This is a genomic window from Thermophilibacter provencensis, from assembly GCF_030372065.1.
Lineage (GTDB): Bacteria > Actinomycetota > Coriobacteriia > Coriobacteriales > Atopobiaceae > Thermophilibacter > Thermophilibacter provencensis_A.
Genome location: NZ_JAUDEA010000007.1, coordinates 57,672 through 115,218 on the forward strand (window position 1 = coordinate 57,672; position 57,547 = coordinate 115,218).

Sequence of the window (57,547 nt, forward strand, 5' to 3'; positions counted from 1 at the left end):
CCGCGCTCGCCGCGCCGAGCTCGCGCGCCTCTCCTACGACGAGCTCACCGACGCGCTGCGCCGTCAGATGATAGGGGAGAGCGCCCTTCTCCCCGCGCAGGCGGCGGCGCTCGAGCGCCTTGCCGCCGGGAGGTCCTGCCTTGCCGTCATGGCCACGGGTCGCGGCAAGTCCCTCGTCTTCCACCTGCACGCCGCCCGCGAGGCCATAGCGCACGGGCGCGCGAGCGTCTTTGTCTACCCGCTGCGCGCGCTTGTTGCCGACCAGGCCTTCCACCTGCGCGAGGCGCTTGCCGAAGTGGGCGTCTGCGTTGAGGTCCTCACCGGTGAGACCACCTCCCCGGAGCGCGAGAGGATCTTCTCGGCGCTTTGCGCGGGGGAGGCGGACGTGATCCTCACCACGCCCGAGTTTCTCGCCATCCACCGCGCGCTCTTTGCGCAGTCCGGGCGCGTGGAGTTTGTGGTGGTGGACGAGGCGCATCACGCGGGCTCGGCGGGACCGCACGCCCGCGCCGCCTACCTCGAGCTCCCCGCCGTCCTGGCTGACCTGGGCAACCCCGTGGCGCTCGCCGTCACGGCAACGGCCGCCCCGGATGTGGCGGACGGCATCTGCCGGCTGCTCTCCATCGACCACGCCGACGTGGTGGTGGACGACGCCTGCCGCGAGAACCTCCTGCTCGACGACGAGCGCGACCTGCGCGACCGCGAGGCCGCCCTCGTCTCGATAGTCGCGCGCGGCGAGAAGAGCGTGGTGTACGTGAGCTCGCGCGACCAGGCCGTCTCGCTCGTGCGGACGCTGCGCCATCGCGTGCCCGAGCTCGCAGCGCGCATCGCCTTCTACCACGCAGGTCTCTCGCGCGCGACGCGCGGCAGGGTCGAGCGCTCCTTCCGCGGGGGCGAGCTCTGCTGCATCGTCTCCACGAGCGCCTTTGGCGAGGGCGTGAACCTCCCCGGCATCCGCCACGTGGTCCTCTACGGCCTGCCCCTCGGGCAGGTTGAGTTCAACCAGATGAGCGGGCGCGCCGGCCGCGATGGCATGCCCGCGACGGTGCACCTGCTCTTTGGTGCGCGCGACGTCCGCGCGGGGGAGCGCATCCTCGCCTCCGCCGCCCCCGAGCGCGACCACCTCGTCACGCTCTACCGCACGCTGAGCTCGCTCGCCCGCACGGGCGGGCTCGTCTCGCTGGATGACGACGCGCTCGTGGAGGCGTCGCGCGCGGTTGACCCGCGCGGGAGGCTCGACTCCCGTGAGGTCTCCGCGGGCCTCTCGGTCTTCTCAGAGCTCGGCTTTTGCTCGGTGACGGGCTTTGGGGACGGCCGGCGCATCGAGATGGCCCCCTCCCCGGCACGCATGGAGCTCACGAGCTCTGCCTGCTACCTCGAGGGGCTTCACCTCCAGGAGGCGTTTGCCGAGTTCTGCCGCTGGGCGCTCAGCATGAGCGCCGAGGACCTTCTCGCCCGGCTCAACCGCCCCATAACGCCGAACTTCGGTATCATCGTGCGAGAGGGGAAGGAGCAGCAATGAGCGAACCCGAGAAGAGCGCCACGAGCGAGGCACTGCCGCAGGCCGCGCAGCCGGCTGCCAAGCCCAAGAAGCAGGTGCCCGGTGCCGCCAACTACCGGCTGCTCCAGTCCGCCTGCGAGGCGTATCTCGACGAGGAGGGCCGCGAGAAGGTCGACCGTGCGTATCGCTTTGCCGCGGACTACCATCGCGACCAGCGCCGCCGCTCCGGCGAGCCCTATGTCAACCATCCCGTTGAGGTTGCCCTCATCCTCGCGCACGACCTGCGCATGGATGAGGACACCATCTGCGCGGCGCTCCTGCACGACACGGTGGAGGACACCCCCGCGACCAAGGACGAGCTGGCGCAGCTCTTTGGCCCCACGGTGGCCGACCTCGTGGACGGCGTGACCAAGCTCACCTCCATCCAGGTGAGCTCGATGGACGCCAAGCAGGCCTGGAACCTCCGCAAGATGTTTCTCGCCATGAGCCGTGACATCCGCGTGGTCATCATTAAGCTCGCCGACCGCCTGCACAACATGCGCACCCTCGCGGCGCTGCCGCCTGACCGCCGCGTCTTCAAGGCGCGCGAGACCATGGACGTCTACGCGCCGCTGGCCGATCGCCTAGGCATCTCGTCAATCAAGTGGGAGCTCGAGGACCTGGCCTTCTTCTGGCTTGAGCCCGAGGAGTACCAGCGCGTGGCGCGCATGGTGCAGGACTCCCGCGCGCAGCGCGAGGACGACACGGACGCCGCCATCAAGACGCTCGACGACGAGCTCAAGGCCGCCGGCCTCAAGGACTACCAGATCACGGGCCGTCCCAAGCACCTCTGGAGCATCTACCAGAAGATGACGCGCAAGGGGCGCGAGTTCTCTGACATCTACGACCTCATCGCTCTGCGCGTGATCACGCAGACGGTGGGGGACTGCTATTCCGCGCTCGGCGCCGTCCACTCCCTGTGGAACCCGCTGCCCGGCCGCTTCAAGGACTACATCGCCACGCCCAAGGCAAACCTCTACCAGAGCCTTCACACCACGGTGGTGGGGCCCGACGGCAAGCCCATAGAGATCCAGATTCGCACGGTCGAGATGCACGAGGCCTCCGAGTACGGCATCGCCGCGCACTGGCTCTACAAGAAGGAGGGCAACTCTCGCGGCCGCATGAGCGCCGAGGACCGCGCCATCGACTCCACGATCAACTGGATCCGCAAGACCCTCGACTGGGCCACCGAGGACGACATCGACGACCCGCACGAGTTTCTCGACAACCTGCGCGTGGATCTCTTCGAGCACGAGATCTTTGTCTTCACGCCCAAGGGCGAGGTCATGAGCCTGCGTCGCGACGCAACCCCGCTCGACTTTGCCTATGCCGTCCACACCGAGGTGGGCAACCACTGCGTGGGCGCCAAGGTCAACGGCTCGGTGGTGCCGCTGTCCTACAAGCTCAACATGGGCGACCGCGTGGAGATTCTCACCAACAAGAACGCCAAGCCGAGCCGCGACTGGATGAGCCTCGTTGCCATGCCCTCCACGCGCGCCAAGATCCGCAAGTTCTTCTCCACGCAGAACAGAAACGACGACGCCGAGGCCGGGCGTACCGAGCTTGCCCACGAGCTGCGCAAGCGCGGCTATGGCATATCGACGCGCCGCACCGTGAAGGCCATCGAGCGCGTGTGCGAGAGCTTTGAGCTGCGCGGGCCGGACGACCTCTTTGCGAGCATCCATACGGGCAAGGTCTCTGTGAAGCAGGCGGCCAACCGCATCGGCGAGATTCTCGAGGAGGGCTCGCCCGAGCAGCTGGCCGCCGCAGCGGCCGAGGCCGAGAGGCGCGCCGAGCACGAGCGTGCCATGGCGAGCGGCAGCACGCCCGTCATGAAGTCCTATGCGCTCACGCAGGCCGCGCGCGGCAAGCGCAAGCGCTCTAACTGCGGCGTGGTGGTGAAGGGAGACCCGGACCTTCTCGTGCACCTGGCGCACTGCTGCAACCCGGTTGCGGGAGACGAGATCGTGGGCTTCATCACGCGTGGGCGCGGCGTCTCCGTGCACCGCGCCAACTGCCCCAACGTTGCCGACCTCCAGCGCAACCCCGGCCGCATGATCGAGGTGGCGTGGGACACCTCGGGCGCTACGGAGTTTCGGGTGGAGATTGTGGTGGAGGCCACGGACCGCATGGGCCTGCTCAAGGACATCACCGTGGCCATCGGGGACGCCGGTGCCAACATCCTCTCTGCGGCCACGCAGACGAGCTCCTCGGGCGTGGCGCGCCTGCGCTTCCTCGTGGCAATCTCGGACGCGAGCCTGCTCGACGCCCTTCTCGCCACCGTGAGCCGGGTGCCGTCCGTCTACGACGCGCGCCGCATTATGCCCGGCGAGGGCGCCAACCAGATGAAGCGCCGCGTGAAGTGACTCTAGGGGGACAGACGCCCCTTGATTCACCTTGGAGGAGAGACGATGGACGAGAAGAGAGACGAGCTGCGGCGCTACGTGGTGACGCCGCTCGCAACCAACTGCTATGCCTATGTGAGCGCGGGGGAGTGCCTGGTCATTGACCCCGGCGGCTCCGGGGAGCAGGTGGCGGGGCACCTGGGCGACGTGTGCGTCGTCTGCGTCGCTGCCACGCACGGCCATGGCGACCACGTGGGCGGCGTGGCCGCGCTCGTGAGCGCCACCGGCGCCCCCTTCGCCATCCACGCCGCGGACGCCGCGCTCGCCGCGCGGGCGGGCCAGATGAGCGAGGTCGGCCGCTCCTATGACGACGACGCCCCGGCCCCGGACCGCACGCTCTCCGAGGGAGACGTCATCGCCGTGGGCACCGCCACGTTCACCGTCATGGAGACGCCGGGGCACACCCCGGGCGGCATCGTGCTCGTGGGCGGCGGCAGCGCCGAGGGCGTCGCCTTCGTGGGCGACACGCTCTTCCCGGGAAGCCACGGCCGCACGGACCTTTCCGGCGGCGACGAGCCCACGATCATGGCCTCGCTCGCGCGCATGGCGGACGAGATTGCGCCCGAGACCGCGCTGCTCTGCGGGCACGGCCCTGCCACGACGATGGCGCGGGAGCTCACGCAGAACCCCTTCCTGCGGTAGTGACCGCTTCCCGCGCCGCCGTACCTTTGCGCGATACATGCTTTACAGGGCGCATCGCACGCGATACGCTATCAGCGACGAAAGGGGACCACGATGGCAGCTACCATGACGGTGCAGGTCAACGCCCGCATAGACGCCGAGCTCAAGCGCGAGGGCGACGCCGCGCTCGCTGCCGCCGGCCTCACGCCCACCCAGGCGGTTCGTGCGCTCTGGGAGCTGGCGACGCACCTTAAAGAGTCTCCGGGCCAGCTCCGCGCGGCGCTCCTCCCCGACGAGCGGCAGCGAGAGCAGGCCGCGCGCGACAAGGAGATCCAGCGCAAGCTCAAGTTGGTCAAGGAGGGTGCCAGCCTGATGGAGCGCTCCTACTGCTCAAACGGGCTTCCGTGGCCTCCGCCTACCTCCGAGTTGAGCTATGACGAGCTCAAGGAGCTTGCCTACAGGGAGCGCTCTGGCGAGGAGATGGGGTGGACCGAGTGAGCGCGCGGAAGATTCTTCTCGACACGAACGCCTGGGTTGACTACTTCGATGGCGGTCGCCCCAGTCACGAGAAGATGCTCGCGCTGGTTAATCGGGCGCTAGGACTCGGAGCCAGCCTGCTCTACTCCGTACCCTCCGCAAAGGACATCTTCTACCTCATGAGCAGCGTCTATAAGAGCGATTATCGTAGGGAACATGCCGGCGTGCTCTCCCATGCTGCCGCTGCGGCGGCGGCCGAGATGGCCTGGGGGTGCGTAGACAACATGTGCGAGATCGCGACCGCGGTGGGATGCGACCAGGCGGATGTGTGGCTCGCCCGCAAGCGCAAGCGCCTCCATCGAGACTTTGAGGACAACCTCGTCCTCTCGGCGGCGGACCGCGCGAAGGCGGACCTTCTCGTCACCAACGACGACCAGCTGCGCCGTCACGCGCCCGTCGCGGCGATGAGCGTGGCTGACGCCCTTTCCTATTTGGAGAGCTTGGACTAGCCGCGTCGTCCTTCTCGCCCGCGCTCTGGTATAGTCGTTCTGCCGGCGAGAGCCGCCCAGGCCCGAGTGGCGGAATGGCAGACGCGGCGGTCTCAAAAACCGCTGAGGAAACTCGTGTGGGTTCGAGTCCCACCTCGGGCACCAGATTTTCCTGCTGGCGAGAAGCGCGTTCTTCTCGCCGCCGCGCCCCACGCGCTACTCGGGATTCGTAGCGGGCCCGTGCACGCCGGCTGCGCCCCGCTCCGTTTGGGTATAGTGTCAGCGTACGCAGACACCCAAGGAAAGGAAGCAATATGGCACTTACGAGCGAGGTCACATCCGTCCTCAACGAGCAGATCAACAAGGAGATGTACTCCGCCTATCTCTACCTCACCTTTGCCGACTACTACGAGGACCGCGGCCTGAAGGGCTTTGCCAACTGGTACGAGATTCAGGCCAAGGAGGAGATGGACCACGCGCTGGCCATCCGCCGCTACCTCCTCGACAACGACTTCAAGCCCACGATGGAGGCCATCGCCAAGCCCGACAAGACCTTCGAGAACGACCTCGCGCCGCTCGAGGCGGGCCTCGAGCACGAGGAGTACGTCACGAGTCTCATCCACCACTGCTACGAGGTGGCCCACGAGGCGCACGACGTCCGCACGATGAAGTTCCTGGACTGGTTTGTCTCCGAGCAGGGCGAGGAGGAGACCAACGCGCGCGACATGATTACCAACATGAAGCTCTTTGGCTGCGACCCCAAGGGCCTCTACGACCTTGACCGCGAGTATCAGGCTCGCACCTACGTCCAGTCCGCCTCCCTCAACCTCTAATGATGACAAAGGTGACAGGGTAGACTGTCATCATGACAAACTACCCTGTCACCTTTGTCAGCCTTTGTCATCAATGCCGTGTGAAGAAAATCTGGCGAGAAAAACCTGTTGCCCGTACAGCACGGCCGTGCTATTCTGCTCCAGTGTGCTTTTTGCGAAGTGGGATCGAACTTGGGTCCCCACCTGAACGGCGCCCCCCGAGGCAGCTGTCTGGTTGGACAACGTAGCTCTTCTCGCCACGCGCGAGCGATGTCTCCCGGATGCTGACTCATGGTGCCGGGAGCTTTTTCTATGCGGCAACAGCCGCGACGAGAGGAAGGTGTAGAAGATAGCCAGGAAAGACGGTCCTCGCATCAACGAGGAGATCACTTCACGCACGTGTCGCCTGATTGGCGCTGACGGCTCCCAGATGGGCCTCTTCGGCGTGCGCGATGCCCTCCGCATCGCCAACGACCAGGGTCTCGACCTCGTGGAGATTGCGCCCAACGCGGAGCCTCCCGTCTGCAAGATGCTCGACTACAAGAAGTTCAAGTACGAGCAGGACCGCAAGGCCAAGGCCGCTCGCAAGAACCAGGCCAAGGTCGAGATCAAGGAGATGAAGTTCCGTCCCAAGATTGACGTGGGTGACTACGAGACCAAGAAGGGTCACGTCGTCCGCTTCCTCAAGAAGGGCGCCCGCGTCAAGATCACGATCATGTTCCGCGGCCGCGAGATGGCCCACCCGGAGCAGGGGCGCATGGTGCTTGATCGCCTGGCTGAGGACCTCAAGGACGTCGCGACGGTCGAGCAGAAGCCGCTCATGGAAGGCCGCAACATGCACATGACCATCGTCCCGATCAAGGGCGCCTTTGACAAGAAGGCTGATGGGGACGGGGATGTCACCACGGAGAAGGAGAACTAGCATGCCCAAGATGAAGACGCACAAGGGTACGGCCAAGCGTTTCCGCCGCACCGGTTCCGGCAAGATCATGCGCGCCAAGGCGTTCAAGAGCCACATCCTGACCAAGAAGTCCCCCAAGCGCATCCGCGGCTTCCGTCAGGAGACCGTGATCTCCGACGCGGACGTCAAGACCGTGTCCCAGCGCATGGGTTCCAAGTAGGCGCACGAGCGTCCCTCGATTGAAGTTTTCACCAAGGAGTTGATCAGATATGGCACGAGTCAAGCGCGCCGTTGCCGGCCGTAAGAAGCGTCAGACGCTCGTCGAGCGCACCAAGGGTTACTACGGAGTCCGCTCTCGCACCTTCCGTGGCATGAAGGAGCAGGCCCAGCACTCCGGCCAGTACGCCTACCGCGATCGTCGCAACAAGAAGCGCGAGTTTCGCGCCCTGTGGATTCAGCGCATCAACGCCGCCGCCCGCGTGAACGGCCTCTCCTACAGCCGCCTCATGCACGGCCTCAAGCTCGCCGGCGTCGAGCTCGACCGCAAGGTCCTTGCTGAGATCGCCTACAGCGACGAGGCCACCTTCGCCGAGATCGCCGAGGTCGCCAAGAAGGCCCTCGCCGACGCGGAGTAGATGTAACAAAGGGACAGTCCCTTCGTAACATTTTCGCCCCGGGTTCTCGCCCGGGGCGCTTTTTTCTCGAGAAACGTCGTGTCATGGGCGCTTGCATAGCGTCCACGACATGACGTTTCTGGCGTCTTTGCCTACGATGGGCGCATCGGATGGAGGAGAGGAGACGCAATGCAGGCGAGAAGATCGGTCCGGATGGTTCTTTGGGTGCTCTGGGGCGCGGTCCTTGTTGCCGCCCCGGCGGGGACGTACTATCTCAAGTTCTGCTCCCGTCTGAGCGCAATGGGGGTGTCCGGTGGCATGAGTCCGCTCGACTTTGCGTGGTCGTCCTCCCTGCCGCTCTCTGTGCTCGCGGCTGCGCTGGCCTATGTTGTCGTTGACCGCCTGAGGCGTCATGCGCGCCCCATTGTCCTGATCGCGACTGTCTGCAGCGTGGCATACGTTGCCTCGCTGTGCATTGAGCTCTCTTTAGTGTATGGCGATGGTGCCCTGGACTCCGTGCCCTATGGCTTTTATCGGGCTCTCGTGGGCGCCCAATCGGTGCTGCGCTATGCCTCCATGCTCGCCTGGGCGGTGACGGGCGTCTTGTGGGCAACAGGCTCCTCTGCGAAGGCCGAGAAATACGCTGCGAGCACGCCCTTTGACGAGCTTGCGGCAGCAACGGGCCTCACGGACCGTGAGCGCGACGTTGCCCAGGGGCTCCTTGCCGGCCACACTCAGGCGCAGATTGCCCAGGCCCTCTCAATCAGCGCCTCCTCCGTGGCCACCTATCGCTCGCGCGCCTGCGAGAAGCTCGGCATTGCATCGTTGGACGAGTTGGATCCCGTGGTTCCTGCCGATAAGGACGACGTTATCGACGTTGGGTCCCCGCTCGTGCCCGGCCTGTTCGTCGTGGGGTTTTGCGGTGCCAAGCTGATCGGTCTGCTCGTCACGTCCTTCTCGGCTGCCAATGCGCTCTTTGCCCTGGCGATTCTCGTTCTGCCGCCTGCGATAGTCCTGGCTGTCGCACGTGCGCGGAGGCTGCACCCGTGGGCGCGACCGTCCATGACGCCACGGTGCGCGTTTCTCTGCGCTGCGGTGGCGCTTCAGGGGCTTCTTCTGGGTGGTCTGCCCGGCACAAACTCTCCCGTCATCAGCATCTTTGGCATTGTGAGCATTGACATCAACTGGCTGAACGCCGCTGCGATGGTGGGATACCCGCTCGGGGTGCTCTGGCTTGCGTCCGCCGCGCTTCTGCCGAGGGACGCGATTTCCGAGGGCCTTCTCGCCGACGAGGACCGTTGCGTTCTCTATCTGCGCGGTCGCGGTCTGGGAGAGCTTGAGGCGCATGTGGTGACGTTGATCGCGAGTGGGGCGGGGACGCAGCTGATCTGCGACCAGCTGCATGTTGCCCCGGGAACGGTGAACGCGTATCGGGCCCGCGCCTACACGCGCCTGGGCGTGCACTCGAGTCGGGAGCTCGCCGAGCTTCTCGCCCGCGACGTAGGCGTTGTGCCGTCTGCCGGTAAAAACGCACCGTCCGCGGAGAGCTCGGAAACGGGTGCGTAAAGTCGGTACAAGCGGGAACAAGAGGAGTAAGCAAGGGCAGCGTCGCTACCAACCAAGCGACCGTCAGAAGGAGGCGAGTCCAGTGAACAGTGAAAATCACGCGCAGTTTGGGCCCGCCGACCGTGCGACCGAGGTCCTATAACATCTTGGGCGAGCGCACTCGCCAACGTTCTCCGAGACGTATCTCGGAACGGACTGATGACAGGAACACTCGAAGCGGGCCCAAGTTCTATATCTCCCAGTTGTCCATCTTCGATTTTTGACACGGGTGATTCCAAAGTACAAAGAGGCGGGGCGGCGCGATGGGGCGCCGCCCCTTTTTCGTGACGATCTTGCACCACGGCACCGTGCCGAGAAGTGCGCTTTAATAGAAGGCCGTCCACGCCAACCAACCGGGAGACACATGCAATCCTCCTCGCAAGCACCACGCATCCACGCGCTTGACGGCCTTCGAGGCGTTGCCTGCGTTGCCGTGCTGCTGCTTCACGTGGCAGTGATGCTCGAGCTGTGGGGCCCGGAGGGGCCGTACCCGCTCATACCGGGCGCTCCGGCCGTGGTGGTGTTCTTTGTGCTCTCAGGCGTGGTGCTCACGCTTGCGCCCCTTGCGCGGATGCGCGCGGGGGAGCGCTACGACTGGCTCGGCTACTTCCCGCGTCGCATTGTCCGGCTGGGCGTGCCGCTCGTGGCGGCGGTTGCCCTGGGCATCGTGGCGGGATACGTGGCATGGCGCATGGGCTCCACGGGGCGCTCCGCCGTGGCAATCGACTTTGCCGGAACCCCGCAGCGCATCGTCCATGACGTCCTCATGCAGTTTGACGTGCTCTTCTTTGTGTCGGATGACACCGTGACCCTCTTTGGAGATCCTCTCGTGCGCGTGAACTCGCCCGTGTGGTCCATGGGCTGGGAGCTCTGGTTCTCGCTTACGCTTCCGCTTGCGGTGGCGTGTCTCGCGCGCGTCCGCAGGGACGGGGCGGCGGCTCTGGCCATTCTTGCGGGCATCTTCGTCTCTCATTGGTGCGGGTACTTTCCCCTGCGCCTGTGTCTGACGTTTTGGCTCGGCGTGCTGCTCGCCAAGCACCTGGACGAGCTTTCACGGACGCACTTGGCGCCCGCGGCGGAGGTTGGCGCGCTTCTTGCCCTGCTCGCCGTGATCGAGCTTGCTCAGGCCGTGCGGGCGGGGCTTCTCGGGCAACTTGGCGCCCCTCCTGAGGCCGCGCTGCAGACGCTCATGAATGCCGCCTGCGCGGGGCTGGTGGCACTTGCCATGACGGACGGCCTCGTGCGCCGTGCCCTCTCCACGCGCCCGGCGCGCTTTTTGGGAACGGTGTCCTTCTCGCTCTACTTGTCGCACTCCCTTGTGATCGGGGCGCTCGAGGCGGCGCTCCCCCTTGCCGGCGTGACGGCTGGCTGGGCGCAGGCTGCGGTGGCTCTTGTCCTGTGCATGGCCGTTGCCGTTGTGTTCTGGCGCCTTGTTGAGCGGCCGGCCATCGACCTCTCGCGGCGCGTGGGGATCGCGCTAGGCGAGTCCGCTCCGCTTGGTTGAGACTCTGTCCGGGCGGGGGAGTACACTTCTCTTTATGAAATGTACCCCCACGTACGGAAGGGAGCTCAGATGAGAAACGCTTTGTGGCGCCGCCCGGTGGCCGGAGCCGCGCTGGCCGTTGCCCTTGCGGGAGCGGCGCTTCTCGGCACCCCCATGGTTGCGCGTGCGGACGCGCCGCTTCTTGATGGCAAGGCTGCGGCGCCCGTGACGGACGAGGCGGCAACCAAGGAGAGCGTGGACGCCGAGAAGGACCTCGTGCCAGATGCCTATGGCGCGACCTCGGGTGCGTCTGCAACACGTTCGGGCGGCGGTGCCGGGGGCGCGAGCGGTGACCTCGTGTCCGGGGAGTTTACGTATTCTGTCCTCAGTGACGGCACGGTATCGATCACCGGCTACACCGGCAACGGTCCGAGCCTCGTGTTTCCTTCCTCAATCAGCGGCAAGCGGGTGAAGGTTATCTCGCTGAGCACGGTTGCGGACAAGCAGGCCGTAACGTCCGTGACGATACCTGAGGGCGTGGAGACGATCAACAGCAGGTCGTTCTACGGCTTTGACAATCTTGCCTCCGTCAAGCTTCCGAGCACATTGACCTACATAGGCGATGAGGCGTTTGTTCGCTGTGCGTTTACCGGCGTCGAGCTGCCGAGTGGCTTGAAGACGCTCTCCGACCGCGCCTTCTGGGGATGTCCCAACCTTACCTCGCTGACCATTCCCGCGGAACTCGAGCCCATGGACTACTCTGTTGGCTACAGCGGCCCGGCGTACAGCTATCAGCGGGACTACTCCTACAACCCTGTCGTGGATTGCAAGAGTTTCCAGGGATTCAAGGTGGCGGCGGGGTGCAAGAACTACTCCGTGCGCGACGGCGTGCTGTTCTCCAAGGACGGGAGCGTGCTCTACGGCTATCCGTCTGGGCTGACCGCGTCATCCTACGCGGTGCCCCAGGGCACGCGTGTGATAGCCTCCGAGGCCTTTGTCGCAAACGATTACCTGAGCCAGGTCTCCTTGCCCTCCGGGCTTGAGAAGATTTGTTACTGGGCGTTCTATGGCGTGCCTCTCACGTCCGTGAGCCTCCCCGACAGCGTGACCGAGGTTCAGGAAGGTGCGTTCGAGACGTGCGAGTGGCTGACGTCGGCGCGTCTCTCATCGGGTATGAAGGTGCTGCGCGACAAGGTCTTCTCGGAGTGCACCCGGCTCTCTTCCGTTACCAATGCCTCAGGCATTGAGCAGTACGGCTTCTGGTCGTTCCACAACTGCTCCTCGCTGCGCTCCATTGAGTTTGGCGACAATGTCAAGCGCATCGACGGCTCGACCTTTGACGGGTGCGACTCCTTTGCCACGCCCATGCCGAGCTATCTCACACAGACGGCGTCCGGCAACTACGTCAAGCACGATGAGACCGTCTATGTGAGCGGCACCGAGAACTACGACTACGCAAAGCAGGTCGTGGACCTCGTGAACCAGGAGCGGGCCAAGAAGGGCGCCGCGCCGGTGACGATTGACGCCGAGCTCACCGAGGCTGCCATGCAGCGTGCCGCGGAGTGCGCGCTGAACTTCTCGCATACGCGCCCGGACGGGGAGGACTGCTTCAGCATCTCTGCGCGCATCTCCGGCGAGAACATCGCCGCGGGGACGAGCACGCCTGAGGCCGTCATGAACCAGTGGGTCAACAGCCCCGGGCACTATAGCAATATCATCAACTCCCGCTGGTCCTCCATGGGCGTGGGCAGCTTCAAGGTGGGCGCCGTCACCTACTGGGTGCAGGTCTTCTCCGAGAGCGACGCTACCGGAGCGGTCCCGAGCGGAACCAAGGACGTGACGGCCACGATCAAGCTCATGTACGACGTGGTCCCCTATGAGGGGTCCGGCTTCAACCTCAACAGGGCGCAGGAGAATCCGGAGCCGCTTAACGCTGGCGAGACGTACGAGCTTGTGGTGGGCATTTCCAACCCCGGGTGGGACAGGGTCTACTGCCCCACGGACGCCAAGGGGTACACGTGGACCTCGTCTGACACCAGCATTGCCACGGTTGGTTCCGATGGCGTGGTGAAGGCGGGCAACAAGGCAGGGAAGGTGACGATAACCGCAACGTCTGTTGGTGGCTACACCTGGTCCAAGACGTTTGAGGTGTCCACGAAGGCTTCCTCTTCTCGCGTGATGTATCGCCTCTACAACCAGTGGAGCGGCGAGCACCTCTATACCTCGGACGCCTCCGAGCGCGACAGCCTCGTGCGCATTGGCTGGACCGCAGAGGGCGAGGGCTGGACGGCGCCCGCTTCCGGTGACCCGGTCTACCGCCTGTACAACCCCTACGCGCCCAAGGGTGACCATCACTACACCATGAGCAAGAACGAGTACGACTCGCTTGTGAAGATCGGCTGGATTGGCGAGGGCGTGGGCTGGTACTCGGCGGGCAAGGACGGAAAGCCGCTCTATCGTCTCTTCAACAAGTACGTTGACAGCTGCACGCACCACTACACCGCGAGCGCCGGGGAGCGCGACGCGCTCGTCAAGATTGGGTGGACCTCTGAGGGAATTGCCTGGTACGGCGTCTGATCTGTGAGGTCACCTTAACGCTGGGGCCCGGCACCGAGATATGGTGCCGGGCCCCAACCAATATCAAGGACTGTTACGAAGGGACTGTCCCAAATGTGCTGGGCTAGTCCTTCTTGATCCAGGAGAACATCGAGCGGATCTTCTCGCCGGTCTTCTCGATGGGGTGGGAGTTGATCTCCTCGCGCTTCTCGAGCAGCCACTTGTGGCCGTTGTTGCAGTCGTCAACAAACTCCTGGGCAAACGATCCGTCCTGGATGCGGGCCAGGATCTTCTTCATGGCCTCACGGGACTCGGCGTTGATGACCTGCGGGCCGGCGTAGTACTCGCCATACTCGGCGGTGTTGGAGATCGAGTAGTTCATGAAGTGGATGCCGGACTCGTACATGAGGTCGACGATCATCTTCATCTCGTGGTAGACCTCGAAGTAGGCCAGCTCCTCGGGGTAGCCCGCCTCGGTCAGGGTCTCGAAGCCGGCCTTCACGAGCTCAACGAGGCCGCCGCACAGCACCGCCTGCTCGCCGAAGAGGTCCTCCTCGGTCTCCTCCTTGAAGGTGGCCTTGATGATGCCGGAGCGGGCGCCGCCGACGCCCCAGCAGTAGGAGAGGACGATGTCCCAGGCGTCGCCGGTGGCGTCCTGGTAGACGCAGGCGAGGTCGGGCACGCCGGAGCCCTCGGTGTACTGGCGGCGCACGATGTGGCCCGGGCCCTTGGGGGCGCACATGATGACGTTGACGTCCTCGGGGGCCTTGATGTAGCCGTAGTGGATGTTGAAGCCGTGAGCGAAGGCGAGGGTGTCGCCGGGCTTGAGGTGGTCCTTGATGTGCTCCTCATAGACCTTGGGCTGGGTCTCGTCGGGGACGAGCATCATGATGACGTCGGCCTCCTCGGCGGCGTCGTCCATGCTCATGACCTTGAGGCCGGCCTCCTGTGCGGCCTGGGCGGACTTGGAGCCCTCACGCAGGCCCACGCGGACGTCAACGCCAGAGTCCAGGAGGTTCAGCGCGTGGGCGTGGCCCTGAGAGCCGTAGCCGATGATGGCGACCTTCTTGCCCTGGATGACGCTGGGGTCCACGTCCTTCTCGTAATAGATGTCGACGGCCATGTTCTTCTCCTTTGTTTGTGGGGCCGTATGTACCGTTTGGGTCAAAAGCGAAGCTTGCCTTTGATCTATTGAGCGCCGCGCGACATGGCGATCTTGCCGGTGCGCGTGAGCTGCTTGATGCCGTAGCTGCGGAAGAGGTCCTCCATCGCGTCGAGCTTGCTCGCGGTGCCGGTGGCCTCGATCGTGAGTGTGTTCTTGCCCACGTCAACCACCTTGGCACGGAAGACGTTGGCGATTTCGATGACCTCGTGGCGGCGCTCAGGCGAGGACTGCACCTTGAAGAGCACGAGCTCGCGCTCGACGGCCTCCTCGTAGGTGAGGTCGGAGATCTTGTAGACCGAGACGAGCTTGTGCAGCTGCTTGGTGATCTGCTCAAAGCCCACCTCGTCGGCCTCCACGATGATGGTCATGCGGGAGAGGCTCTCGTCTTCCGTGGGAGCGACGGTGAGCGACTCGATGTTGAAACCACGACGGCTGATGAGGCCCGTCACGCGGGAGAGCACGCCCGGCTTGTTCTCAACGAGAACGGAGAGCAGGTAGTTCATCACTCATCAACTCCTTCGTGGGACGGCTTGACGCGCGGTCGTCCCGCCTCGCCAAAGCCCTTCTCGGTGACGCGCACGCCGCCGAGCGTGACGTCGAGGGCGCCGATGATGTCGTCGATCGGCGCGCCGGGCGCGACCATCGGGTAGACGGTCTGTGCGGCGGGGATGACCACGTCGAGGAGGTAGGGCTCGTCGGAGGCGAGCATCTCGTCGAGCGCGTCGTTGACCTCCTCGGGCTTGGTGATGCGCCGCGCGCGCCAGCCGTAGGCGTCGGCGAGCTTCACAAAGTCCGGGTTGTCCGCAAGCTCGGTGAACGAGAAGCGGTCGTTGTAGAAGAGGTGCTGCCACTGGTGGACCATGCCGAGCGCGCGGTTGTCGATGATGAGCACCTTGACCGGCACGTCGTTGATCTTGGCGGTGGCCATCTCCTGGCTGTTCATCTGGAAGGAGCCGTCGCCGGCGATGCAGACGACCTGCTCGTCCGGGCAGCCGATCTTGGCGCCGATGGCGGCGGGGAAGCCAAAGCCCATCGTGCCGAGGCCGCCGGAGGAGATGAAGGTGCGCGCGTGCTCGCGGTGGATGTTCTGCAGGGCCCACATCTGGTGCTGGCCCACCTCGGTGGTCACGATGGAGGCGTGCGGGTCGAGCTTGTCGGAGAGGGTCTCGAGAAGGACCTCGGGCGCGATCTTGTCCGGGTAGTCCGCAAAGTCGGAGGTGTAGAACGGCCAGCGCTCGCGCCAGCTGAAGACCTCGTCGCGCCACTTCTCGCAGACGGAGGTGGCGCCCATCTTCTCCAGGCGCTCGTTGATGGCGGAGAGGACCACCTTGACGTCGCCCACGATGGGCACGTTGGGGTTGATGATCTTGCCGATCTCCGCCGGGTCGATGTCGATGTGGATGATCTTGGCGTGCGGCGCGAACTCGTCCACCTTGCCGGTCACGCGGTCCGAGAAGCGCGCGCCGCAGGCGATGATGAGGTCTGACTCCGTGACCGCCATGTTGGCGTACTTGGAGCCGTGCATGCCCACGGGGCCGAGGTTGAGCGGGTTGGAGCAGGGGATGGCCGCCTTGCCCATGAGCGTGGTGACCACGGGGATCTGCATGCGCTCGGCAAGCGCCACGAGCTCCGGGCAGGCGTGGGAGGCCACGATGCCGCCGCCCGCCATGATGAGGGGGCGCTCCGCCTGGCAGATGAGCTCGGCGGCCTGCTTGACCTGCTTCGCGTTGCCCTTGTAGGTGGGGCGATAGCTCGGGATGTCAACGCTGTCGGGGTAGTGGAAGACCATCTCGGAGCCGGAGAGGTCGCTCGGGATGTCAATGAGGACGGGGCCCGGGCGTCCGGTCGAGGCGATGTAGAACGCCTCGCGGAAGGTCTTGGTGAGCTCGTCGGTGGACTGCAAGAGGAAGCTGTGCTTGACGATGGGCATCGTGATGCCCACGATGTCGGACTCCTGGAAGGCGTCCGTGCCAATGACGCCGCGCGTGACCTGGCCGGTGATGACGACCATGGGCACCGAGTCCATGTAGGCGGTGGCGATGCCCGTGACGGTGTTGGTGGCGCCGGGGCCGGAGGTAACGAGCACCACGCCCACCTTGCCCGTGGCGCGCGCGTAGCCGTCCGCCATGTGGGTGGCGCCCTGCTCGTGGCGGGCGAGGACGTGGCGGATCTTCTTGGAGTCATAGAGGGCGTCGTAGATCTTGATGGCCTGGCCCCCGGGGTAGCCAAAAATCGTGTCCACACCCTCGGCCTCGAGGCAGGCGATAATGGCCTGCGCGCCGGTCATGGTCTTGCCCTCGTGCTCCGTCTTGCTTCCCGGGCCAAACGGACGCCCCTCGATGGCGCGCTGGCGCCGGGCGATCTTCTCCTCAACGGTGATCATGAGAGGTATGCCCCCTTGTCTGCGCTCGTGACCAGCTTTGCGTAACGGGAGAGGACTCCCGTGGTGTACTTGGGCGCGGGCGGCTCCCATGCGGCGCGGCGCTCGGCGAGAACGTCGTCTGCGACGCGCAGCTCGAGCGTGCCGGTCTGGATGTCGATGTCAATGATGTCGCCCTCCTGGACGAGGGCGATCGGGCCGCCGGCGGCCGCCTCGGGGGAGACGTGGCCGATGCACGGGCCCTTGGAGGCACCGGAGAAGCGCCCGTCGGTGATGAGCGCCACCGAGCTCGCGAGCCCCATGCCGCAGATGGCGGAGGTGGGGGTGAGCATCTCGCGCATGCCGGGACCGCCCGAGGGGCCCTCGTAGCGGATGACCACCACGTCGCCGGGATTTATCGCCCCGCCAAAGATGGCCGCGCAGGCCTCCTCCTCGGAGTCAAAGACGCGCGCGGGGCCGCTGTGCTGCCACATCTCCGGCGCGACGGCGCTCTTCTTGACCACGCCGCAGTCCGGTGCGAGGTTGCCGCGCATGACCTTGAGGCCACCGTCGGGGGAGTAGGCGCTGTCCACGCTGCGGACGACCTCGCCGTCCACGGGTGGGCACTCCGCGACCCACTCGGCCATGGTGCCGTGGCAGGTGAGGGCCGTAAGGTCGAGGTGGCCGGTGCGGCCGAGCTCGCCGATGATGGCGGAGACGCCGCCCACGTCGTTCAGGTCCTGGATGTGGAGCGGCCCTGCCGGCGCGATGCGCACGATGTTGGGCGTCTCGGCGCTCGCGCGGTCCCAGTCCTCCATGGTGACGGGGCAGCCGGCTGCCTGAGCGATAGCCGTGAGGTGGAGCATCGTGTTGGTGGAGCCGCCAAAGGCCATGTCGAGCACCATGCCGTTGTGGATGGCGGCGGGCGTGAGGATCTGGCGGGCCGTCACGTTCTTCTCGACGAGCTCCATGACTTTCATGCCGGCCTGCTTGGCCAGGCGGATGCGCTCCGAGTAGACGGCGGGCACGGTGCCGTTGCCGGGCAGTGCGATGCCGAGGGCCTCGGCGAGGCAGCAGATGGAGTTGGCGGTAAACATGCCGGAGCAGCTGCCGCAGGTGGGGCAGGCCGTGCCCTCGAGCCAGGAGCACTCCTCCTCGGTCATGGTGCCGGCGGTGACCTGGCCCACGGCGTCGAAGAGAGAGTTGAGGTCGGTCTGGCTGCCGTCGCGCCCGCGGCCGGCGAGCATGGGGCCGCCGGAGACGAGCACGGTGGGGATGTCCAGGCGCGCCGCGGCGATGAGCATTCCGGGGACGATCTTGTCGCAGGAGGGGATGAGGACCATCGCGTCGAACTGGTGGCCCTGGACCGCGCACTCAACGCTGTCCGCGATGACCTCGCGGCTCGTGAGGCTGTAGTGCATGCCCTCGTGGTTCATGGCGATGCCGTCGCAGACGCCGATGGTGTTGACCTGCAGCGGGGTGCCGCCGGCCATGCGCACGCCCGCCTTCACGGCGTCGGCGATCTGCTGGAGGTGAAGGTGTCCGGGGATGACCTCGTTCTGGGCGGAGACCACGGCGACGAGCGGGCGGTCCAGCTCCTCGTCGGTGAGGCCGTCGGCCTTGAGCAGGCTGCGGTGCGGCGCGCGCGCCAGGCCCCGCTTGATTGCGTCGCTTCTGAGTTCCACGTTCCCCCTCGCTTTCTCTTGTCGGTGTGAGAAATGCGAGGCGTGGCCTCGAAGCCGTCACGGTGGCCGCCGGCGCGCGGTACTTCTCGGCGCGATCGCGGGGTTGGCCCGCTGCTCGGCGCGGAGGTTCTCGCGAGCTGCTCGAGGGAGTCTTCGGGGCCGTCCGACGCGGGTTCTCACGCTGCCCGCTCGCTGTGTGACGGATGCGGCCCGTACTGGCCCTGTCATCGCATTTGCTCAGTGGGGCTACTCTACGCGGGGCGTGTTTCCGCCCCGTGACCGCCCGCGAACGGTATCGTTTCCACGGCGAGCGGCGGCTTTGCGCGAACGCCGCCCGCCTGGTCCTCATGCCGAGAATAGTCAGCCTCTGTGCCGCTTTTCAGAAAGCGTGCCGAGAATAGCGGCCCTCTGTACACTGCCTCCCGCGGAGGCGCCGAGAAATCCCGGAGGCTGTACCAGACCGCCCGGCTCGGCGCCGAGAAAACCTCGCTTCTGTATCGCTTTCCGGAAAGTTTGCCGAGAAAAACCGCCCCCTGTGCCGCGGGCTACCGGACGGCATGTGCCGCGCCGGTACAGAGGGGCGCATTTCTCGGCGCCATATCGGAAAAGTGGTACAGACCCCGTTTTTTCTCGGCGCGGGAGAGAGGTGCGCCAGGAGCCGCCGGTACAGACCACGGATTCTCTCGGCACGATGCCGTAAAACCGGTACAGCCCCCGGATTTTCTCGGCGCTTGTGACGTGCGCTACAGCGAGGTCTGGACCAGCGTTGGCGTGAGGCCGGCGGCCTTGAGGGCGTCGACGATCTCGTGCTTGTGGTCGGTGCCAAAGGCCTCGATCGTAACGCGCAGCTCAACGGCTGCGTTGCGGTTGGTGCTCACGAACTGATTGTGCTCCAGCTTGATGACGTTGCCGCTCTTCTCGGCAATGACCTGTGCCACGCGCACGAGCATGCCCGGGCGGTCGGGGAGCAGCACGCTCACGGTGAAGATGCGGTCGCGCATGATGAGGCCGTGCTGTACCACCGAGCTCATCGTGATGACGTCCATGTTGCCGCCGGAGAGGATCGAGACCACGCGCTTGTTCTCGGCCGGGAGGTGCTTGAGCGCCGCCACGGTGAGCAGGCCCGAGTTCTCCACGATCATCTTGTGGTTCTCCACCATGTCGAGGAAGGCCACCACGAGCTCGTCGTCCGGCACGGTCATGACGTCGTCGAGGTTGTCGCGCAGGTACGGGAAGACCTTGTCGCCCACCTCCAGGACCGCGGTGCCGTCCGCGATGGTGTTGGCGCTCGGCAGGCGCATGGGGTGGCCCGCCTCGAGCGCCGCCGTGAGGCTCGGCGCGCCAGCCGGCTCCACGCCGATGACGCGGATCTTGGGGTTGTAGAGCTTGGCGAAGGTGGCAACGCCGCAGGCCAGGCCGCCGCCGCCCACCGGCACGAGGATCGTGTCCACGAGCGGCAGCTCAGAGACGACCTCCATGGCAATGGTGCCCTGGCCCGTGGAGACCGTCGGGTCGTTGAACGGGTGGATGAAGGTGTAGCCGCGCTCCTCGGCAAGCCGCAGCGCCTCGTCGCACGCCTCGTCGTAGACGTCGCCGTGCAGTACGACCTCGGCGCCGTAGTGCTTGGTGCGCTCCACCTTGATGAGCGGCGTGGTCTCAGGCATCACCACCACGGAGCGGGCGCCCGCGCGCGTGGCGGCAAAGGCCACGCCCTGCGCGTGGTTGCCGGCGCTCGCCGTGATGATGCCGCGCCCCAGCTCCTCGGGGGAGAGGGTGGAGATCTTGTAGTAGGCGCCGCGCACCTTGTAGGCGCCGGTGCGCTGGAGGTTCTCGGGCTTGAGCCACACGCGGTTGCCCGTCTGCGCCGAGAAGTGCGGGCTCTCCACGAGCTTGGTCTCAAGCGTGACCTCGCGGACCTTCTCGGAGGCCTCCTCAAACGCCTCGAGCGTGAGCATCTCGGCCATCATGCGCTCCTTTGCTAGTTGGTGACGGCGCGCGTCTTGGCGCGTCGGGGATGTTTTGGTCTGCCTATAGTAGTCCTCGCCGGGACGCACGCGTCTCGGCGCGCGAGAAGGGGGCACACAATGGAAACCAACGAGACGGACGCGGCTGCCCAGAGGGGCGCATCGACCCCGCTCTTCCAGATTCACGACGCGAGCGTGGTGCGCGGCGGCAAGACCATTCTCCACGTGGGGGACTTCTCCCTCGCGGAGGGCGAGCACGTGGCGCTTCTCGGCCCCAACGGGGCGGGCAAGTCCACGTTCATCCAGCTGCTCACGCGCGAGGTCTTCCCCCTGTGGCGCGAGGAGCCGCCCGTGCGCTTTCGCGGCCAGGAGCGCCCCCAGCTCGCCGACATCAAGCGGACCCTCGGCATCGTGAGCTCCACGATGCACGACCAGGTGCGCGTGCACCTTCCCGTGATCGACATCGTCACCGGCGGCCTCTTCGGCACCCTCGGCGTTCCGCTGCGCGGCAACGTGGGCGAGAAGGACCGCGCGCTCGCCCTGGACGCCCTGGAGCGCCTGGGCATCGCTGAGCTTGCGCCGCGCGACGTGATGACGCTCTCAACCGGGCAGGTCCGGCGCGTGCTCGTGGCACGCGAGCTCGTGCGCGACCCGCAGGTGCTCATCTTTGACGAGCCCTGCACGGGCCTTGACCCCGAGGGCATGTACCACGTGAGAAAGACCATGGGGACCCTTGCCGCCGAGGGGCGCTCGGTGGTGCTCGTGACGCACTACCCCGAGGACATCATCCCCGCCATCGAGCGCGTCCTTCTCATCAAGGACGCCGAGGTCTTTGCCGACGGCCCCAAGTCCGAACTTCTCGCCAGCAACGTGATGAGCGAGCTCTTTGGCGTGCCGCTCGTGGTGGGGGAGGCCGACGGCTGGTACTCGCTTCGCGGCTGCTACTAGGGCCGCGCCGAGAAAACCGGCCCCCTGCGCCGCGTCACGGAGCGGGTCGCCGAGAAAACCTTTCCGTTGTACCGTCGGTGCCGAGAAAAGCCCGCGGCTGTGCCGGCTGCCAGGTCGTCCCGTGGCCCCTCTTGGTACAGAGGAAGGTTTTTCTCGGCACGTGATCTTGATGGGTGGTAAAGAGGCGAGCTTTTCTCGGCGTCAAATGAGAAAACTGGTACAGAGGGCCGGTTCTCTCGGCAGTGAAGGCCCGGGCACAGTCCCGCGGCATGAAAAAACCCGGACGCCAAAGCATCCGGGCCCTAACGATCATGGTGGAGACGAGGGGATTCGAACCCCCGGCCTCTGCCTTGCGAAGGCAGCGCTCTCCCAGCTGAGCTACGTCCCCAGGCGCATCGCGCGTTGGATATTGTGACGTTTCGAACGTCCGGTGTCAACACAAAAAAGCCGTCCCCTGCGGTGCGTCAATGAACCCACCTCTCATAAGGTGGGTGTCCTCATCGCGCGTTCCGGCTTTCCCATCACCGGGGAATCTCCGTACTGAACACGAGATCTCGGACTCCCAAGTAACGCTTGTCGGTTCACCCAGTTTGCCCGCAGGGGAACGACATCTCTACTATAGGTCACGTCCCGGGTAAAACCAGTCTTGACATGCGGGTTCTTCTCGGCAACAGTTGATGCGAGCGTGAGTTTTTCGGTCCCGCGCCGGGGTCTCCAAGCTGTCTTTCAGCACCATGGGCGCAGCTTCCGCTATCATGGGCGGGGCAGGACCAAATGCGAGAGGTACGGGGGAGGACACAAGGTGGTTCCACACTGGATACCATACCTCTGCCTATTTCTCGCCGCGCTGGTGGCGACCCTGCTCTCGACCCCGCTCGCTCGACGCATCGCCATTGCGGTAGACGCCGTTGACTACCCCAACGCCCGTCGCATCAACAAGGAGCCCATCCCGCGCATGGGCGGCATTGCCATCTTCCTGGGCATCGTGGCGGCCTTTGTGGTCCAGTACCTCGGCACCACATGTCTTGGGTGGCCGGCGGTCCTGGTGCCCTCGCCCAAGATGCAGATCGACTACTGGCTGCTCGTGCTCGCGTTTCTCGCCATCTTCTTCACGGGGCTGCTCGACGACCGCTTCTCGCTCACGCCGCTCCAGAAGCTCGTGGGGCAGGTGATAGCCTCCACGCTTGCCGTTGCCGCGGGCCTGGTGATCGGTGACATCTCCAACCCGTTTGTCCCCGGGTTTGTGAGCCTGGGGTGGTTTGCCTATCCCATCACCGTGATCTACCTCGTGGCCTATACCAACATCATCAACCTCATCGACGGCCTTGACGGCCTTGCCGCGGGCATCTCCGCCATCGCGAGCATCACGATGTTTGCGCTCGCCCTCATGGCCGGGCGGCTCGACGCGGCGGCGCTCTCCGTTGCCGTGGCGGGCGCCTCGCTTGGCTTTTTGCGCTACAACTTCAACCCCGCGTCCATCTTCATGGGAGACTCCGGTGCCCTCACGCTTGGCTTTGCACTCGGCGTCTCCTCGCTGCTCTCCGTGACGCGCGTGGCTGGCCTCACCACGATCATCGTGCCGCTCGTCATTGCGGCGGTCCCCATCATCGACACCTTCTCCGCCATCGTGCGGCGCCTGCGCGGGCACACCGGCATCAGCCACGCCGACCGCGGCCACATCCATCACCGCCTGCTGGCCGAGGGCTTTGACCAGCGCCAGGCGGTCCTGCTCATGTACGCCTGGACCGCGCTTCTGTGCGTGGGCTCGCTCGTCATGACGCAGGTGGACACGCTGCCGCGCATTGCCATCTTCTGCGTGCTGCTGGGCGTCTCGATGCTCTTTGCCTGGCACCTCCACCTCTTTGAGCCGGTGCTCCTGCACCACTACGACCCCAAGACCGGCGAGGACGAGCTGGTGTCGCCGGCCGACGACGCCTTTGAGGAGGAGGCCGAGAAGCTCCACGAGCACGAGCGCCTCTTCCACAGGAAGGACCAATAGTGCCCGCCGAGAAGGACCTGCTCGCCGCTGCCGCCTACGAGCGCTGCGAGCTCTGCCCGCGCCGCTGCCAGGCGCGTCGCGCCGACGGTGTGCCCGGGCGCTGCGGCATGACCTCGGAGCTGCGCGTGGCGAGAAGCGCCCTGCACTTCTGGGAGGAGCCGCCCATCTCCGGCGAGTCCGGCTCGGGCGCGATCTTCTTCTCGGGCTGCCCGCTGCGCTGCGTCTTCTGCCAGAACCACGAGATCTCGAGCGAGGGCTTTGGCCTTCCCGTCACCACGGCCCGCCTTGCCGAGATGATGCTCGAGCTCCAGGCCGCGGGCGCGCTCAACATCAACCTCGTGACGCCCCTGCACTTTGCGCCGGACGTGCGCGAGGCGGTCCTCCTTGCCCGCGGCGCCGGCCTGGGCCTTCCCATCGTGTGCAACACCTCGGGCTACGAGCGCGCCGAGGTGGTGCGAGCGCTTGCGGACGTGGTGGACGTGTGGCTCACCGACTTCAAGTACGCGAGCGGCGCGCTTGCCGGCGAGCTCTCCGCGGCGCCGGACTACCCCGAGGTTGCGGTCGAGGCGCTTCTCGCCATGCTCGAGGGCGTGCACGCCGCGGGCGGGCGCGAGCTTGCGCCGGACGGACCGATGCGCCGCGGCATCATCGTGCGCCACCTCGTGCTGCCGAGCCACGCGGACGACTCGCTCGCCGTGCTCGACCGCGTGTGGGAGCTCGCGGGAAACGAGGTCGACCTCTCGATCATGAACCAGTACACCCCCAACGAGGCGTGCCGCCGCGCGGGCGGGCCCCTTGCCGGCCCGGTCTCGGAGGAGGAGTACGAGATCGTCCTCTGCCACGCGGATGACCTCGGCTTCGAGCGCATCTGGTGGCAGGAGGGCGGCACCGTCTCGGAGAGCTTCGTTCCCGCCTTCGATGCCACCGGCGTGGAGGGCCCTGAGCTGGGCTAGGCCATTCTCGGGGGCGCGCCCTGCCGTCGAAGGGGTATCATGTGGCTCTGTCAGCCCACGTAGACGGAGGGACCATGGCAGACGAGAAGCTCACCGACGAGGAGCGAGCCGAGCTCGAGCAGCTGCGCGCCGAGAAGGCCGCACGCGAGCAGGCGGCCAAGGACGCCGCCGAGCGAGCCGAGCTTGAGCGCCTGCGCGCCCAGCGTGCCGCGAACGAGGCGGAGCGCGAGGCTGCCGCGAGGGACGCCGCCGCGCGCGAGCGGGGACGCAAGCTGATGGAGCCCGACGAGGACGACCTCAAGATGCCCCTGGGACAGAAGATCGTCATTCTCGCCATTGTGGTGGTGGCGGCCGTGTGGCTTGCCGTCACGGCTCTTGGATAGTCTTGGATAGGAGGGCCCATGTCTCTCACCGATCGCACCAAGCCCACCGACGTCTGCCTCAACACCGACCTCTACGAGCTCACGATGGCCCAGGGGTTCTGGGAGTCGGGCCTTGCGGATGGCGAGGCGTGCTTCAACGCGTTCTTCCGCGACTGCCCCTTTGACGGCGGCTACGCCGTGTGCTGCGGCACCGGCCAGATCGCCGACCTCGTGGAGAACTTCGTCTTTGAGGACGACGACATCGCCTACCTCGCGGGCGTCCAGGCCCCCGGCGGCGGGCCCATGTTCAAGCCGGCGTTCCTCGAGTACCTGCGCAACCACCGTCTGGACCTCACGATTCACGCGGTGCCCGAGGGTCAGGTCGTCTTTGGCCGCGAGCCCATGGTACGCGTTGAGGGCCCCGTCATCGACTGCCAGCTCATCGAGACTGCCCTCCTGAACCTCGTGAACTTCCAGACGCTCGTTGCCACCAAGACGGCGCGCGTGGTGCGCGCGGCCGAGGGGCACCCCGTCTCCGACTTTGGCCTGCGCCGCGCCCAGGGCCCGGACGGCGGCCTTGCCGTGGCCCGTGCCTCCTACATCGCGGGCGCCTCGTCCACCTCTAACGTGCTCGCGGGCAAGATCTACGGGATTCCCGTCTTTGGCACGCACGCCCACTCATGGGTCATGGCGTTCCCGAGCGAGCTCGAGGCCTTCCGCGCGTTTGCCAAGTCGAGCCCCAAGAACTGCGTGCTGCTGCTCGACACCTACGACGTGCACCAGGGCATCAAGAACGCGATCACCGTGGCCAAGGAGATGGAGGCCGCCGGCGAGCGGCTCTCCGCGGTGCGCCTGGACTCCGGCGACCTCGCGCGCCTCTCCAAGGAGGCCCGCGCCGCCTTTGACGAGGCCGGACTGCCGTACGTGAAGATCTCGGTCTCCAACGACCTCGACGAGTACACCATCCAGTCGCTCTTTGCGCAGGGCGCGCCCATCGACTCCTTTGGCGTGGGCACCAAGCTCGCCACCTGCGACCCGCAGCCCTCGCTCGGCGGCGTCTACAAGCTCTCCGCCGTCCGTCGCGAGAAGGACGAGCCCTGGACGCCGGTGATCAAGCTCTCCGAGCAGTCCTACAAGCGCACGGTGCCCGGCGTCCAGCGCGTGGTGCGCTACTACGACCAGGCCGGTCGCCCCACCGCGGACATGCTCGTCGTGGACGAGGTCGCGCGCCCCGGCGAGCCGCGCGAGATGGTGGACATCCTCGACCCGTACCTCGTTCACCGTCTGTCCGGCGAGCCGAAGGACCTGCTCGTTGAGATGGTGCGCCACGGCGAGCGCGTGGGCGAGCCCGAGGGGATCGAGACGGCCCGCGAGCGCTGCCGCGAGGCCCTCATGCGCCTTGACCCGGCGGTTGCCCGCTTCCTCAACCCGCAGACCTATCCGGTGGGGCTCGAGCTCGGCCTTGCCGACCTGCGCAGCCGCCTCGCCCGCGAGGAGCGCGCCGAGAGCGGTCGCCCCACGGTCTAGGTGCCGAGAAAACCCGGCGGCTGTACCAGCAAGCGCCCCTCGTGCCGAGAAAACCCTGCGGCTGTACCGCTTTCCAGAGATCGCGCCGAGAAAAACCGCCCCCTGTGCCGCGAGCGCAGGGGGCGGCGGCGTCTTGCGGCGAGAAGGGCCGGCGTCCTTGTTGGGACGAACCTCCTACCTGCGGGTTCTTCTCGGCGTGACTTCTGTGTCGCGTGGTGCTGGCACAGCGGCCCAGTTTTCTCGGCACGTCCGCCGGACGGCCGGTACAGGGGGACGTATTTCTCGGCGCCTTCTCGCGAATCTGGTACAGAGGCCGGGTTTTCTCGGCGTTCGGCCCCACACGTTGGCACCGCTGGCGGAATAGCGCGTCAGGTCGGCATATGGCCGGTGATACATTCAGCTGGGTTTCAAGTCCCGGTAGAAAGGAGCTCCCATGAGAGCGAAGATTCTGCGCAGAGGTGTCCTGGCAACGCTGCTTGGCGTGCTCGTGGCGCTTGTTGTTGCTCCGGCGGCCTCGCGTGCGGACGATGGCGTTGACATGTACCGCCTCTACAACCAGTACACGGGCGAGCACTTCTACACCGCCTCGACGCAGGAGCGCGACACGCTCGCGAGCATTGGCTGGACCGCCGAGGGCGTCGGCTGGGTTGCGCCCACGACCGGTGACCCGGTGTATCGCCTGTTCAACAGCTATACCGACGACCACCACTACGTTCTGGACCTTGAGGAGCGCGACGCGCTCGTTGCCCTGGGCTGGACCAACGAGAACGTCGGGTGGTACTCCGGCGGAAGCGTGGCCGTGCTGAGGCAGTTCAACCCCTTCGAGCGGACCGCGACGCACAACTACACCACGAACCAAGAGGAGAACGACAGACTCGTGGCGATTGGCTGGAAGGCCGAGGGCACGGGCTGGTACGCCCTCGAGGAGGGCAAGACTATTCCGGCTCCTGAGCCCGCGCCGGACCCGGCACCCAGCCAGCCGAGCAACCCCGATCCCGCCCCGAGCCAGCCGAGCAACCCTGCTCCGAGCGAGCCGCAGACGAGTGTGGTGTACTGGACTCCCAGCGGTGAGGTATATCACTCCACCAGGGACTGCCCGTCGCTCAAGCGTTCCAAGACCGTCAAGTCCGGCACGCTTGACGAAGCAAGGAAGGCAGGCAAGGTGCGTCCCTGTAAGAACTGTCACTAGGTTTTGACGCCACAGACAGTGGTTCTTCTCGCCCCCGTCTCTCTTGAACGAGGCGGGGGCTCGTTGTTGCGGCGAGGCTGAGACGGCTGTCCCGCCATGTTGTCCGCAAATAAATGCGGACAACACGGGTCTGAGGGAGCTCCAAGGGAGCGCAAGTCCCCGTTGTCCGCAAATAAATGCGGACAACACGGGTGGGGGCGGTCGCGGACCAGAGGAGGGGCGCCGCCACGTCACGTTCTTCTCGGCGTGACTTTGATAGAATCAAGCAGCTATGCCTAAGAGAGACCAAGGGAGCCGTTATGCCCGAGAAGATCGAGGAGCTCGTCCGAGCCGCCATCGCCGCCGCGCAGGAGGCCGGTGACCTGCCTGCCTTTGAGGTCGGTGACCTCGGCTTTGAGCGCCCCGCCGACCCGGCCAACGGCGACTGGAGCTCCACCGTGGCCATGCGCTCGGCAAAGCTCGCCCGTCGCGCGCCGCGCCAGATCGCGGACGCCATCGTGGCGCACCTCGCCGCCGATCCCTCGGTGGATCGCGTTGAGGTGGCGGGCCCCGGCTTCATCAACTTCTACCTGGCCACCGCCTCCGCCAACGAGATCTTCCGCACTGTGCGCGAGCAGGGCATGGACTACGCCCGCTCCACCATGGGCGGCGGAACCAAGGTGCAGGTGGAGTTTGTCTCCGCAAACCCCGTGGGGCCCCTCCACATCGGTCACGGCCGCTGGGTGGCCATCGGCGACTCCCTCTGCCGCGTCCTCGAGCACGTGGGCTACGACGTGGAGCGCGAGTACTACGTCAACGACCACGGCTCGCAGATGGATGTCTTCGGGCACTCCATCTCGATGCGCTACCAGCAGCTCCTTGCCGTGATGGTGGAGCGCGGCGCGAGCCTTGACGAGGCACGCGAGGTTCTTCTCGCCGACCGCGAGGCCTTTGTGGCGGACGAGGGTGACGAACGCCCCGAGACCCACCCGCTCACGGACGCCTTCAACGAGGCCCTGGGCGGCAACGCCTACGGTGGCGACTACATCGTCGACATCGCCGCGCGCTTTGTGCGCGAGGACGGCGAGAAGTGGGCGGCCGCGTCCGAGGACGAGCGCATGGCGGAGTTCCGCGAGCGCGCCTACCTCTGGATGCTCGACTCCATCCGAAACACCTGCCACGAGGCGCGCTGCGACTTTGACGTGTGGTTCTCCGAGCGCAGCCTCTACGAGAAGGACGAGACCGGCACCTCCGCCGTGGACCGCGCGCTGGCCACCCTGGACGAGCTCGGTCACCTCTACCGCGACGAGGCGGGTGCCCTGTGGTTCCGCTCCACCACCTTTGGCGACGACAAGGACCGCGTGCTCATCAAGACCAACGGCGAGTACACCTACTTCGCCTCCGACGTTGCCTATCACTGGAACAAGTTCCAGCGTGTCGACCACGTGATCGACATCTGGGGCGCCGACCACCACGGCTACATCCAGCGCGTGCAGTCCGCCTGTGAGGCCCTCGGCTACCCCACGCAGTTTGAGGTCCTTCTCGGCCAGCTCGTGAACCTGCTGCGCGACGGCAGCCCCGTGCGCATGTCCAAGCGCAAGGGCACGATGGTCACCTTTGACGAGCTTCTTGCCGAGGTGGGCGCCGACGCCACGCGCTACACGCTCATCTCCAAGTCATCCAACCAGATGATTGACTTTGACATCGAGCGCGTTAAGCGCCAGGACAACACCAACCCGGTCTATTACGTGCAGTACGCACACGCCCGCATCTGCTCGATCCTGCGCCGCGGCGCAGGCGTCACCGTCGAGGAGGCAGCGGAGCTCGGCATGGACGAGGTTGCCCGTCGTGCGGTGGGGGAGTCCTACGACCTCGGTCTGCTGGACGCACCTGCAGAGGCGGCGCTTGCCCGCAAGCTCGGCGAGCTTCCCGGCCTGCTGGAGAGCTGCGCGCGCGACCGCGCCCCGTTCCGCCTCACGCACTACGCCGAGGAGCTGGCGGGCGAGTTCCACTCGTTCTACACGGTGTGCCAGGTGCTTCCCGGCAAGGGTCGCCCGCTCGACGAGGCGCTCTCGCACGCGCGCCTCGCCGCCTGCGACGCCACGCGCCGCGTGCTCGCGCTCACGCTCGACCTCATTGGGGTCAGCGCGCCGCAGAGCATGTAGCGTCCCAGCCTCTCAGCCATCCAAACCTCACGGGGCGGCCCAAAGCGTGGGTCGCCCCGTTTCATTGGTTACCCTTGTGCTGGTTCTTTACATTTTTTTGAATGAGTGCAAGAATTGGCACTCGGCAAACGCCACCCCGCTATACTGCGAACCTATAAAGTACGTAGCCTTCCGTGGCGGGCATGCTGGAATTTGTTTGAACTTGCGAGAGACAGGGGCAGGGGTAGTGGACCTCAGGGAATACATGTCCGTTCGTCGGGCATACAACAACGTTCGCCAGAAGGTTAAGTCGGACGAGCGCCTCACGTTTGAGGAGTTTGCGATCCTGTGTCGTCTGAACGAGGCGGACGAGCCCATCAAGACCTCCTCCATCGCGGAGTATCAGGGCGCCCTGCGTCCCACTATGACGCACCGTACCAACCACCTCGCCGGCCTCGGCCTCATCGACCGTGCCGAGGGCGTTGTCGACCACCGCAACGTGGTGTGCTCCATCTCAGAGAAGGGCCGTGAGCACGTCATGGAGCTCGCCTCGCTCACGCGCGGGCAGATTCCCACCGGCCGCGCCCTCTCCCGCACCTCCCCGGAGCGCGTCGTGAAGTACGTTGACGCCATGGGCTCGCTCTTTTGCAAGGCCGGTGACCTCGTTCTCCTTGGCCTGCTGAGCGCGGAGTCCGAGTCTCTCACCATCATGCAGATCGTGGAGGCCCTCGGCCTGCTGCAGCCCACGGTCTCGATGTCGGTCACCTCGCTCGAGGAGAAGGGCCTCGTCTCGCGCGAGCACGTCGCGGGAGGCAGCCACACCACGAGCGTCTCGCTTACCGACGCTGGCTCGGAGTACGTGGGCGAGCTCGCAAAGAAGATCGAGGCCCTGGTGGTGAGGAGGAAGGGCCGCGGCGGCTCCTCTTCCGATGAGGTTTCGCAGAGTTAGTCTGTAATTTCTTGAAAGATACGTGGTAAAATACGGGGTGCTTGCGTGAGACACGGTTCTTCTCGCGGGCACCCCGTTCTATTTTGTGAGCGCATTGCTCGAGCGCGGCATTGCCGTGTGCCCAAAACCCTGACTATGCGGATATATCCGGGCACAGCGTGCGCGCACACTACATGAGAGGTAGACATATGCCGGACGATGTGACTCCCGCTGTTTCGACCGAGGGCGCTGCCGCCCAGGGCGAGCCGAGCGTCGAGAAGGTCGGGGAGGCTCCCGCCAAGCCGCGCCGCCGTCGCAGAACCAAGGCGGAGATGGAGGCGGCCCGCGCAGCCGAGGCCGCCGCTCGCGCCGCCGCCGAGGCAGCGGGCGAGCCCTGGCCCCCCAAGCGCCGCCGTGGCAGGCCGAGAAAGTCCGAGCAGGTCGCGGCGGCCGCTTCCGAGCAGGCTCAGTCCGGCGCCGCGAGCGCCGGAACAGAGGCTGCGCCCGCGCCCGTTGCTGCCCCGGCAGCCGAGGCCGTCGCGCAGGAGGCTCCCGCCCCCAAGCGCCGCCGCGGCCGGCCCCGTAAGTCCGAGACGGCCCCGGTTGACGAGATGACCAAGGTCACGCAGGATGCGACCGTGGCCAGCTCCGAGCCCACGGAGATGCCGTCCCAGACGCTCGCGCCGGCGGCCGAGACGGCCGATGCCCCGGAGGAGGCCGCGCACCAGGGAGACGCCCCGCGCCCCGGGCGCAAGCGCCGTCACCAGAAGGACCACCAGTCCGGCGACGCCACAGGTGGCGAGAAGGGCGGCAACGCGGGCTCCCAGCAGGGGCAGGGTGGCCAGGGCCGTCGCCAGAACGGCCGCGACCGCAGGCGCAACCGCAGGCAGGACTTTGTTGCCGAGCCCTCGCTCACCCGTGACGAGCTTGCGGCGATGAAGGTCGCCGAGCTGCGCGCCAAGGCCGCCGAGCTCGAGATTGACTACGCCGGCGTCCGCAAGGGCGACCTCGTCGAGGCGGTCTACGCCGCCGCCGCGCGTGCCGAGGGCTTCCGCTCGGTTGACGGCATCCTCGAGATCGGAAACGAGGGCTACGGCTGGGTTCGCACCGGCAACTACATGGAGGGCGACGACGACGCCTTCGTTCACCAGCAGATCATTCGCTCGCTCGGGCTTCGTCCCGGCGACCGCGTGGCGGGCACCGTCGGTCCCGGCCGCGCCAACAGCAAGTACCCGCCGCTTCAGAGCGTGACGTCCGTCAACGGCCATGCGCCGGAGAACCTGAAGAGCCGCCCGCGCTTCCGCGACCTCACGCCCGTCTATCCCAACGAGCGCCTGGTCATGGAGTGCGGCAAGGACTCCATCACCGGACGTGCCATCGACCTGGTCTCTCCCATCGGTAAGGGTCAGCGCGGCCTTATCGTCTCTCCGCCCAAGGCCGGCAAGACCACGGTCCTCAAGAAGATCTGCCAGTCCATTGCCGCCAACAACCCCGAGGTGCACCTCTTCTGCCTGCTCGTGGACGAGCGCCCCGAGGAGGTCACGGACATGGAGCGCTCCATCAAGGGCGAGGTCGTGGCCTCGACCTTTGACATGCCGGCGGACAACCACACGCACGTCTCGGAGCTCGTGATCGAGCACGCCAAGCGTCTCGTGGAGCTGGGGGAGGACGTTGTGGTGGTGCTCGACTCCATCACCCGTCTGGCGCGTGCCTACAACCTCGCCCAGCCGGCGAGCGGCCGTATCCTCTCCGGCGGCGTTGACTCCGCGGCGCTCTACCCGCCAAAGAAGTTCCTCGGTGCCGCGCGCAACATCGAGAACGGCGGCTCTCTCACGATCATCGCTTCCGCGCTCGTGGATACCGGCTCCAAGATGGACGAGGTCATCTTCGAGGAGTTCAAGGGCACCGGCAACATGGAGCTCAAGCTCGACCGCGAGCTCGCCGACAAGCGCATCTTCCCGGCCATCGACCCGGTCGCCTCCGGTACGAGAAACGAGGACCTGCTCATCTCGCCGGAGTACCAGCCGCTCGTTTGGGGCATCCGTCGCATCCTCGCCAACATGAACAACGTGGAGCGCGCGGCCAACGCGCTCGTGCGCGGCCTGAAGGAGACGGACTCCAACAGCGAGTTCCTCATCAAGAGCGCAAAGAAGGCCGCTCAGTCCGGCTACGTGGGCTAGGTTCTTCTCGCCGCGCTCTTTATCCAGAGATGGTTTGGCGCCCGCCACGCAACCCAAGCGTGGCGGGCGCTCGTTTGAGGAGCCCTGCGCCATCGCCTGCGCTTCTCGCCGCGTTGCCCCCCGTGCGTTACGGGAGGTTTTGGGCAAAATGTTTGATGGAAGAGGAGGCGCTTCATAAAACATTTTGCCCAAAATCAAAGCTAAACGTGCAAAATCGATGTCTGGTGGGCAGCTTGGGAAAAATTGGGAGTCCAAGTCGGGGGCCAATATAAAAGATGTTGCCCAAAACTAGCCGAAACCCTTGGAATACGGCGTGGCGAGAAGCACGCGGGGGCTCATATCGCAAAACTTCCCAAAACGTGCATGCGCTGACGGATGCCGTCGGGCATCGGGGGCCGTCCGCGGGCTGGCGCGCCCCGGGAGCACGCCCGCTGGCAAAGTCTGCCCGCCTGCAACAAATGAGGCTCAAAATCTTATTAATCCCTTGCATACGGCCGTAAAAAGCAGGTATATTCGATAAGTCCGGCCAACGGACAAGTCACGGTATACGAAGATGAAACGAAGCCCAAACCGTTGACGCAGCCAACCGTCCCCCGGGGCGGAATCTCATGGTTTGAAGTTCGTCTCGTCTTCCGTCTCTGGGAGGAGCGGAACCATACATGGGTGAGAGAAGAAACCCGGCCATCGTAGCGGGCCTTCTGGGCGCGGCGGGCGCTTTTGTGCCGCAGACGGCTCAGGCGCTCTCGCTCAAGGAGACGCTGGACGGTTTCTTTACGTCGCCCACGACCGCCTTTGCGGCGGGCGTGGTTGGCGGCGCGCTCCTTACCGGTGCGATCGTGGGCACGGCGAGCCTCATCTCGCGTCGCCGTCGAGCCGTAAGCGAGCTTCCGGACGAGCCCGACGGACCCGTTGACGAGGGCGGGGAGAAGTATCGTCCGCGCCACATGCGCGCCGAGCTCTCCGCCGAGCCCGAGTCCGAGGACGAGCCCGAGGCCGCTCCCACCAAGGAGGAGTCGCACGGCCCGAGCCACGCCGCGAGCAACTACGAGCAGATCGCCGAGAACTACGCTCGCAAGATGACCTTCCGCGCGCGCATGGCGCGCCGCGCCGAGGGCGTTGCCGCAACGCTGCGCGAGCGCATGGGCGCGAGCATGATGGAGGGCGTGCCCGTCATCGAGCGTGCCGACGGATCCGTTGGCGACGTGGGCACCTCGTGGTGGCAGACGGCCGTGGGGGCCGCAGCCATCTCGGCCAACACCGGGTTTGTCGCTGATACCGACTCCTATGCCATCCCCTCGGACTTCTCGCGCTCCGACAGCGAGATTCTGGCAGACCGCGCCAAGCGCTCCGAGGGCATCTCCCGTCGCGTTGCGCAGATTGACGAGGGCGCCTATCCCGAGCGCCGCAGCGTGAAGGACATTGAGGAGACGGACGAGTGGATTCGCGCGCTGCGCTCCATGGACGAGAAGATCGCGGAGGAGGCGCCCCAGCGCGACCCCATCGGCTTCATCGACACCGTGGGCGGTGCGGACACGCTCGACGAGCCCGACAACCTCGAGCTCGAGACCTCGTTCATCCCGTTTAGGACCCCTGCCGGCCACCCCGAGGTCGTGGACACCGAGAGCTATATCGACTACCTCATCGAGGACGAGTTCTCCAAGAACGCCTCCACTGCGGTGCGCCGCACCTCCAAGCGCTTCCTGCGCCTGCTCGAGGGCGGCACGAGCGCGAGCTCGCGCCACCTCGCGGGCACGGGCGCCACGGCTTCTACCTACGTTCCCAAGCACTTCTCCGAGCCCCTGGTGGCCCAGGCGTGACGCTCGGCGAGAAGAACGACTCGGCGCGACGGTCCTCCCTCCGGTGGACCGTCGCGTTATGCTGCTGGGTGACCTTCATCTGGGGGCACTCGCTCATCCAGGGCCCTCAATCGTCGCTTGAGAGTGGGATGGTGGTCTCGCTCATGCGCCCCGTCTTCGAGGCGCTCGGCGTGACCGACGTCGACCTCATGTCGCTCATCGTGCGCAAGGGCGCGCACTTCTCGGAGTACGCCGTGCTCGGCGTTCTGGCCCGCTGCCTTTACGGGGCACTTCGCAGCGAGCGCGCGAGTTTCATGACAAATTACCCTGTCACCTTTGTCATCATGGTTGTGATGGTGCCGGTGGTAGACGAGTGCCTGCAGCTGTTTGTGCCCGGGCGCTCGGGTCAGCCCACGGACGTGCTCATCGACCTTGCCGGCCTGGCAACGGGCGCGCTTCTCGCCTGGCTGGTGGGACGCCTCAGAGCGCGCCGCGGTCGCTGATTTTGTTTCAGACGTGTCATAAGCGTCACAGCTCGGTTAACAAATCCTCCACATAATGAAGCGCTCGCTGAAGGCGGCGTAGCGTATTCCTCACGCTTTGTTCTGTAAGAAGCGACGGGAGGAGAAAGACATGTTCAAGAACGTTTCCAGGCGCCAGTTTGTGCAGGCTTCCGCAGTTGCGATGGCCGGCCTCAGCCTTGCCGCGTGCGGTGGTAACGAGGGCGGCTCCGAGGGCGGCGACGGCGCCTCCAGCATCAAGGTTGGCATCCTCGGCCCGCACACCGGCGACGTTGCCAACTACGGCATCGCCTGCCGCAACGGCGCTCAGCTCTACTTTGACCAGCTCAACGAGGACGGCGGCATCAACGGCAAGCAGGTCGAGTACCTCGTGGAGGACGAGCAGGGCGATCCCACGCAGGCCGTGACCGCCTACAACCTCCTCGTCGAGCAGGGCGTCGTGGGCATCGTGGGCGACGTCACCACCGGCCCCACCACCGCCGTGGCGCAGCAGTCCGTGAACGACAACATGCCGTGCGTCACCCCGTCCGCCACCGCGGCCGAGATCGTCACCTACGGCAACAACACGTTCCGCGCCTGCGTGACCGACCCCGAGCAGGGCCGCATCATGGCCGCCTTTGCCAACGAGCAGGGCTACAAGAACATCGGCACCCTCTACCTCAAGGGCGACGACTACAACGAGGGCGTCAACAACGCCTTTGTCGAGGAGGCCAAGGCGCTCGGCATCACCATCACCACCGAGCAGTCCTACTCCGCCGGTGACGTTGACTTCAACTCGCAGCTCACCACCATCATCGCCACCAACCCGGATGCCATCCTCGCCCCCAACTACTACGAGGACGACGGCCTCATCGTCACCCAGGCCCGTCAGCAGGGCTACACCGGCGTGATCCTGGGCGTTGACGGCTGGTCTGGCGTTGCCGACTACGCCTCCGCCGAGGACCTCCAGAACTGCTACTACTGCTGCGCGTTCTCCTCGGCCAACGACGAGGGCCTTGCCGCCCAGTTCACGGCTGACTACGAGGCCGCCTACGGCGAGACGCCCACCAACTTCTGCGCGCTCGGCTATGACGCCGCCATGGTACTCGCGGCCGGCATTGCCGCTGCCGAGGAGGCGGGTCTCGAGGCCGGCTCCGACGAGTACCTCCAGGCCGTGATTGACGGTATCGCCGCGGGCTCCGTCGAGGGCGTTACGGGCACCATCGCCTACGAGGGCACCGGCGACCCGGTCAAGTCCTCGCTCATCCTCACCTTCACCGAGGATGGCGCCGAGGAGGTCTTCGAGACCATCGACGCCACGGCGTAACCTGGCTTTTTCGCTCTGCCTGGGGCATCGGGCGCGTGCTCGGTGCCCCTTTTCGCAAGTTTGCGGGTGGCCCCGCCACCCCCGTTCACTGAGAGGAGTGATGTTGTGGATGGCGTCGCGCTGATAGTCTCGCAGGTCCTGAATGGCCTGCAGCTCGGCAGCATCTACGCACTTGTCGCTCTGGGCTACACGATGGTGTACGGCATCATCTTGCTGCTCAACTTCGCCCATGGCGACATCATCATGGCCGGAGCCTACATCCTGTGGATCGTGCTCGCGCAGCTGGGCCTCAACCCCGTTGTTGCCATGCTGCTCTCCGTTGCGGGCTGCACGCTGCTCGGCGTTGTCATCGACAAGGTCGCGTACGCCCCGCTGAGAAACGCCCCGCGCCTCTCGGTGCTCATCACGGCCATTGGCGTCTCCTACTTCCTCGAGAACGGCGCCCAGCTCATCTTTGGTGCGGACGCAAAGGTGGTTCCCTCCTTCGCGCCGGTGTCGAGCATCCAGGTGGGCGGTCTCTCGCTCTCCTTTGTGGCGCTCATCACGGTGCTCGTGACCGCGATCTCCACCGTGGTGCTCACCTTCCTCGTGCAGAAGACCAAGCTCGGCAAGGCCATGCGCGCCGTCTCCGAGGACATGGGCGCCGCCCGTCTCATGGGCGTCAACGTCAACAACACGATCACCTTCACCTTTGCCGTGGGCTCCGCGCTCGCGGGCATCGGCGCCATTCTCTACGTGATGGCCTACCCGCAGGCAACGCCCACCATGGGCATGATGCTCGGCACCAAGGCCTTTGTCGCCGCGGTCCTGGGCGGCATCGGCTCCATTCCGGGTGCCGTCGTGGGTGCCATGCTCGTTGGCTTCTCCGAGGTCTTCGTCTCGGCCATCGGCCTTTCCGTGTGGCGCGACGCGGTCGTGTTCCTGCTGCTCATCATCGTGCTCATCGTGCGTCCCACCGGCATCTTCGGCCGCACCATGAGCGAGAAGGTCTAGGGGGTGTGAGCATGGAAGAGGAGCTCATGGCCGAGAAGCGGCCCATCATCTCCACCGGCGGGCGCGGCCCCGCCCCCGCCGGCAAGCGGCGCTCGCTGCCCATGGCGGCGCGCTACGCCATCAACGCCCTGCTCGTCCTTCTCGTCCTTGTTGTGGGCGAGCTCATGATCGACGGCGGCGCCATCACGCGCTATCAGACCTCGGTCCTCCAGCAGGTGGGCGTCTACATCATCATGGCCGTCTCCCTCAACGTGGCGACGGGCTACCTGGGACAGCTCCCGCTCGGACACGCGGGGTTCATGTCCGTGGGCGCGTACGGCTGCGCCATCTTCATCATGCGCCTCACTGAGACGCTCGGCATGACCGGGCGTGACATCGTGGCGGGCGGCCCCCTGGTCGGGCTCATCGTGTTTGCGGGCGTGGTCTTTGGCGGCCTCTGTGCGGCCGTGGCCGGCGTGATCATCGGTATCCCGGCGCTCCGCCTCAAGGGCGACTACCTTGCCATCATCACGCTCGCCTTCGCCGAGATCATCCGCGTCGTGATGCTCAACATCGACGACGTGCTCGGCTTTGAGCTCACGCGCGGCGCCGCCGGCCTCACGGGCATCCCGAGCTACTCGAACTTCCTCAACGTGTTTCTCGCCGTGGCCGTTGTGTGCTTCCTCGTCCACACGATGATGAAGTCCCGTCACGGCCGCGCCATCCTGGCCATTCGTGACAACGAGATTGCGGCCGAGGCCACGGGCGTCAACACCACCTACTACAAGACGCTCGCCTTTGTGGTCTCCGCGTTCTTTGCGGGCGTGGCGGGCGGTCTCTACGCGGGCTGCGTGGGCGTGCTCCAGCCAGCCAACTTTGGCTTCATGCAGTCGATCGAGATCCTCGTCATGGTGGTTCTCGGCGGAATGGGCTCGATGCTCGGCTCCGTGCTCTCCGCGACCGTCCTCACCATCCTGCCCGAGGCCCTGCGCGCGTTCTCCGACTACCGCATGATCGCGTACGCCGTCGTCCTCATCCTCGTGATGATCTTTAGGCCGCAGGGTCTTCTTGGCTCCTACGACTTCTCGCTCTCCCGCGTGATCGAGCGCGTCATGAACCGAGACTTCCCCTGGTCCAAGCGGGCCGCCTCGGATGGCAAGGCTGGAGAGGAGGTGAGCGCCGATGTCTAGCGAGAAGGGCAGGAAGCGCCGTTCCGTCCTCGTTCAGATGGAGACGCCCAACCTCATTCCCGAGCGCGACCTCGGTACCATCCCGGTGCTGCAGGCCGAGCACCTGGGCATTGACTTTGGCGGCCTCACCGCCGTGGACGACTTCAACATCGCCATGGGCCGCACGGAGATCTCTGGCCTCATCGGCCCCAACGGCGCCGGCAAGACCACGATCTTCAACCTGCTCACGAGCGTCTACAAGCCCACGCGCGGCACGGTGCTCGTTGACGGTTATGACATCGCCGGCAAGTCCGTGGCCGAGGTCAACCGCATGGGCATTGCGCGCACCTTCCAGAACATCAGGCTCTTCTCGCAGATGACCGTTGAGGAGAACGTGCTCGTGGGCTTTGGCAACACCATGAAGTCCCACCTGCTCACGGACATGCTGCGCCTGCCCGGCCACTGGAGGCAGGAGGCCGAGTTCCACGATCGCGCGCTCGAGCTGCTCGACATCTTTGACATGCGCAAGTACGCGGGCTCGCTGGCGGGCAACCTCCCGTACGGCGCCCAGCGGCGCCTGGAGATCCTGCGCGCCCTGGCGACGGGTCCCAAGGTGCTCCTGCTCGACGAGCCGGCGGCCGGCATGAACCCGGCCGAGACCGAGGAGCTCATGGAGAACATCCAGAAGATCCGCGACGAGTTCCAGATTGCCATCCTGCTCATCGAGCACGACATGTCGCTCGTCATGGGCGTGTGCGAGGTCGTGGGCGTGCTCGACTACGGGCGCATCATCGCCAAGGGCACCCCCGAGCAGATCCAGAACGACCCGCGCGTCATCGAGGCCTATCTGGGCAAGCAGGAGGTGAGGTAGATGGCGTCCCTGCTCTCCGTGAAGGACCTGCACGTCTCCTACGGTGCCATCAAGGCGGTGCGCGGCATCTCCTTTGACATCAACGAGGGTGAGATCGTGACGCTCATCGGCGCCAACGGCGCGGGCAAGTCCACGACGCTCAACACCGTGGCGGGGCTCATCAAGCCGGACTCCGGTACCATCGAGCTGGAGGGCTCCTCCATTGCGGGTCTTCCGGCCCACAAGGTCATGCAGCGCGGCCTGGCGCTCTGCCCCGAGGGAAGGCGCGTCTTCACGCAGATGAGCGTTGCCGAGAACCTCGAGATGGGCGGCTACACGCGCACCGACGCCGAGAACCGCGAGACGCTCGAGAAGGTCTACGCGCACTTCCCGCGCCTCAAGGAGCGCCGCAGCCAGGTGGCGGGCACCCTCTCGGGCGGCGAGCAGCAGATGCTCGCCATGGGTCGCGCGCTCATGAGCAAGCCGCGCCTGCTCATGCTCGACGAGCCGTCCATGGGCCTCGCGCCCATCCTGGTGCAGGAGATCTTCGACATTGTGAAGCAGCTGGGCGAGGCCGGGACCACGATCCTGCTCGTCGAGCAGAACGCCAACATGGCGCTCAAGATTGCCGACCGCGCCTACGTGCTTGAGATCGGCCAGGTCAAGAAGACCGGCACCGGGGCCGAGCTTCTCGTTGACGACGACGTGCGCAAGGCCTATCTCGGCGGCTAGCGATTATCTTGCGGCGTGGCCGCACCGTAATTTGGCGTCAGGTGACGGCGGACCTCCTCCCGGGTCCGCCGTCGCTGTTAGCGGGTGTTTTCTTGTGCGGTGTCCTTCTCGCCGCGCCGTACCTTCTCGACCCGTCAGTCCTTCTCGCCGTTGCCGCCCCTCACTGTTCCGGCCGGTTTTGGGCAAAAAGTTTGATGGTCATGCTGCTCGTGTACGATTTCGGGAGGTTTTGCATAATGCCGACCTGCGGTTTTTCTCCTAGCCTAAGACCCTTGAGGAAAAAGTTGGCAGAAATCCTCGTCTGATATCAAAGATGTTGCCCACAACTTGCCAAAACGCTCGCAAATGGCAGGTGGCGGAAGCACGCGACGGGGCAAAACCCAAAACTCGGCGATTCTGAGCAGCGCGCGAAGTTCTGGAGAAAATGAGAAGAACGCCCGGGATGATATGAAACATGAAAGCAAATCCATAGATTGCTTAACTAGAATACGCTGCTAGATGCAAAATCGTTACATTACAACTAACTTACCATTAACTATCAGTTAGCTCCACTCAGCACGCAAGAGGCCTGCGGGCTATGCTCCGCCTACATGGTCTGAAAGGAGGAGCTATGGGTGATTGCCTGTTGGTCGGCTTTGAGAGCGCCCGTCAGGTTTGGAGGGGCGTGGGGGAGCGGATCGCGCTCAGCATCCGACCCTCGGAAGGTCGGCGCCCCCTACTCGTGCGCCTGCTCTTTGAGGATGGGAGGGGCATCGTTATGAGCGAGATGCCCCGGCGCACCAGGGCGACCACCGTCCCCGGTAAGCTTGCCGCCGAGAAGATCAAACTAGTTCGTGCCGAGTTCGGGCTGACGTCCGAGCCGCTACACATCTGCGTTTCTCGGCAGGCCGGCCGTCGCTTTGCCTCAGACGCAACCTGCCATCTGATGACGGGGTCGTATCCCATCGGATCGTTTTGCGAGCTTGGCAATGGCGTCCTGGTTGTCTCCCCAGAGCTTGCCTTCATCCAGATGTCGCGCGTGCTAGACCGGGACCTCCTAATTGCCTATGGGTATGAGCTGTGCGGCTATTACGCGCGGGGGAGGGTGGCCCATACGTTTTGTAACTGCCCGGCGCTGACTTCGGTGGCACGGATATTAAGGTACCTCAGTCGACTTGAGGAGCTGAGGCTGAATCGGGGCGAGGGGATGCCCTGGGGTCTCGACCGCGCTCGGGAGGCGCTGGCGTACGTGCTCGACGGGTCCGCGTCCCCCGAGGAGTCCGTCACCTCAATGGTGCTCACCTTGCCGCGGCGTCGCGGGGGATACGGGCTTGCACCGGGCGCGCTCAACGCGAGGGTTGGGCTGAGCACCGCCGCTGCTGAGCTCTTTGGGATCGACGAGTTTGTCTGCGATATCTGCTGGGGCGAGAAGCGGCAGGTCGTCGAGTTTCAGGGGTCGCAGCACAAGCAGCGAAGCAGGCGCTCGTACGACATGAGAAAGAGCAACGTGCTTGGAGCCGACGGCTGGAGGGTCGTCGAGGTGGACCGGTACATGCTCGAGCGCGGCGCGCTTATGGACGAGGTGGCAAAGTCCGTGGCAAAGGGGCTCGGTCAGCGCTGGAAGAAGCCCGACGGGAAGACGGCAACGCGCCAGCTGAGGCTGAGAAACAAGCTCATCAAGGACCTGGACGAGGGGTGATGCTGGCGGCCTGGCGTCTTGTCGGTGCTGCCCACTGTTCAGAACAGGAAGTTTTGCGATATGAGGGTGTCCCGCGTCATCCCGGAAGCCGTTTCCGAGAGGTTTGGGCTGGTTTTGGGCAACAAGTTTGATATAGGGGCGAGAAGGATGGGCGTCAAGCCGAGAAGAACAGTCCTTCTCGCCCGGAAATGACGGGTAGTGGGCAAAAGGTTTGATGTGGAGGAGGGGGGGTGCATCAAACCTTTTGCCCAAAACTTCCTTTGGGGGCTGGGGCGCGGGGCGCCGGGACGGCGGGAAGAGCAAGAGGGGCGAGAAGGTCGGCGGCGAGAAGGACCGCGGCTAGTGCACCTCAACGGTGGTGCCGAGCGTGTTAGCGGGCAGGGTCTGGAGCCAGTAGCCGGGACACGTTGCGGCGAGCGCGTCGCGTACGGCGCCCGCGTTCTTCTCGCCATCTGCGACCGCAATCATGGTAGATCCGGAGCCGGAGATCATGAACGCGCAGGCACCAGCGCCAAGGGCCGCCGCGCGTAGGGCGTCGTAATCCGGGATGAGGCGTGCACGGTACGGCTCGTGGAGCTTGTCATGGCAGGCGGCGGCGAGCAGCACTGCGTCGCCGGTCTCGAGCGCGCGCACCACGGCCACGCAGCGACCCATCTGCCAGACGGCGGTGTCGCGGGAGACCTCGGTGGGAAGGACGCGCCGTGCCTCGGCGGTTCTCACCTCATAGGGCGGTGCAACAGCAACAAAGCGCAGGTTGTCCGCCACGTCCATGCGCGTCGACGTGGTGGCGTCTCCGTCCACGAACGAGCTCACGAGCCCGCCGAGAAGCGCCGGCGCCACGTTGTCCGGATGTCCCTCGAGCTTGACGGCGAGCTCGAGCGCGCGCGTGCGGTCAAAGCCCTCGGGCGAGAGCGCCATCGCCGCGCCGATGCCCGCAATCACGCAGGCGGAGCTTGACCCCAGGCCGCCCGAGAGCGGGATGGGGGAGAGGATGGTTATGTGGAGCGGGCGTGCCTCGATGCCCAGCTCGCGGCAGGCATCGAGATAGCTCTGCCAGACGAGGTTGTCCTCGCCGCGGAAGCGCTCCTCGCAGCCCACCACCTCGAGCTTCTCCACGGGCGTCATGAGAAACGTGGCCGTGAGGTCGAGCGCCAGGCCCAGGCAGTCAAAGCCCACGCCCACGTTCGCACTCGTGGCGGGGACGCGGACGATGACCATGGGCCGCTCGCGGCCGTCGGCCCCGATCACAGGAACACCCGCGCGCAGGCGCTCTCCACGAAGCCGCCCATGCGCTCGCGGTCACAGACGTCGTCGTGAAGGACCGCATCCGCGCGCAGGCCGGAGAGCTGGGCGGGCGCCGCGGTGCGCGTCTTGGCCTCGAGGGCGTCCATGCAGGCAAAGCCGTTCATGCCGTCGGTGACCTCACCGAGGGCGGCGAGGACGTCAGCGCAGAACTTGTAGGGGCTTGCCGTGGAGAGGCACACGCGCTCGGTGCCGTCGGCCGGCAGCGCGTCGAGGACGTGCTTGGCCACGGCGGTGTGCGGGTCAATGAGCACGTCGAGCTCGCGCCACGTGTCGAAGATCGTCTCGCGGGTGTCCGCGTCGTCCGCGCGCCCGCAGGCAAACGTGGAGCGAATCTCGTCCATCACGCGCTCGGGCACCGTGTAGAAGCCCTTCTCGGCGAGGTCGGCCATGAGGGAGGTGACGAGCTCGCAGTCCCCCTTGCTCGCAAAGTAGAGCAGACGCTCCAGGTTGGACGAGACGAGGATGTCCATGGAGGGCGAGATGGTCTTGTGGAAGTCGCGGCGGCGGTCGTAGGTGCCGGTGGTGAGGAAGTCCGTGAGGACGTCGTTGGCGTTGGAGGCAACGACAAGCCGGCGGACGGGAAGGCCCATGCGCTTGGCGTAGTAGCCGGCGAGCACATCGCCGAAGTTGCCGGTGGGAACGCAGAAGGTGACCTCCTCGCCCATGCGCACGACGCCCCGGCGCACGAGCTGGGCGTAGGAGTCAAAGTAGTACGTGACCTGAGGCGCGAGGCGGCCGACGTTGATGGAGTTGGCGCTCGAGAGCACCACGCCCCGCTCGGCGAGGCGGCTGGCCAGCTCGCGGTCGGCAAAGATGCGCTTGACCTCGCCCTGGCAGTCGTCAAAGGTGCCGCGTACGGCGCAGACCGCCACGTTGCCGCCGAGCTGCGTGACCATCTGGAGGCGCTGGATGTCAGAGACCTTGCCGTACGGGTAGAAGACGGTGACGCCCGTTCCCTCAACGCCCGCAAAGCCGTCGAGCGCCGCCTTGCCGGTATCTCCGGAGGTGGCGGTCACCACCATGATCTTGCGGCCGTCCCCGGCGCGCGCCACGCTCATGAGCTGCGGCAGCATCTGGAGGGCAACGTCCTTGAAGGCGCAGGTGGGGCCGTGGTAGAGCTCGAGCAGCCAATCCGTGCCGAGAGGCGTGAGCGGGCACACTGCCTCGCTGTCCCACTGGGCGCCGTAGGCGGCGTCCACGCACGAGGCGAGCTCGTCTGCGGTGTAGTCCGGCAGCAGCGTGCCGAGCACGAGGCGCGCGGTGGCGTGGAAGTCCTGCGCACAGACGTCCTCGAGCGCAAGGCGCGTCTCGCCGAGGGCGTCGGAGACGTAGAGGCCGCCGTCGGGTGCGATTCCGGCGAGAATAGCTTGCTTGCTTGTTACGGAATCCGCGGCAGAGCGCGTGCTGTGGTAGAACGTGTTCACGGGTGCTCCTTGCGTCGAGGGCGTTGCCGTTTGATGCAAGTATCATAGCCTCCGGGCACGGCACCCCGCCCGATGGACACACACTCGAAAGATTGGACGTCAATGAAGATTGCCCTTCTCGGCTACGGCACGGTGGGCCGCGGCGTGGACGAGATCATCTCCGCGCGCGTGCCACAGGTGCAGGTTGCCCGCATCCTCGAGCTGCCCGACCGCCTCACGGGCCCGCGCATGACGTCGAGCTATGAGGAGATTCTCGATGACGAGAAGATCGAGCTCGTGGTCGAGTGCATGGGTGGCGTTGAGCCCGCGCGCACTTACATCATGGCCGCCCTTGCGGCGGGAAAGCACGTCGTGACCTCCAACAAGGCCGTCGTGGCGGCGCACTTTGAAGAGTTCGCTCGTGCGGCTCAGGCCGCCGGCGTGGGCCTCTACATCGAGGCCTCCGTGGGCGGCGGCATCCCGTGGATCGCGGGCATCGAGAAGGCGCGCCGCATTGACGAGGTCACGTCCTTCTCGGGCATCATGAACGGGACGACCAACTACATCGTGGACGCCATGCGCAGGCAGGGCGCCGAGTTTGACGACGTTCTCGCCGAGGCCCAGCGCCTGGGCTACGCCGAGCGCGACCCCTCCGCGGACATCGACGGCATCGACGTGGCCAACAAGACCATCATCTCGGCCAGCGTGGCCTTTGACGTTGCATGCGAGAAGGACCTCCCGGTGACGGGCATCCGCAACCTCACCAAGGCGGACCTCGACCTCTTTGCGAAGCGCGGGCGCACGGTGAAGCTGCTCGGCCGCGGCACGTGTCGTGACGGGCGCTACGCCGTGGCGGTTGAGCCCGTGGCGGTGGGGGAGGACTCGCTCGAGGCCTGCGTCCCCGGCAACTTCAACCTCGTGACGCTCGACGCTACCACGGTGGGCGAGCTCAGGTTCTACGGACAGGGCGCCGGCAGCCTGCCCACGGGCAACGCCATCGTCCAGGACGTGCTCGACTGCGCCACGGGCGCGCGGCGGCCGACCTACGACTTCTCGCGCGAGCTCACGTACGACCCCACGCTGCTGCGGGCGGACTACGTGTTCCGCACCACGGCCGAGCTCGACGGCGAGGAGCCCTTCGGCGAGGGCGCTTACCTCGTCCGTGACCTCACCGCCGAGGGTGCGCGGGCGATTCTCTCCGAGGCCCTTCTCGCCGACCCCACCTCGTTCATGGCCGCGGTGATGACAAAGGTGACAGGGTAGTTTGTCATCATGACAAAGGTGACAGGGTAGTTTGTCATCATCTGTCAGGTTTGCTCGAGCCGCATCCAGAAAGGATGAGTTCTTCTCATGATCAAGATCGCAAAGTTCGGCGGGTCCTCCGTCGCCTCCGCCGAGCAGTTTCGCAAGGTCAAGAGCATCGTCGATGCCGACCCCGACCGCCGCTTTGTGGTGGTCTCCGCCGCGGGCAAGCGCTTCTCGGCGGACAACAAGATCACCGACCTCCTGCTGCTCGTGAACGCCCACATCCAGTACCACGTGGACTGCACCGCCCTTCTCGCCGACATCGAGCAGCGTTTTGTTGACATTGCCGACGAGCTGGGCCTCAAGTGGCCAGTTCACGAGAAGTTCGAGCTCTTTGCCAAGAACATCAAGAAGCACTCGCCCGAGTACGTGGTCTCCCGCGGCGAGTGGTTCACCGCGCATCTCATGGCCGAGTATCTGCAGATGCCCTTTGTGGACGCGGCTGACGTGGTGGTCTTTCACCACAACGGCGAGGTGGACATGGAGCGCACCGCCGTACGCCTCAAGGACGTGATGGTGCGCCAGGGCTCGTTTGTGCTGCCCGGCTTCTACGGTGCCACGGTGGACGGCCAGATCAAGCTCTTCCAGCGCGGCGGCGGCGACATCACGGGAGCCATCCTCGCGCGCTGCATCGACGCCGGGCTCTACGAGAACTGGACCGACGTCTCTGGCTTCCTCTCCGCCGACCCGCGCATCGTGGAGAACCCGCGCTCCATCCGCCGCATCACCTTTGACGAGATGCGCGAGCTCTCCTACATGGGCGCCTCGGTCCTGCAGGAGGAGGCCATCTTCCCGGTGCGCGAGGTCAACATCCCCATCCAGATCAAGAACACCAACCGTCCGCAAGACGAGGGCACGATCATCCGCGAGAAGGCCCGCGCTGGCGAGGACGAGCACCTCATCACGGGCATTGCCGGCAAACGCGACTTCATCTCGGTCCACGTGAAGAAGGCGCACATGTCCAACGAGGTCGGCTTTGTGCGCCGCGCGCTCTCCATCCTGGAGCGCTACGGCGTCTCCGTGGAGCACATCCCCACGGGCGTGGACTCGTTCTCCGTGGTGGTCAACGGCGCCGACGTGAAGGACTCGATCTACTCCATCGTGGCCGACATCCGCCGCGAGCTCGAGCCGGACGACATCACGATGGTGGACAAGCTCGCGCTCATCTCCGTGGTTGGCCGCAACATGTCCAAGCGAAGCGGCACCTCGGGCAAGATCTTCGGCGCGCTCGGCGAGGCCGGCATCAACATCCGCATGATCACGCAGAGCTCGCAGGAGATCTCGATCATCATGGGCGTCAACAACGAGGACTTTGAGCGCGCTATCCAGGTCATCTACAACCGCTTCGTCCGCGACGAGATGGTCACCGCCAGCTAGTCTGCAATTTGGGGACGTGTTATTTCTCTCAGAGAAAGTGGGACAGGTTTTGCGAGCCCCGCGCAAGAGAAAGGAAACGCCATGAGCGAGAAGACCGTTGCCATCCTGGGCGCCACGGGCGTCGTGGGCCAGCAGATGCTCCAGTGCCTCGAGGAGCGCAACTTCCCGGTGGGCCGCCTCGTGCCGCTGGCATCCGAGCGCTCCGTGGGCAAGCCCGTGACCTTCCGCGGCGAGGACGTGCCGTGCCAGCTTGCCGCGGCAGACGCCTTTGAGGGCGTTGACATCGTCCTCGGTGCCGCCGACGACGCAACCGCCCGCGCGCTGCTCCCGGAGGCCGTGAAGCGCGGCGCCGTGTGCGTGGACAACTCCCACGCCTTCCGCCTGGAGCCCGACGTGCCGCTCGTGGTGCCGGAGGTCAACGCCGCGGACATTGCCGCCCATCACGGCATCATCGCCAACCCCAACTGTGCCACGATCATCGGCCTGGTGCCCGTGTGGCCGCTCCACCAGGCGGCGGGCCTCACGCGGCTCATCGTTTCCACCTACCAGGCCGCGTCCGGCGCGGGCAAGCCGGGCCTCGACGAGCTCGTACGCGAGATTCGCTGCGTTGCGGCCGGCGAGCCCGTGGGTGAGAGCGCGCCCTTCCAGTACCAGCTCGCGGAGAACCTCATCCCGCAGATCGGCGGCTTCAACGAGGAGGGCTACACCTCCGAGGAGATGAAGATGCAAAACGAGGGCCGCAAGATCATGCACCTGCCCGAGCTGCGCGTTAACTGCACGTGCGTGCGCGTGCCCGTGGTGCGCTCGCACTCCGAGTCCATCACGTGCGAGTTTGAGCGCCCGATCTCCGTTGATGAGGCACGTGCGATCCTGGAGGCCGCGCCGGGCGTGAAGGTGGTAGACGATCCCGCAACGAGCCGCTACCCCATGCCGCTCGAGACCTCCGACCAGGACCTCATCTACGTTGGCCGTCTGCGCCGCGACCTCTCCGCGCCGGAGGGCGTGAGCTCGCTCACGTTCTGGTGCTGCGGCGACCAGATTCGCAAGGGCGCGGCGACAAACGCGGTGCAGATTGCGGAGTACCTGGTTTAGCGCCAGGCGAGAAGAACGCGCGGTTGGCGCGGGGTCGAGGTTCTTCTCGGCCCCGCGCTTTTGTCGGCGGTGGACCCGCGCGAAACTGCTTGGTTTTGGGCAAAAGGTTTGATGGCGGAGCCGTCTTTTGAGCCTGACAAGAGCTCGTCCGTCTTCATCAACTGGGCATTTCTCGCGGCGAGAAGAACCTGGGGCTCTTCTGATGGCTGCCGATATAAAAGGTGTTGCCCAAAACAGGACAGAGTCTCACGAAACAGCCCTCCCGGCTGACGCGCGGGAGGGCCAAAACCCAAAAGTAGCCATTTTGTACTAGACGAGGCGTGAGAGACGGGGCTCGTGCCCATAGCCTAGAAGCTCGCCAGGACCCCCGGGGTCATCCGCTCGGCCACGGCCACGGCGATCTCCGCCGCGCTCACGATGTCCGCCGGCGCGCAGACCGAGGTGCCGGCGTGGATGTAGCGGCAGGGGATGCCCGCGACCACGCTCGGCACGTCCAGCTGGTGCAGGATGCCGGCGTTGGTGCCGCCGCCCTCGCGCACGGAGGTCTGCGCGGGCAGGCCGCACTCGTTGGCGGCGCCAAGAACAAAGCGCTGGTAGCGCGGGTTGGTAATCATGCAGACGTCAAAGTAGCGAAACATCGGCCCCTTGCCCAGCGCGGCACCGACCTCGTCCGCGGGCGTGAAGGTGTCATCCGCCGGGCAGCCCTCAAAGAGGTACGCCGCCGCCGGGGAGAAGTGCCTCGCCGCCGCGGCCACCCCGCGCTCGCCGACCTCCTCCTGGGCTGAGATCGAGGCCACCACGTCAACGGGCAGGTCGTCGCGGCTGGCGAGCTCGCGCAGCGCCAGGAGCATCGAGCACACGCCCGCGCGGCAGTCGAACGCCTTGCCAAATGCCACGCCGCGCTCGGCGTCAAAGGAGAACGCGGTGTCCGGCACAAACGGTTCGCCCATGCCCATGCGGAAGTGCTCGACGGCCTCCTCGCGCGAACGGGCGCCCACGTCGAGGATCATGCCCGCCTTGCCGGAGGCGCGCTCGGCGTCGGTCCAGAAGTGCGGCGGCTTCACGCCAATGACGCCGCGCACCCAGGAGCCGTCGGTCGCGCGCACCCACACGCCCTGGCCAGCCAGCGTGCCGGGGGAGAAGTGCCCCAGCTGCACGAAGCTCATGGTGCCGTTGGAGAGGACGGCCTTGACCATGCCGCCCACCTCGTCGCCGTGAGCGTCCAGCATGAGGACGGGCTTCTTGCCGGTGAAGTTCTTGGGGGCGATGAGACCGTCGCGCAGCGTGTTCTCGTCAAAGGTTGCCCAGCCCGCGCAGAACTCGCGCGCCACGGCCAGCGTCTCGTCCTCAAATCCGGACGGTGCCTTCGCGTTGGAGAGCGCGCCGAGAAGTGCCGCGAGCTCGTCGTTGCTGACGTTCATGGAAGTCCTTTCGTCGGTTTTACCCGTGACAGTATAGCCCGCTGCGTTGACCTTGGTCGTGTGACACTATCTTGTCAGATGAGAAGAGCTTGCGCGCGAAGAAGCTCTTCAACGAGATGGACGATGTTGATGTGTGCTACGACGTGGTAGACAGTTTTGAGAAGCTGCTGGGAGTGGTGAGGGAGTAAGTAATCATGGCTATTTGCGTGGAAATCAAGGATGCGCTGGAGCATGGTCAATGGCGAGCAAAGGACCCCACTGTTCATCCGGGGGTGATGATTGCTGCGGTAAACGCGACATTTAGTTACAGACGAAGCGAAATAGATGCCGACCGCTTACCGACAATTATATCGGCCGAACTCCACACAACGGATGACGTGCAGTGGGAGCCAAATAGCTGTAGTTCAGACAAGAGCTGGGGCTATCAATCTTTGGCAATTCGGGCAGAGGTGACGAGAAGCCGACAAGGTTATCCATATCTTTCTCTGCAAAAACAATCGATCAACAATTCGTAGATGGCAATGAAATAACGCTGACCATTCGTTGTCGGCGGCTTGCGGCTCCAGAGCAGTTTCATTTTGTGCGATCTGAAGGAGAATGGCAGAGTGAATAATGAGTCTGTTTTGAGTATAGATTAGCCGCAAGATAGTCGGACGGAGCGCAGGTGACTGCCGGGTTAATGAATTCATAGCTCTATACAGACGGTTACTTCATCGCCACGACGAGATAGGCGCTCGATTTGTAGGGCCCCCGACTTGCTGACTGGAGTCTACCTGGCCAATCTCACAAGCGGGTACAATCGTCCTAGTTGAGGAAAGATTGGAGGGCTGTTACATGCGCATATGGAAGGACCCAAGCGGCAACCTCGTGGATGACCAGCGTCTCCTTGCATACGTGAGCGCTCATGGCAGCCTCTCCAAGGCCCTTGCGTCAGGGGATTTCGTGCTCGTGAGCGACAGCGATGGGACGGCGAGCCGTCCGCGCCCCAGCGGCCAGTCTGCCGGGCGCCCGCGCCTTGCCGACTATCTTTAGGGCGTGAGTCTGATGCCCGACGTCCTTCTCGCTAGCTACGAGGGTCTCGTTTCGAGGTGGAGGGGTCTTTCCGCCCCTTCGCGTGAGGCGCACGTGGACAGCTTTGTCCTCAACTACGCCTACAACTCAGGAAAGATCGAAAACGACGCCATTACGTACCACGACACTCACGAGGTCTTTGAGAACGGGCGCATCATTGCCTTTACGGGTGATGTTCGGACGCTCTTTGAGATACAGAACCTCAAGACCTCTTGGGAGTGGGCGAGGCCTCTTGCGGTTCCCGGGCTGCAGCTCACGGAGAATCTTGTCCTCAAGGCTCACGAGCTCCTGACCTATGGAACCTATGACGAGCAGCGTTGGGGGAGCGGGGAGAGGCCCGGTTCGTTCAAGCTGGGTGACTACGTTGTTGGCGCAAAGGCGGTTGGCGCTGACGCTGCGGACGTCCCCGAGCTTATGCGGGACCTTCTCGACGACGTGAACTCCTACCTTTCCGCCAGCTGCCACGCTCTGACCGTGGCAGCCTATTTCCATGCCTCGCTTGTTGATATTCACCCGTTTGCCGACGGCAACGGGCGAGTGGCACGCCTGCTCATGAACATGGTCTTTCTTGCCATGGGCCATCCGCCGGTGGTAATCAGGGAGCAGGACCGGATGGCGTACTATGGCGCGCTCGACGCCTTCCACGACGATGGCGACCTCACGCCCTTCAAGCAGTTCCTCATGACCGAGTGTCTTCTCACCTGGGATGGGTCGGTGTAGGGACTTCGCGAGCGACCCCGGTGGCCCTCCGCCGAAGCCTGCCCGCCTCTGACGGAGTGGTTGGCGTGACGACGTCCTTCTCGGCATAGAATGCCCCAAAGGACATAAGCGATGGGAGGTGCCCCATGGCCAACCTACTTAAGGAGCGTTATGACAACCTCGTTGCCACCTGGGTGGCGCTTCCCGAGGAGCGTCGCGAGAGCCTCCTGGGCGACTTTGTGCTCGACTACGTCTACAACTCCGAGAAGATCGAGAACGATGAGCTCACGTTTGCCACGGTGAGCCAGATTATCAAGGACGACTCCGTCAAGGACTACACGGGCGACGTCCAGGTGCTCATCGAGACGCGCAACCTCAAGACCTCCTGGGACCTTGCCCGCACCAGGCTCGCGGAGGACCCTCGCCTCAGCGAGGAGCTCATCCAGGAGGCCCAGGGGCTCGTGACGATGGGGACGTACAAGGAGAAGCTCCTGCTTGCGGGCGAGCGCCCGGGCACGTTCAAGCTCGAGAACTACGTGGGCGGGCCGGCGAGCATCGGCATCCCGGCGGTCGAGGTCCCGCGCGAGGTGGGCGTCCTTGCGGACGACGTGAACTCGTATCTTGAGGAGGGCCGGCGCCACCTCACCATAGCCGCCTATCTCCACGCGCGGCTCTTTGAGATTCACCCCTTTGCGGACGGGAACGGCCGCACGGCGCGCCTGCTCATGAACGGCGTGCTGCTCGCCATGGGGATGCCGCCCATCGTGATTCGCTCACAGGACCACGGCGCCTATCACGCTGCGCTCGACGTCTTCCACCTTGAGGGCGACATCAGCCCGTTCCGCCGGTTCCTGCGCAACGAGACCCTGCTCACGTGGGAGGGTCTGATCGACTAGCCATGGCGGGCAACCCGTTTGGCTTCAATCGAGACGGACGCTGGTCAACGCCGGAGCGCGCGTTCACGCACTATGGCGTTGATCCGATGCTGCGCGAGGGGGACGACCGGTCTGGCTGTGGAGGCTGTGGCTGCGCGCTTGTCCTTCTCGCCGTGCTGGCGGTGGTGTTTGCGGTCTTCGTTGCGTAGGGGCGGCATGTGGACGGTTTTGAGCTTGGAACCGTCCGGAACCTGCCCGTTCTTCTCGATGGGGCGGCGTGTGGACGGTTTGGCGCCCAAATCCGTCCGATTGCCGCCCGCGCGCCTTGGAATGCACCGTCATGGAGAAACGGGGCGGCGAGAAAAAAGTCCTTGCATCGTGCCGCGGGGTTTTGCATAATAGTCGAGCTGCTTGAAGAGGTGGCCAAAATGGTGGGTGTAGCTCAGTTGGTAGAGCGACGGACTGTGGCTCCGTAGGTCGAGGGTTCGAGACCCTTCGCCCACCCCATTTAATCGAATATGGATCGTTAGCTCAGCTGGTAGAGCAGGGGACTCTTAATCCCAAGGTCCAGGGTTCGAACCCCTGACGATCCACCATTTTCTTTGGATCGTTAGCTCAGCTGGTAGAGCAGGGGACTCTTAATCCCAAGGTCCAGGGTTCGAACCCCTGACGATCCACCATCGGATGAGCGAGCCGGGCCCAGCGCCCGGCTCTTTTTGTGTCCGGGCCACATGCTATCCTGCGGTTGGAGAGAAAGGGGAGGCATGGCACGCAGGCGACCGAAAACTCAGCCGGGCTTCAAGGGTATAGCGGGTCTTCTCGCCGCGCTTTTTGTCACGGTGCTCTTCTTTGGGCTTTCCGGCGCACTGCAGGGAATCATTGACCCTCAACCTCAGCTCGAGCGTCTTTCTGAGCGCCAAGCCACCTACACCGCCTGGGATGCCGAGAAGTACCCGGACTACTACCGCGTGATCGGCACGGCCGTCGTTGACGTTGAGCTCGAGCCGGGTGAGGTCGTCTACGAGGGGCTGGACTCGCTCGGGCGCACCGGGCGCGTGGTTGCCAACGTGACGCTTGACATGGCGCGCGAGGGGAGCGAGCGCGAGCGGGAGGACATCTCTGACATCCACCCCTCTGGTTGGGGGCATAACCGTGAGGTGGACATTGAGATGCCGCACGGAAAGACCTATCACGGCGCGCTCTTCAACCGCAGCCACCTGCTCGCTAAGTCCCTTGGCGGGGACGATGCCGCCTACAACCTCGTTACGGGCACGCGTCCCCAGAACGTGGGCGATAACCGCGGGCAGGACGGCGGCATGGCCTATACCGAGGGAATCGCGCGCGACTGGCTCTACGACAACCCCAAGGGCACCATCTACTACTCTGCCGCCCCCGTCTACGAGGGCGACGAGCTTCTGCCGCGCAGCGTGATCGTTGACGTTCGCTCCTCGGACGGAAGCGTCGACCAGGAGGTCGAGGTCTTCAACGCCGCGCTTGGCTTCGAGATAGACTACGCTACGGGAGAGTTTGTCGAGCTGTGATGGCCGGGGTGATGACAAGGGTGACAGGGTAGATTGTCACCATGAGCTTCATGGTGACAATCTACCCTGTCACCCTTGTCACCACCTTTGCTGGGTTGCGTTGAGAGGGGAGAACGGGATGTCCGAGGGCCTGGACGTCATACGTCGCGCGCTGGAACACGATGAGGCGCTCTACGAGAAGGTCGTGAGCTCAAAGACCGAGTGGGAGGGCATGATCTTCTCGGTCGAGCGCCAGGAGGTCGAGCTTTCCGACGGCTCGCACGGCCTTCGCGACCTCGTGCGACACCACGGCGGTGCGGGCGTGGTTGCCGTCATGGACGGGCGCGTCTGCCTCGTGCGGCAGTACCGCGTGGCGCTGGATCGCATGACGCTCGAGATTCCCGCCGGCAAGGTTGACCCTGCGGAGCCGCGCGACGTCTGTGCCGCGCGCGAGCTCACCGAGGAGACGGGCCTCGTCGCCGATCGTCTCGAGCTGCTCACGGAGGCCTACGGCGCCCCGGGATTCACGAACGAGCACACCTCGGTCTACTATGCCCACGGCCTCACGCAAGGCCCCTCTCGCCTTGACGAGGGCGAGTTTCTCAACGTGGTCTGGGTGGACGTTGACGACGCCATCGAGGCGATTCGCCTCGGGCTCATAGACGATGCCAAGACGGTCACGGGCATTCTCGCCGCGAAGGCGTATGGGATGCTCTAAAATGTGACCCGCGCTTACGCGCCGCGCCCTTAGCTCAGCTGGATAGAGCAGGAGACTTCTAATCTCAAGGTCGGGGGTTCGAATCCCTCAGGGCGCACCAGAGACTACTTCGAGCCGGGCATCGCACTGGTGTCCGGCTCGAAATACCACCTCTGGCGGATACGTCGGGCGCGCTCGCGGTATTCTCGGCATGTGAACGGTTTCGTACGGCATACTAAACAGGTGTGGCCCCGCCAGTTGGAAGGAGCGCGCGTTGATTTACACAATGACGTTGAACCCCGCCCTCGACTATGTCATGCACCCGTTGACGCTCGACATGGGATTCACGAACCGCTCCTCCACCGAGGAGCTTCACTGTGGCGGAAACGGCATCAACATCTCCACGCTCCTCAACGAGCTCGACGTGCCCAGCATCGCCATGGGCATCGCCGCGGGCTTCACGGGGGACTACCTGCTCCGCCGTCTTCAGGAGAAGGGCGTGGCGAGCAACTTCGTTCTTCTCGACCGCGGCTACACCCGCATCAACATCAAGCTCAACGGCATCGTCATGACGATGGTCAACGGCATGGGCCCCAAGATCCCCGAGAAGAAGGTCGACGAGCTCCTGGGCCGCATGGACGTCGTCGGTGCCGGTGACACCCTCGTCCTCACGGGCTCCATTCCCAACTCGCTGCCCGAGGACATGTACTCCCAGATCATGAGGCGCCTCGGCGGCCGCGGCATCCAGTTTGTGGTTGATGCCCCGGGCCAGCTGCTCATGGAGGCGCTCGAGATGCACCCGTTCCTCATCAAGCCCAACAACCACGAGGTCGGCCGCATCTACGGCGTTGACATCGAGGAGCCCGAGGAGTGCATGCCCTACGCGCACAAGCTCCAGGAGGCGGGCGCCCGCAACGTCATCATCTCCTGCGGCGGCCACGGCTCGCTGCTGCTCGACGAGAACGGCGCCGAGCACGTGGTTCCCACCGCCAAGATCAAGCTCGTCAACGCCACCGGCGCGGGCGACTCCATGGTTGCCGGCTTCCTCTCGCAGGTCACGCGCGGCGTTGACTACGAGACGGCCCTCATCTTTGCCTCTGCTTGCGGCACGGCTACCGCTGCGAGCAAGGGCATCGCAAAGCGCGCCACGATTGACCGCGTGGTGAGCGCGCTCTACAAGAAGATGGGCCGCGCCATCCCGGGCACCATCGCCCAGGACATCCAGGCAAACAAGGATCGCGCCGCCGCCGAGGCCGCTGCCGCCGAGGCGGAGGCCACCGAGAAGAGCTAGACCTCCTTTGGGTTTCTCGCCCTGTTTTGGGCGTGGACAGTATGGGATACGGCCGTGGGAGCGGCCAGATCGTAGGGGGAGAGAATGTACGAGGGAGTCAACGCATCTGACGGCATCGGCATCGGTGTGGCACGCGTGGCCGTGGAGCCCGACCTGAGCTTCACTCCGCACAAGCCCGACGACGCCGGCGACGAGAAGCAGCGCTACGCGGCTGCCGTCGCCAAGTTCATCGAGCAGACCAACGCCCAGATCGAGCGCATGACGCAGACGGTGGGCGAGGAGGCCGCCGCCATCATGGGCGCCCACATCGAGTTTGCCGAGGACGAGGGCATCCAGGAGATGGTCAACGGCTCGATTGACGCCGGCATGTGCGCCGAGCAGGCCGTCTCCGAGGCCTATGACATGTACTACAACATGTTCTCCAACATGGAGGACGAGCTCTTCCGCGAGCGCGCCGCCGACGTCGCCGACGTCAAGACCGGCCTTCTCGCCGACCTTCTGGGCAAGGAGGTCGTTGACCTCTCCACGCTGCCCGAGAACTCCATCGTCGTGGTGCACGAGCTCACGCCGTCCATGACCGCCGACATCGACAAGGACAACGTTGCCGGCATCGTTACCGAGACCGGCGGCCGCACCTCGCATTCCGCGATCATCGCCCGCGCGCTCGAGATTCCCGCGGTGCTCTCCGTGGCCGACGTCACCAAGAACATCAAGAGCGGTGACATGATCATCGTCGACGGCTCCCGCGGCCGCGTGCTCGTGAACCCCGGCGACAACGACCTCACGCACTACCGTGCCAAGGCCAAGCAGTACGCCGAGGAGAAGCTCGCGCTCGAGGCCTATCGCGGCAAGGAGACCCTGACGGGCGACGGCGAGAAGGTCCTTCTCGTTGCCAACATCGGCAACCCGGATGACGCCAACGTTGCGTCCGAGCACGACTGCGAGGGCGTGGGCCTCTTCCGCTCCGAGTTCCTCTTCATGGACGCCAAGGAGCTCCCGAGCGAGGACGAGCAGTTTGCCGCGTACCAGAAGGTCGCGCTGCGCATGAAGGACCAGCCGGTCATCATCCGCACGCTCGACGTGGGCGGCGACAAGGAGATTCCGTACATGAACCTCCAGAAGGAGGAGAACCCCTTCATGGGGTACCGTGCGGTGCGCTACTGCCTCAACAACCCCGACCAGTACAAGGTCCAGCTCACGGCCCTGCTGCGCGCCTCCGCCTTTGGCGACATCAAGATCATGGTGCCGCTCGTCACCAACATTGACGAGATTCGCCAGGTCAAGGCGCTCGTTGAGGAGTGCAAGGCCGATCTTGACGCCCGTGGCGTAGCCTACAACAAGGACATCGAGGTCGGCACCATGATCGAGACGCCCGCCGCGTCCCTCATTGCCGACGACCTTGCCGCCGAGTGCGACTTCTTCTCCATCGGCACCAACGACCTCATTGGCTACACCATGTGCGCGGACCGCGGCAACGACAAGGTGGGCTACCTCTACGAGGTCTACCAGCCCGCCGTCCTGCGCTCGCTCAAGCGCATCATCGAGGAGGGCAACAAGGCCGGCATCATGGTCGGCATGTGCGG

49 protein-coding genes and 6 tRNA genes (2 of these 55 only partly in view) are annotated in these 57,547 nt (G+C 65.3%); 46 read left to right on the forward strand and 9 right to left on the reverse strand.

Translation table 11 applies throughout. The features are described from left to right. The 13 genes from recJ to QUW25_RS05830 form a co-directional block, all read left to right on the forward strand. Positions 1-1,522 carry the end of a single-stranded-DNA-specific exonuclease RecJ gene (gene recJ / locus QUW25_RS05770; protein WP_289511268.1) on the forward strand. Its footprint begins 1,811 nt before the window's first position, so only the last 1,522 of its 3,333 coding nucleotides appear in the window; its start codon lies off the left edge, out of view; its stop codon occupies positions 1,520-1,522. Further along, entirely contained in the window at positions 1,519-3,906 is a 2,388-nt protein-coding gene (locus tag QUW25_RS05775) for a RelA/SpoT family protein (protein ID WP_289511269.1), read from the forward strand. The genes recJ and QUW25_RS05775 overlap by 4 nt, the downstream gene beginning before the upstream one ends. A gap of 45 nt (positions 3,907-3,951) precedes the next feature. Further along, positions 3,952-4,587, forward strand: coding sequence for an MBL fold metallo-hydrolase (locus QUW25_RS05780; protein ID WP_289511270.1), 636 nt, complete (start codon positions 3,952-3,954; stop codon positions 4,585-4,587). 93 nt (positions 4,588-4,680) lie between these two features. Beyond that, complete coding sequence (locus tag QUW25_RS05785) at positions 4,681-5,064, forward strand: type II toxin-antitoxin system RelB/DinJ family antitoxin (protein ID WP_289511271.1); 384 nt, start codon at positions 4,681-4,683, stop codon at positions 5,062-5,064. Beyond that, positions 5,052-5,552 carry a type II toxin-antitoxin system VapC family toxin gene (locus QUW25_RS05790; RefSeq protein WP_289511272.1) on the forward strand — a complete coding sequence of 167 codons (501 nt, stop codon included), beginning with the start codon at positions 5,052-5,054 and terminating at the stop codon, positions 5,550-5,552. The genes QUW25_RS05785 and QUW25_RS05790 overlap by 13 nt, the downstream gene beginning before the upstream one ends. Positions 5,553-5,612: 60 nt before the next feature. Continuing rightward, a tRNA-Leu gene (locus tag QUW25_RS05795) sits at positions 5,613-5,696 on the forward strand. A gap of 149 nt (positions 5,697-5,845) precedes the next feature. After that, entirely contained in the window at positions 5,846-6,364 is a 519-nt protein-coding gene (locus QUW25_RS05800; protein ID WP_289511273.1) for a ferritin, read from the forward strand. 388 nt (positions 6,365-6,752) lie between these two features. After that, entirely contained in the window at positions 6,753-7,265 is a 513-nt protein-coding gene (infC, locus tag QUW25_RS05805; RefSeq protein WP_289511323.1) for a translation initiation factor IF-3, read from the forward strand. Position 7,266: 1 nt separating this feature from the next. Further along, positions 7,267-7,464, forward strand: coding sequence for a 50S ribosomal protein L35 (gene rpmI, locus QUW25_RS05810; protein ID WP_087350845.1), 198 nt, complete (start codon positions 7,267-7,269; stop codon positions 7,462-7,464). 49 nt (positions 7,465-7,513) lie between these two features. Beyond that, positions 7,514-7,879: a 50S ribosomal protein L20 gene (gene rplT, locus QUW25_RS05815; RefSeq protein ID WP_289511274.1), complete on the forward strand. Its 366-nt coding sequence runs from the start codon at positions 7,514-7,516 to the stop codon at positions 7,877-7,879. Between the two features lie 168 nt (positions 7,880-8,047). After that, complete coding sequence (locus QUW25_RS05820) at positions 8,048-9,424, forward strand: LuxR C-terminal-related transcriptional regulator (protein WP_289511275.1); 1,377 nt, start codon at positions 8,048-8,050, stop codon at positions 9,422-9,424. Positions 9,425-9,827: 403 nt separating this feature from the next. Beyond that, positions 9,828-10,967: an acyltransferase family protein gene (locus tag QUW25_RS05825; protein ID WP_289511276.1), complete on the forward strand. Its 1,140-nt coding sequence runs from the start codon at positions 9,828-9,830 to the stop codon at positions 10,965-10,967. Between the two features lie 69 nt (positions 10,968-11,036). Then, positions 11,037-13,523, forward strand: coding sequence for a leucine-rich repeat protein (locus QUW25_RS05830; RefSeq protein ID WP_289511277.1), 2,487 nt, complete (start codon positions 11,037-11,039; stop codon positions 13,521-13,523). 103 nt (positions 13,524-13,626) lie between these two features. Here QUW25_RS05830 and ilvC read toward each other — a convergent pair whose 3' ends face one another. The 5 genes from ilvC to ilvA all read right to left on the reverse strand — a co-directional run bounded on the left by ilvC (position 13,627) and on the right by ilvA (position 20,675). Next, complete coding sequence (gene ilvC / locus QUW25_RS05835; RefSeq protein ID WP_289511278.1) at positions 13,627-14,670, reverse strand: ketol-acid reductoisomerase; 1,044 nt, start codon at positions 14,668-14,670, stop codon at positions 13,627-13,629. 20 nt (positions 14,671-14,690) lie between these two features. Further along, the gene (ilvN, locus tag QUW25_RS05840; protein WP_289511279.1) at positions 14,691-15,170 is read right to left on the reverse strand and encodes an acetolactate synthase small subunit; all 480 of its coding nucleotides are present in this window, start codon (positions 15,168-15,170) and stop codon (positions 14,691-14,693) included. Next, a complete protein-coding gene (gene ilvB, locus QUW25_RS05845; RefSeq protein ID WP_289511280.1) occupies positions 15,170-17,050 on the reverse strand; it encodes a biosynthetic-type acetolactate synthase large subunit in 1,881 nt (626 codons plus the stop codon). Before ilvB ends, ilvN begins: the two co-directional genes overlap by 1 nt. Beyond that, entirely contained in the window at positions 17,047-18,711 is a 1,665-nt protein-coding gene (gene ilvD, locus QUW25_RS05850) for a dihydroxy-acid dehydratase (RefSeq protein WP_289511281.1), read from the reverse strand. The genes ilvB and ilvD overlap by 4 nt, the downstream gene beginning before the upstream one ends. 743 nt (positions 18,712-19,454) lie before the next feature. Further along, positions 19,455-20,675 carry a threonine ammonia-lyase gene (gene ilvA / locus QUW25_RS05855; RefSeq protein ID WP_289511282.1) on the reverse strand — a complete coding sequence of 407 codons (1,221 nt, stop codon included), beginning with the start codon at positions 20,673-20,675 and terminating at the stop codon, positions 19,455-19,457. A gap of 120 nt (positions 20,676-20,795) precedes the next feature. Here ilvA and QUW25_RS05860 point away from each other — a divergent pair, with 120 nt between their 5' ends. Next, positions 20,796-21,623, forward strand: a complete 828-nt coding sequence (locus QUW25_RS05860; protein WP_289511283.1) for an ABC transporter ATP-binding protein — start codon at positions 20,796-20,798, stop codon at positions 21,621-21,623. A 312-nt stretch (positions 21,624-21,935) separates the two neighbouring features. On the opposite strand, the gene QUW25_RS05865 is transcribed toward QUW25_RS05860, so the two are convergent. Beyond that, positions 21,936-22,011: transfer RNA gene (locus tag QUW25_RS05865), tRNA-Ala, on the reverse strand. A gap of 414 nt (positions 22,012-22,425) precedes the next feature. Between QUW25_RS05865 and QUW25_RS05870 the strand changes: the two genes are divergently transcribed. From QUW25_RS05870 to QUW25_RS05945, 16 genes are all read left to right on the forward strand, one after another. After that, a complete protein-coding gene (locus QUW25_RS05870; RefSeq protein WP_289511284.1) occupies positions 22,426-23,622 on the forward strand; it encodes a glycosyltransferase family 4 protein in 1,197 nt (398 codons plus the stop codon). Continuing rightward, the gene (locus tag QUW25_RS05875) at positions 23,622-24,575 is read left to right on the forward strand and encodes a radical SAM protein (RefSeq protein ID WP_289511285.1); all 954 of its coding nucleotides are present in this window, start codon (positions 23,622-23,624) and stop codon (positions 24,573-24,575) included. Before QUW25_RS05870 ends, QUW25_RS05875 begins: the two co-directional genes overlap by 1 nt. Positions 24,576-24,649: 74 nt before the next feature. Continuing rightward, positions 24,650-24,958 (forward strand): hypothetical protein, encoded by a 309-nt coding sequence (locus QUW25_RS05880; RefSeq protein ID WP_289511286.1) that lies wholly within the window; start codon positions 24,650-24,652, stop codon positions 24,956-24,958. A gap of 18 nt (positions 24,959-24,976) precedes the next feature. Continuing rightward, entirely contained in the window at positions 24,977-26,464 is a 1,488-nt protein-coding gene (locus tag QUW25_RS05885) for a nicotinate phosphoribosyltransferase (protein ID WP_289511287.1), read from the forward strand. A gap of 433 nt (positions 26,465-26,897) precedes the next feature. Next, a complete protein-coding gene (locus tag QUW25_RS05890) occupies positions 26,898-27,653 on the forward strand; it encodes a hypothetical protein (RefSeq protein ID WP_289511288.1) in 756 nt (251 codons plus the stop codon). A 299-nt stretch (positions 27,654-27,952) separates the two neighbouring features. Continuing rightward, a complete protein-coding gene (gene argS, locus QUW25_RS05895) occupies positions 27,953-29,797 on the forward strand; it encodes an arginine--tRNA ligase (protein ID WP_289511289.1) in 1,845 nt (614 codons plus the stop codon). Between the two features lie 226 nt (positions 29,798-30,023). Beyond that, on the forward strand, positions 30,024-30,725 hold the full coding sequence (locus tag QUW25_RS05900; RefSeq protein WP_289511290.1) for a MarR family transcriptional regulator: 702 nt from the start codon (positions 30,024-30,026) through the stop codon (positions 30,723-30,725). 188 nt (positions 30,726-30,913) lie between these two features. Further along, a complete protein-coding gene (gene rho, locus QUW25_RS05905) occupies positions 30,914-32,884 on the forward strand; it encodes a transcription termination factor Rho (protein WP_289511291.1) in 1,971 nt (656 codons plus the stop codon). Between the two features lie 659 nt (positions 32,885-33,543). Next, positions 33,544-34,701 carry an EGFR-like transmembrane domain-containing protein gene (locus tag QUW25_RS05910; protein WP_289511292.1) on the forward strand — a complete coding sequence of 386 codons (1,158 nt, stop codon included), beginning with the start codon at positions 33,544-33,546 and terminating at the stop codon, positions 34,699-34,701. After that, the gene (locus tag QUW25_RS05915) at positions 34,698-35,183 is read left to right on the forward strand and encodes a VanZ family protein (protein ID WP_289511293.1); all 486 of its coding nucleotides are present in this window, start codon (positions 34,698-34,700) and stop codon (positions 35,181-35,183) included. Before QUW25_RS05910 ends, QUW25_RS05915 begins: the two co-directional genes overlap by 4 nt. A gap of 130 nt (positions 35,184-35,313) precedes the next feature. Then, positions 35,314-36,507 carry an ABC transporter substrate-binding protein gene (locus QUW25_RS05920; RefSeq protein ID WP_289511294.1) on the forward strand — a complete coding sequence of 398 codons (1,194 nt, stop codon included), beginning with the start codon at positions 35,314-35,316 and terminating at the stop codon, positions 36,505-36,507. A 120-nt stretch (positions 36,508-36,627) separates the two neighbouring features. After that, positions 36,628-37,500: a branched-chain amino acid ABC transporter permease gene (locus tag QUW25_RS05925; protein ID WP_354003632.1), complete on the forward strand. Its 873-nt coding sequence runs from the start codon at positions 36,628-36,630 to the stop codon at positions 37,498-37,500. Positions 37,501-37,511: 11 nt separating this feature from the next. Next, entirely contained in the window at positions 37,512-38,669 is a 1,158-nt protein-coding gene (locus QUW25_RS05930) for a branched-chain amino acid ABC transporter permease (RefSeq protein ID WP_289511296.1), read from the forward strand. Further along, a complete protein-coding gene (locus QUW25_RS05935) occupies positions 38,662-39,519 on the forward strand; it encodes an ABC transporter ATP-binding protein (protein WP_289511297.1) in 858 nt (285 codons plus the stop codon). Before QUW25_RS05930 ends, QUW25_RS05935 begins: the two co-directional genes overlap by 8 nt. Continuing rightward, positions 39,520-40,230 (forward strand): ABC transporter ATP-binding protein, encoded by a 711-nt coding sequence (locus tag QUW25_RS05940; protein ID WP_289511298.1) that lies wholly within the window; start codon positions 39,520-39,522, stop codon positions 40,228-40,230. It abuts the gene before it with no gap. 610 nt (positions 40,231-40,840) lie between these two features. Beyond that, entirely contained in the window at positions 40,841-41,908 is a 1,068-nt protein-coding gene (locus tag QUW25_RS05945) for a DUF559 domain-containing protein (RefSeq protein WP_289511299.1), read from the forward strand. 339 nt (positions 41,909-42,247) lie between these two features. Here QUW25_RS05945 and thrB read toward each other — a convergent pair whose 3' ends face one another. Together thrB and thrC are read right to left on the reverse strand one after the other, a co-directional pair. Further along, positions 42,248-43,156 carry a homoserine kinase gene (gene thrB / locus QUW25_RS05950; protein ID WP_289511300.1) on the reverse strand — a complete coding sequence of 303 codons (909 nt, stop codon included), beginning with the start codon at positions 43,154-43,156 and terminating at the stop codon, positions 42,248-42,250. Next, positions 43,153-44,637 carry a threonine synthase gene (gene thrC, locus QUW25_RS05955; RefSeq protein ID WP_289511301.1) on the reverse strand — a complete coding sequence of 495 codons (1,485 nt, stop codon included), beginning with the start codon at positions 44,635-44,637 and terminating at the stop codon, positions 43,153-43,155. Before thrC ends, thrB begins: the two co-directional genes overlap by 4 nt. 102 nt (positions 44,638-44,739) lie before the next feature. On the opposite strand from thrC, the gene QUW25_RS05960 reads away from it, so the two are divergent. From QUW25_RS05960 to QUW25_RS05970, 3 genes are all read left to right on the forward strand, one after another. After that, a complete protein-coding gene (locus QUW25_RS05960) occupies positions 44,740-45,879 on the forward strand; it encodes a homoserine dehydrogenase (RefSeq protein WP_289511302.1) in 1,140 nt (379 codons plus the stop codon). A gap of 87 nt (positions 45,880-45,966) precedes the next feature. After that, entirely contained in the window at positions 45,967-47,298 is a 1,332-nt protein-coding gene (locus QUW25_RS05965; RefSeq protein WP_289511303.1) for an aspartate kinase, read from the forward strand. A gap of 81 nt (positions 47,299-47,379) precedes the next feature. Further along, the gene (locus QUW25_RS05970; protein ID WP_289511304.1) at positions 47,380-48,390 is read left to right on the forward strand and encodes an aspartate-semialdehyde dehydrogenase; all 1,011 of its coding nucleotides are present in this window, start codon (positions 47,380-47,382) and stop codon (positions 48,388-48,390) included. 347 nt (positions 48,391-48,737) lie between these two features. Here QUW25_RS05970 and QUW25_RS05975 read toward each other — a convergent pair whose 3' ends face one another. Continuing rightward, a complete protein-coding gene (locus QUW25_RS05975) occupies positions 48,738-49,811 on the reverse strand; it encodes a M42 family metallopeptidase (RefSeq protein WP_289511305.1) in 1,074 nt (357 codons plus the stop codon). A gap of 194 nt (positions 49,812-50,005) precedes the next feature. On the opposite strand from QUW25_RS05975, the gene QUW25_RS05980 reads away from it, so the two are divergent. From QUW25_RS05980 to ptsP, 13 genes are all read left to right on the forward strand, one after another. Beyond that, positions 50,006-50,326 (forward strand): hypothetical protein, encoded by a 321-nt coding sequence (locus QUW25_RS05980; RefSeq protein ID WP_289511306.1) that lies wholly within the window; start codon positions 50,006-50,008, stop codon positions 50,324-50,326. Between the two features lie 319 nt (positions 50,327-50,645). Next, on the forward strand, positions 50,646-50,843 hold the full coding sequence (locus QUW25_RS05985; RefSeq protein ID WP_289511307.1) for a hypothetical protein: 198 nt from the start codon (positions 50,646-50,648) through the stop codon (positions 50,841-50,843). A gap of 12 nt (positions 50,844-50,855) precedes the next feature. Then, positions 50,856-51,602, forward strand: a complete 747-nt coding sequence (locus QUW25_RS05990) for a Fic family protein (protein WP_289511308.1) — start codon at positions 50,856-50,858, stop codon at positions 51,600-51,602. A 125-nt stretch (positions 51,603-51,727) separates the two neighbouring features. Beyond that, on the forward strand, positions 51,728-52,477 hold the full coding sequence (locus QUW25_RS05995) for a Fic family protein (RefSeq protein ID WP_289511309.1): 750 nt from the start codon (positions 51,728-51,730) through the stop codon (positions 52,475-52,477). A 2-nt stretch (positions 52,478-52,479) separates the two neighbouring features. Further along, positions 52,480-52,665 carry a hypothetical protein gene (locus tag QUW25_RS06000; protein ID WP_289511310.1) on the forward strand — a complete coding sequence of 62 codons (186 nt, stop codon included), beginning with the start codon at positions 52,480-52,482 and terminating at the stop codon, positions 52,663-52,665. 222 nt (positions 52,666-52,887) lie between these two features. Continuing rightward, a tRNA-His gene (locus QUW25_RS06005) sits at positions 52,888-52,963 on the forward strand. Between the two features lie 13 nt (positions 52,964-52,976). Further along, positions 52,977-53,052: transfer RNA gene (locus QUW25_RS06010), tRNA-Lys, on the forward strand. A gap of 8 nt (positions 53,053-53,060) precedes the next feature. Then, positions 53,061-53,136: transfer RNA gene (locus QUW25_RS06015), tRNA-Lys, on the forward strand. 84 nt (positions 53,137-53,220) lie between these two features. After that, a complete protein-coding gene (locus QUW25_RS06020) occupies positions 53,221-53,997 on the forward strand; it encodes a DNA/RNA non-specific endonuclease (RefSeq protein ID WP_289511311.1) in 777 nt (258 codons plus the stop codon). Positions 53,998-54,115: 118 nt separating this feature from the next. Next, positions 54,116-54,694 carry an NUDIX domain-containing protein gene (locus QUW25_RS06025; RefSeq protein WP_289511312.1) on the forward strand — a complete coding sequence of 193 codons (579 nt, stop codon included), beginning with the start codon at positions 54,116-54,118 and terminating at the stop codon, positions 54,692-54,694. Positions 54,695-54,717: 23 nt separating this feature from the next. Beyond that, positions 54,718-54,794 (forward strand) — tRNA-Arg (locus QUW25_RS06030). A gap of 153 nt (positions 54,795-54,947) precedes the next feature. Then, entirely contained in the window at positions 54,948-55,964 is a 1,017-nt protein-coding gene (locus QUW25_RS06035) for a 1-phosphofructokinase family hexose kinase (protein WP_289511313.1), read from the forward strand. Between the two features lie 84 nt (positions 55,965-56,048). Then, on the forward strand, positions 56,049-57,547 hold the 5' portion of the coding sequence (ptsP, locus tag QUW25_RS06040) for a phosphoenolpyruvate--protein phosphotransferase (RefSeq protein ID WP_289511314.1). 205 nt of this gene lie beyond the right edge of the window; 1,499 of the gene's 1,704 nt are visible here — the first part of the coding sequence; its start codon is at positions 56,049-56,051; its stop codon lies off the right edge, out of view.

What these genes read in the sequence shown, in the direction of transcription:
- QUW25_RS05985 (WP_289511307.1), top strand. Translation starts at nt 50,646, where the DNA reads ATGCGCATATGGAAGGACCCAAGCGGCAACCTCGTGGATGACCAGCGT.
- QUW25_RS05940 (WP_289511298.1), top strand. Translation starts at nt 39,520, where the DNA reads ATGGCGTCCCTGCTCTCCGTGAAGGACCTGCACGTCTCCTACGGTGCC.
- QUW25_RS05990 (WP_289511308.1), top strand. Translation starts at nt 50,856, where the DNA reads ATGCCCGACGTCCTTCTCGCTAGCTACGAGGGTCTCGTTTCGAGGTGG.
- QUW25_RS06020 (WP_289511311.1), top strand. Translation starts at nt 53,221, where the DNA reads ATGGCACGCAGGCGACCGAAAACTCAGCCGGGCTTCAAGGGTATAGCG.
- QUW25_RS05960 (WP_289511302.1), top strand. Translation starts at nt 44,740, where the DNA reads ATGAAGATTGCCCTTCTCGGCTACGGCACGGTGGGCCGCGGCGTGGAC.
- QUW25_RS05785 (WP_289511271.1), top strand. Translation starts at nt 4,681, where the DNA reads ATGGCAGCTACCATGACGGTGCAGGTCAACGCCCGCATAGACGCCGAG.
- QUW25_RS05945 (WP_289511299.1), top strand. Translation starts at nt 40,841, where the DNA reads ATGGGTGATTGCCTGTTGGTCGGCTTTGAGAGCGCCCGTCAGGTTTGG.
- QUW25_RS06000 (WP_289511310.1), top strand. Translation starts at nt 52,480, where the DNA reads ATGGCGGGCAACCCGTTTGGCTTCAATCGAGACGGACGCTGGTCAACG.
- QUW25_RS05965 (WP_289511303.1), top strand. Translation starts at nt 45,967, where the DNA reads ATGATCAAGATCGCAAAGTTCGGCGGGTCCTCCGTCGCCTCCGCCGAG.
- QUW25_RS05775 (WP_289511269.1), top strand. Translation starts at nt 1,519, where the DNA reads ATGAGCGAACCCGAGAAGAGCGCCACGAGCGAGGCACTGCCGCAGGCC.
- QUW25_RS06025 (WP_289511312.1), top strand. Translation starts at nt 54,116, where the DNA reads ATGTCCGAGGGCCTGGACGTCATACGTCGCGCGCTGGAACACGATGAG.
- QUW25_RS05830 (WP_289511277.1), top strand. Translation starts at nt 11,037, where the DNA reads ATGAGAAACGCTTTGTGGCGCCGCCCGGTGGCCGGAGCCGCGCTGGCC.
- argS (WP_289511289.1), top strand. Translation starts at nt 27,953, where the DNA reads ATGCCCGAGAAGATCGAGGAGCTCGTCCGAGCCGCCATCGCCGCCGCG.
- QUW25_RS05980 (WP_289511306.1), top strand. Translation starts at nt 50,006, where the DNA reads ATGGCTATTTGCGTGGAAATCAAGGATGCGCTGGAGCATGGTCAATGG.
- QUW25_RS05800 (WP_289511273.1), top strand. Translation starts at nt 5,846, where the DNA reads ATGGCACTTACGAGCGAGGTCACATCCGTCCTCAACGAGCAGATCAAC.
- QUW25_RS05860 (WP_289511283.1), top strand. Translation starts at nt 20,796, where the DNA reads ATGGAAACCAACGAGACGGACGCGGCTGCCCAGAGGGGCGCATCGACC.
- ilvB (WP_289511280.1), bottom strand. Translation starts at nt 17,050, where the DNA reads ATGATCACCGTTGAGGAGAAGATCGCCCGGCGCCAGCGCGCCATCGAG.
- QUW25_RS05935 (WP_289511297.1), top strand. Translation starts at nt 38,662, where the DNA reads ATGTCTAGCGAGAAGGGCAGGAAGCGCCGTTCCGTCCTCGTTCAGATG.
- ilvA (WP_289511282.1), bottom strand. Translation starts at nt 20,675, where the DNA reads ATGGCCGAGATGCTCACGCTCGAGGCGTTTGAGGAGGCCTCCGAGAAG.
- QUW25_RS05930 (WP_289511296.1), top strand. Translation starts at nt 37,512, where the DNA reads ATGGAAGAGGAGCTCATGGCCGAGAAGCGGCCCATCATCTCCACCGGC.
- QUW25_RS05885 (WP_289511287.1), top strand. Translation starts at nt 24,977, where the DNA reads ATGTCTCTCACCGATCGCACCAAGCCCACCGACGTCTGCCTCAACACC.
- QUW25_RS05975 (WP_289511305.1), bottom strand. Translation starts at nt 49,811, where the DNA reads ATGAACGTCAGCAACGACGAGCTCGCGGCACTTCTCGGCGCGCTCTCC.
- ilvN (WP_289511279.1), bottom strand. Translation starts at nt 15,170, where the DNA reads ATGAACTACCTGCTCTCCGTTCTCGTTGAGAACAAGCCGGGCGTGCTC.
- QUW25_RS05910 (WP_289511292.1), top strand. Translation starts at nt 33,544, where the DNA reads ATGGGTGAGAGAAGAAACCCGGCCATCGTAGCGGGCCTTCTGGGCGCG.
- QUW25_RS05890 (WP_289511288.1), top strand. Translation starts at nt 26,898, where the DNA reads ATGAGAGCGAAGATTCTGCGCAGAGGTGTCCTGGCAACGCTGCTTGGC.
- rho (WP_289511291.1), top strand. Translation starts at nt 30,914, where the DNA reads ATGCCGGACGATGTGACTCCCGCTGTTTCGACCGAGGGCGCTGCCGCC.
- QUW25_RS05825 (WP_289511276.1), top strand. Translation starts at nt 9,828, where the DNA reads ATGCAATCCTCCTCGCAAGCACCACGCATCCACGCGCTTGACGGCCTT.
- QUW25_RS05920 (WP_289511294.1), top strand. Translation starts at nt 35,314, where the DNA reads ATGTTCAAGAACGTTTCCAGGCGCCAGTTTGTGCAGGCTTCCGCAGTT.
- rplT (WP_289511274.1), top strand. Translation starts at nt 7,514, where the DNA reads ATGGCACGAGTCAAGCGCGCCGTTGCCGGCCGTAAGAAGCGTCAGACG.
- QUW25_RS05995 (WP_289511309.1), top strand. Translation starts at nt 51,728, where the DNA reads ATGGCCAACCTACTTAAGGAGCGTTATGACAACCTCGTTGCCACCTGG.
- QUW25_RS05880 (WP_289511286.1), top strand. Translation starts at nt 24,650, where the DNA reads ATGGCAGACGAGAAGCTCACCGACGAGGAGCGAGCCGAGCTCGAGCAG.
- QUW25_RS05820 (WP_289511275.1), top strand. Translation starts at nt 8,048, where the DNA reads ATGCAGGCGAGAAGATCGGTCCGGATGGTTCTTTGGGTGCTCTGGGGC.
- QUW25_RS05780 (WP_289511270.1), top strand. Translation starts at nt 3,952, where the DNA reads ATGGACGAGAAGAGAGACGAGCTGCGGCGCTACGTGGTGACGCCGCTC.
- rpmI (WP_087350845.1), top strand. Translation starts at nt 7,267, where the DNA reads ATGCCCAAGATGAAGACGCACAAGGGTACGGCCAAGCGTTTCCGCCGC.
- QUW25_RS05970 (WP_289511304.1), top strand. Translation starts at nt 47,380, where the DNA reads ATGAGCGAGAAGACCGTTGCCATCCTGGGCGCCACGGGCGTCGTGGGC.